Below are 57,671 nucleotides of genomic sequence, written 5' to 3' on the forward strand. Positions count from 1 at the left end.
CATATTCACAGGCCAATTATCATCGTCAGCACTATTGTCAATAACGTCCTCGTCTTCTGGCTCTTCCTCAAAAAAACCGAGAACGGTATAAACTTCTTTCGCGCTAGCTATATAAGATTCGATGGCGGCATCTTTCAGCGTGGACGCTTGCGCTGTTAGCGCAGTCAAGCAAAACGCTAATGCACACATGAAGCGAGGAAAATATCCATGTATGGAAGCAGTATAGATATTAGATTGCATCAAATACTCCGTTACTTAGAGTTTAAATAATCGCGAACTAACCGGGTTAGAGGTCAGATCACGTCTTAAAAGATTTGAGCAATAGCTCCAGTTTTTCTTGGCTTGAAACGTTAAAGAAGAGTTCGAGACTGTATATCAAGTTGTGTAACTGCTTATGCTCCGAACTCGGTGTTGGAGGGTGTCATGAGCAGAACAGAGGACAGCAAAGACCTCGAACAGCAACTCAAACCCCACGTCACTGAACTGGTCAAAGGTGCTAAATCTTTAACAGGCCTCAACACGCTAACGCTGAGGTTCCCTAGATGGTGACGGATGCCAAGCAGGTCAAGTATCTTGGCTACCGACAAACATTAGTACGCTCGCCGTTCTTTGAGATTCAAATGCTAAAGGCTAATTGTCTCTCAGGCGTGCTCAAGATCCGAGAACCAGTGCACATTTAATCAGGAAGTAGCGGCACTATCCGTGAATCGCTTATCGGTGTTCACTGTCCTCCACGCTGCCATGAGACAAATTGAACATTGCGAGGGAGTCTCTGAATCAGGCGCTTCGTGACAGTAAAAATACTTTGAGGCCGGCTCTGAGCACCTCTCAACCAAATCAATCAGAAGCTCCGCAAGATCACTATGGATTAGAAAATTGAAGGCGGGCGTCCTGCCCCTCTCCCGTAACCAGGAGAGGGGCGTAACGGGTTATTCCACGGTTACCGACTTGGCCAGGTTGCGCGGCTGATCCACATCCGTGCCCTTGAGCAGCGCCACATGGTAGCTGAGCAGTTGCAGCGGCACTGTGTAGAGGATGGGGTGCAGGCTTTCCGGTGCGTCGGGGACTTCCACAACAGTGACGCCCGGCTCGCTGGTGAAGCCAGCTTTGGGGCTGGCGAAGACGAACAGTTGGCCGCCGCGGGCGCGCACTTCCTGCAGGTTGGATTTCAGTTTTTCCAGCAGTTCGTCGTCCGGCGCTACAGCGACAACAGGCATATCCGCGTCCACCAGAGCCAGTGGGCCGTGTTTCAGTTCACCGGCCGGGTAGGCCTCGGCGTGGATATAGGAGATCTCTTTCAGCTTCAGCGCCCCTTCGAGCGCGATGGGATATTCGACGCCGCGGCCCAGGAAAAGAGCGTGGTGTTTTTCGGCAAAAGCTTCGCTGGTGTCCTGTACCAGTTTATTCAGGCCGGTGAACTGTTCCATCAGCTGTGGCAGCTGGTGCAGGGCGGTGACCAGTTCCGCTTCCCGCTCTGCACTCAGGCCGTTGACCTTGGCCAGAGCGATGCAGAAGAGCTGCAGCGCCACCAGCTGGGTGGTAAAGGCTTTGGTGGAGGCGACACCGATTTCCGGACCCGCCTCGGTCATCAGGGACAGCTCGGATTCGCGCACCAGGGAGCTGTTGGGCACATTGCAGATGGCCAGAGAGGCCAGGTAGCCCAGTTCCTTGGCCTGGCGCAGGGCCGCCAGGGTGTCGGCGGTCTCGCCGGACTGGGAGATGGTCACGAAGAGAGTACCCGGGCGCACGGCGGTTTTGCGGTAACGGATTTCGCTCGCCACTTCGACGGAGCAGGGGATGCCGGCCCAGTCTTCCAGCCAATAGCGCGCCACCAGACCCGCGTGGTAGCTGGTGCCGCAGGCGACGATCTGTACCTGTTTTACCTCGGGCAGTATTTCGTGGGCGCGGGCGCCCAGCGCCTCGGACAGTACTGATTTTTCCCCCAGGCGCCCGGCCATGGTGGCGACCACCACTTGCGGCTGCTCGAAGATCTCCTTCTGCATATAGTGGCGATAGCGCCCTTTGTCGGCGGCGTCGTGACCACCGTTCATTTTGTGTACCGGGCGGCTCACTTCCTCTCCCTGCCGGTCACGCACACTGATACCGTCGAGGGTAATTTCCGCCACATCCCCCTCTTCGAGAAAGATAAAGCGGTCGGTGACCTGACGCAGGGCCATGGGATCGGAGGCGATAAAGTTCTCTTCAATGCCGACGCCTACCACCAGCGGACTACCGGAGCGGGCGCAGACCAGCACTTCCGGCTCATCGGCACAGATCACCCCCAGCGCATAGGCGCCCTCGAGTTGTCTGGTGGCTTCGGTCACCGCATCCAGCAGACTCCGGCCCCCGGCCACCAGGGAGTGAATCAGGTGCACCACCACTTCGGTATCCGTATCGGAGGCGAATTGGTAGCCCTGTGCTTGCAGCTGTACGCGCAGGGCCTGATAGTTTTCGATAATGCCGTTGTGCACCAGAGCGACATGCTCGGAGACATGCGGATGGGAATTGACGTCCGACGGCGCGCCGTGGGTAGCCCAGCGGGTGTGGGCGATACCGAGGCGCCCACTGGCGGGCACTTCGGCAAACCGGGATTCCAGATCGGCGACTTTGCCCTGGCTTTTGCACAACCGCAGCTGCCGGTCACTGTCCAGCAGGCAGACGCCCGCGGAATCGTAACCGCGGTATTCCAGACGCCGCAGTCCCTCTAGCAGAATTTCACTCACGTTGCGCTGGGCCAGCGCGCCGACAATTCCACACATCGCATTCACCTCGGTAATTCTTTGAAAAATATAGCGCCAGTCTGTTTAGCGCGCCGCTTGCATTAATAGTGACCACTCACTTTGGCGCAGATGACTCTCACCCCCAGCTGCTCCAGCCGTGTCCGGGCTGGGCTCTCCAGGCCGCTGTCGGTCACCAATGTGTCGATCTGATCCCAGGGCAGTTCCAGGTTGGGGATACGGCGGCCAACCTTGCTGGATTCCGCCAGAATCACCACCTCCCGCGCCACTTCCGCCATCACGCGGGAGAGGCCCGTCTGTTCGTTGAAAGTGCAGGTGCCGCGCTCCAGATCGATACCGTCGGCACCGATAAAGGCCTGGTCGAAGTCGTAACTGCGCAGCACCCGCTCGGCCACTTGTCCTTGGAATGCCTCGAAATGGGGGTCCCAGGTGCCGCCGGTCATCAGCAGGGTGGGCTCGTTTTCCAGCTCGCGCAGGGCGTTGGCCACGTGCAGGGAGTTGGTCATCACCACCAGGCCGCGCTTGGCCTCCAGTTCCGGAATCATGGCCGCGGTGGTGCGCCCGTAGTCGATTACGATGCGGTGGTGGTCGGGGATCAGCGCTGCCGCCGCGCGGCCTATGGCGCGCTTGACCTCGGAGGGTGCATCCTCAGCCACCAGCTCCCGTGGCACAGGGATGGCGCCGCCGTGGCGGCGCAGCAGCAGGCCGTGATTTTCCATCGCAGTCAGATCCTTTCGAATCGTAACTTCCGAGGTGCCAAAATGGCGCGCCAACTGCTCTACGCTAACTTCTCCGGTTTCGTTAACCAGTGCCAAAATCTGATGGCGACGTTGCTGAGTATTGCGTTTGGACATCTTTCGCTAAGTTTCGTTTAGAAACTAAACGATAGCAAAACGAAAGTTAAATTCCCAGACAACAGAGGCAGTGGCGAGATGGCAGGGCGCTCTAGTTCGAGCCGCTGGATGAAAGCGCCTGCATCAGGATTTTGAGGAAGCGCGCCAGCTCACCGCCGGTGACAGCGCGGTGATCGGCGCTGATGGACAGGGGCAGCAGGGGGCGCACCACAGGTTTGTGGTCCTCCGCCACCACCCCCTCAAAGACGCGCCCGGCACCGACGATCGCCACCAACGGCGGCATCACCACCGGCGTAGCGTAGCGGCCGGCCATGCCACCGAAGTTAGACAACAGTATGGTGGCGCCCTGGAGGTCCCGCTGGACGATGCCCTGGTCGCGGGCCTGCACCTTAAAATCTTCTACCTGTTGCAGAAGCTCGCTATCGAGGCGGGATGCCACATTTTTGAGGACCGGTACAAAGAGCCCCCGGGGGGAGTCCACCGCAAGACCGATATTGATTGTCGCCGCAGGTTTTAGCACCCCGTCTTCATACAGGGCGTTCAGACTGGGCTCCGCCTCGCAGGCCCTCTGCATTGCGCGGATCAGGCGCAGGGTGGGTGGCTCGCCGCCCCACCAGGAGGACACATCCACCTGGTCGCACAGGGTCACGGGCATCACTGCATCGCGGGCGCGGCTCATGGCCAAGGCCATGGCGCGGCGGGCCGGGGACATGGTGGCAGCGGGGGATTTCTCACGGTTTTCCGCGGGCGACCCAAGCGCCGCCGCGGCCCGCACTTCTTCAGCGGTAAACCGCTCGCCGGCGGGGCGCATTTGCGACAAATCCACGCCCAGCCGCCGGGCCAGGGCGCGCACCGAAGGGGTGGCGAGGCGGCGGGGGGCGTGCGCAGGGGGTTGCTCCCTGGCCAGAACCTGGCCGCTCTGGTCGATCTTGCCCACCACCGTGCCACTATCAGAGTCCGGCTCTTCCGCTGTCTCAGCTTCCGCAAAACCGACTAGGGGCTGGCCGACCTGTACTGTGTCTCCCTCAGCGGCAAAGCGTTTTTCCAAGGTGCCGCTCCAGGGGGAGGGCACGTCCACCAAGGCCTTGGCGGTCTCGACAGTGACCAGGGTTTCATCGGCGGCAACGCGGTCCCCCTCGGCCACATGCCACTGGCGGATTACCGCATCCGGCAGTCCCTCTCCCAGGTCCGGCAGTTTGAACAGCTTCATTGGCCCCCTCCATCCCGATAGTCCAGGGCGGCGCGGACACCGGCCAGAATCCCTTCCACATCCGGGAGGTAAACATGTTCCAGCTGGTAGTAGGGCATCACTGTGTCGTAGCCGGTGACCCTCTGCACCGGGGCCTCGAGCAGGTCGAAGGCGTATTCATTGATCTGCGCGACTATCTCGGCACCCAGGCCGCCGCTGCGCGGTGCCTCGTGGACCACCACGCAGCGGCGCGTCTTCTCCAGGGAATCGATAATGCTGTGGATATCCAGTGGTTTAAGGGTAGCCGGGTCCAACACCTCGGCCTCCACACCCTCGCCGGCGAGCTGCTCCGCCGCCTGCAGGGTTTCCTTCAACGAGGCGCCCCAGGAGATCAGGGTAATATCCGAGCCCTCCCGCAACACAAAGCAGCGGTCCAGGGGCAGGGCCTCGCCGTCGTCCGGCACTTCCTGGGTTGCCGCGCGGTAGATTCTCTTCGGCTCCAGAAAGATCACCGGGTCCGGATCGCGGATGGCGGCCAACAGCAATCCGTAGGCGCGGGCGGGGGAGGAGGGCACCACCACCCGCAGCCCCGGGATATGGGCGAATAGGGCTTCGAAGCTCTCGGAGTGATGTTCCGGCGCGTGGATGCCGCCGCCGTAGGGAGCGCGGTAGACGACGGGGCAGGAGAGGCGGCCGCGGGTGCGGTTGCGGAAGCGGGCGGCGTGGCTGAGGATCTGATCCAGACCGGGATAGATAAAGCCCATAAACTGGAATTCCCCCACCGGTCTCAGCCCTTGGGCGGCCATGCCCACAGCGATGCCGGCAATCATATTTTCCGCCAGGGGTGTATCGAGTACACGGTCAGGCCCGAAGGTCTTCTGCAGGCCGTCGGTGGCGCGGAAGACACCGCCGTTTGCGCCCACATCCTCACCGAACACCACCACCCGGGGGTCCCGGTGCATTTCGTAAGCCAGAGCCTGGGTAACCGCTTCCACCAAAGTGATCTGCGCCATCAATCTCTCCCTTCCGCCAAGCGGCCGAGCTGCTCATACTGCTCCAGAAAAGCCTCCGGCAGCTCCGCATAGAGGTGGTCGAAGATAGCGGTGGGCTTGTCCCTGGGGGTGTCGGCGAAGGCGCGCAGTGCCCGCTCCATTACTTCCGCCAGTTCCCTTCGCAATTCCTCCTCCTGCTCGTCGCTCCAGAGCCCTTCGCTGCGCAGGTATTTCCCCAGGCGGGCGACAGGCTCTCTGCGCCAGGCGGCTTCAACCTCCTCCCGGGGCTGGTAGCGGCCGGCGTCGTCGGCGGTGGTGTGATCGCACAGGCGGTAGCAGGTGGCTTCGATCAGGGTGGGGCCCTCGCCGCTGCGGGCCCGCGCCACGGCATCGGCGACCGCCGCGCGCACGGCGATTACGTCGTTGCCGTCCACTTGCAGTCCGGGAATACCTACGGCTATGGCCTTCTGGGCGATGGTTTTGGCGGCTGTCTGGGCGCTGCGGGGTACCGAGATGGCCCACTGGTTGTTGTTGATCACCACCACCAGCGGCAGCCGCCACACACCCGCCAGGTTGATGGCCTCAAAGAAGTCCCCGCGGGAGGTGGCGCCGTCGCCACCACTGGCCACAGCCACCCGCGGTGGCTTATGCAGTTGTTTCTGTTGGTACTTGAGGGCAAAAGCGACACCGGCGGCGTGCAGGAACTGAGTAGCGATGGGAATGGCAAGTGGCAGATCACAAGGCGCGTGGCGGAAATTCTGGCCCCGTTCGTCGCCGCCCCAGATTGCCAGGATTTCTTTTATTTCGACGCCGCGCTCGAGCAGGGCGCCGGTCTCGCGGTAATAGGGGCAGTAGACGTCGTCTTTTGCCAGGGCACCGCCAGTGCCGACACCAATGGCTTCCTGTCCGAGGCTGGACGGATAGGTACCGAGCTGCCCGGTGCGCTGCAGTTTGACCGCGCGATCGTCCACCAACCGCGCCAGGACCATCTGCCGGTAGAGGGCCAACAGGGTGTCCGGCGTGGCGAAATCCGGTAACTCCTGGGTGGCGCGGCCCTGCTCGTCGAGATACTGCAAGCGGGCAATATCGAAGGAGGCGAGCAGGTGCATTCTAGGTTTGTGCATCGGTCAATTCCCTCTTTCCGATGCAAGAAGTGTAATTGATCGCGCGGAAGGCGCAGGGGATGTTATTGAGCGCCTCGAAACCCGCTACAGTGTCCTTGCGGGTTATTCAGTGACTCCCTAAGGAACCTCTGATTAATTCGTTTCCTGGTAACAGAGATACTTCACGGGCGGATGAGAAGCTCAGGTGATAGGATGGATATTTCGAAACCGTCGGATACAGGGATGTATCCGTCGGAGCTACAGGGAAGTACTTGTGCATTTTCGAAATATCCATCCTATTGCCTGAGCGCCCCGGAACCCACCACAGTGTTCACGCGAATTAATCAGAGGTTCCCTATGATTTCTTGGATGGACGCTTCCAACCGGTGATATTGCGCTGCCTGCCGCGGGCCACCGCCAGTTCGTCAGCGCCCACTTCACTCGTGATGGTGGAACCGGCACCAACAGTGGCACCGACACCCACGGAAACCGGGGCCACTAGCGCGGTGTTGGAGCCAATAAAGGCACCGTCACCGATTTCAGTCGTGAACTTGTTTACGCCATCGTAATTGCAGGTAATGGTGCCGGCACCAATGTTTACTTGGTCGCCAACAATGGCATCACCAATATAAGACAGGTGGTTTACCTTGCTGCCTCGGCCAATTTTCGCCTTTTTGGTTTCTACGAAGTTACCCACCTTGGCGCCATCCGCCAGCTGAGTGCCGGGGCGCAAACGCGCAAAGGGGCCAATAGTGCAGGCTTGACCCACCTCGGCGTCCTCGATCACGGAGTTGGCTTCAACACAAGTGCCATCCGCCAGACGGCAGTTCTTGAGCAGGCAGTTAGGGCCTATCTGCACCCCTTTGCCCAGAACCACCTGCCCCTCAAAAATACAGTTGATGTCGATGGATACATCGGTATCGCACTCAAGGCTGCCGCGTACGTCGATGCGCGCCGGGTCCAGCAGGGTGACACCAGCGTTCATCAGCGCCAGGGCGCGACTGTGCTGTAGGGCGCGCTCCAGCTGGGCCTGCTGGGCGCGGCTGTTGACGCCGGCCACTTCGATCGAGTCACTCGCTCGCACGCCGGTGACCGGGATATTCTCGCCGACTGAGCGGGCGATCACGTCGGTCAGATAGTACTCGCCCTGGGCGTTGTCGTTAGACAGCTCCGGAAGCCAACGCGCCAGAAGATCCGAGGGCGCAGCCAGTATGCCAGTGTTCACTTCGCGGATAGCCAGCGTGTCCGCGTCGGCGTCCTTCTCCTCAATAATCGCCAGCACGCGGCCGGTATCGTCGCGGACAATGCGCCCGTAGCCAGCCGGATTGGCCATTTCCACCGACAGCAACGCCGGGCCTTTGTCGGACGCAGACAACAGCGACTGCAATGTGCCGACTTTAACCAGCGGTACGTCTCCGTAGAGCACAAGCACTGTCGACCCCTTGCGAAAGTTGGGTATCGCCTGGGCTACCGCATGACCCGTGCCCAGCTGCTCCTTCTGTTCCACGAACTTTACACCGCTGTCAGCGAATCGCTCACGCACCAGCTCGGCACCATGACCGACAACGACGGTAATCTCTACTTCTCCGAGCTGCTTGGCCGTGTCTATCACCCGGCCCAGCATGGGTACACCGCCTATAGGGTGCAGTACCTTGGGCAGGTCTGAACGCATACGGGTGCCTTTTCCGGCGGCGAGGATGACAACGTCGACAGTCATGGAAAACCTAAAGCTCGTTGAAGTGGATAAATTGCGGGCATTGTGGCCATTCAAGGGGGGTAACTCAAGGGCACCTCGGTTCGTCATGAAATTGGGTCATTGGGCGCAATGTGATTGCCGGGAGCAACCCGCGCCGGTAACGTAATGCCCGCAAATTAATCCGTTGCATTTAAATTCGACCAATAACAAACCGGATAACCGCCAGCTCACGAGGCCGGCGGGAGGAAATCTCGTATGACCACAATCCAGCAGAGCAATGGGCGCCGTAAGCTGTTGGCGCTGTCAGCCCTGGCGCTGGCCCTGCCGCTCGGCGCCATGGCCGGCGCGGAAACAGGCAATCAAACCGACAAAGAGCCTGTACAGGCCTGGGACGTCAACCAGCCCCCCAGTGAATACCACCCCGTTCATATTGAGACCACTGAAACCACCTGGAGCAATCTGGATATCAGCCCGGACGGCAAAACCATCCTTTTCGACATGCTTGGCGATATCTACACGATGCCAATCTCCGGCGGCGAGGCGAGGGCACTGACCAATGAAATCGCCTGGAATATGCAGCCACGCTTCAGCCCCGACGGCAAGTTCATTGTTTTTATCAGTGACCGCGATGGTGCCGATAACATTTGGCTGATGGACCGAGACGGCAAAAACCTGCGCCAACTCACCCACGAAAAAGAAAACCTGGTGCACTCTCCCAACTGGAGTCCAGACGGCCAATACTTAGTGGCGCGCAAAGGCTTTATGTCCGGGCGCAGTATTCCCGCTGGTGAGATCTGGATGTACCACTACGGCGGCGGCGAGGGACGCCAGCTGAAGGAGCGCATTGGCGGTGAAATTGCACAGAAGAATATCGCCGATCCAGCCTTTTCTCCGGATGGTCGCTATGTCTACTACTCGATAGATACCACCCCGGGCACCGTGTGGGAGTACAACAAGAACTCCACGCGGGAAATCTTCGCCATCAACCGCTACGACCTGCAAGATGGCAAAGAGGAAACCTTTGTTTCCGGCCCCGGCGGCGCGGTAGCGCCGGTACCGTCCCCGGATGGGAAAAAGCTGGCCTTTATCCGCCGCCAGGATGACAAGACCTCTCTGTTCCTGAAAGATCTGGAAACCGGTCTGGAAACACCCGTTTACGCTGGCCTGGAGCGCGATTTACAAGAGATCTTTGGCTCTCACGGCAACTATGTGCAGTACGACTGGATGCCCGACGGGAAGTCCCTGATTGTATGGACTGGAGGAAAATTCCTCCGTATCGCCGCCGATGGCAGTGGCGTCGATAAGATCACCGCCCAAATCCGTGTCGACAAGCAAGTGGCGGAAGCGGTCCGTTTCCCTGTGGAAGTGGCGCCGGAAGAGTTCAGCGTAAAAATGATCCGCTGGGCGCAGAAATCCCCGGACGGCAAGCAAATCGCCTTCCAGGCCCTGGGTAAAATCTATATCCAGGACGTGGCCAGCGGTGAGCGCCGCCGCCTTACGCGCCAAGACGACCATTTTGAGTTTTACCCCAGCTGGTCCCGGGACGGAAAAAAGATCGCCTATGTCACCTGGCACGACGAGAAGTTGGGCCACGTGCGCGTGGTCTCCGCCAGCAGTGGTCGCGGCAAGAACATTACCACGGAGCCCGGTCTGTACGTGGAACCCGCCTTTTCACCCAGCGGCAAAACCGTCGCCTTCCGGCGCTTTACCGGCGGCTATCTGCTAAGTCCGGAATACGCCCTGGAGCCCGGCATTTATCTGGCCGATGCCGGTGGCAAGTGGCAGCGCCGCATCGCCAAGTCGGGCTACGCCCCCCATTTTGGCGCCAGATCTGACCGCATCTATTTTTCCGATTACGGCAACAACAAGCGGGTTTTGAAGAGTGTTAACACAGACGGCAAAGATGAGCGCGAACACCTGTACGGTGCCGAGATTACCTCTTTCCGTTTGTCGCCGGACAATCGGTGGATAGCCTTTACTCAGGATTTCAAAGCCTATGTGGCGCCCTTTATGCCCACTGGCAAACCCGAGGCCATAGGCCCGGACACCAAGGCTGTGGCGGTCACTCAGGTTTCCACACGCGCGGGCGAGAACCTGCACTGGTCTGCCGACAGCGAGACTCTGGGCTGGGCCCACGGCCCTAATCTCTATGAGCGCCAGTTAAAGGATGCCTTCTCGTTTGTCGCCGGTGCCGCCGATCAACTGCCAGAGCCCGTGGCCGAGGGGATTGATCTCAGCTTTAAACACAAATTCCACAATCCCGGGAAACTGGTTGCCCTCACCGGGGGCAGAGTGGTCACGATGCGCGACGCGGAAAATAGCCAGGAGGTGATTGAACAAGGCACAGTGCTCTTCCGCGGCAACCGCATTTTAGCCGTCGGTCCGGTGGATCATGTGGAGATTCCAGCGGATGCCAAACGCATTGATGTCAGCGGTAAAACCGTGCTGCCGGGCCTGATTGATGTCCACGCTCACGGCGCCCAGGGCCGCGAAGAAATCATCCCGCAACAGAACTGGAACCTCTTTTCCAGTTTGGCCTTTGGTGTCACCACCATCCACGACCCATCCAATGACAGCAGCGAGATCTTCTCCGCCGCAGAGATGCAGAAGGCCGGCATCATTACCGGTCCGCGTATTTTCTCCACCGGCACCATCCTCTACGGTGCCAAGGGCCCTGGCTACAAAGCCAAGATCCATTCTCTAGAGGATGCCCGTTTCCACGTGGGGCGTCTGAAAGAAATGGGGGCCATTTCGGTGAAAAGCTACAACCAACCCAGAAGGGATCAACGTCAGCAGGTGCTACAGGCTGCCCGCGAGCTGGGGATCATGGTGGTGCCCGAAGGCGGCGGCAAGTACCAGCACAATATGAATATGGTGGTGGACGGCCACACTGGCTTGGAGCACTCGCTGCCAATCGCCCATGTTTACTCAGACGTGGAACAGCTGTGGAGCCAGACTAAAGTCGGCTATACCCCCACTTTCGTGGTCGCCTACGGCGGACTTTGGGGGGAGGAGTACTGGTACGATCGTACTGAGGTGTGGAAAAACCAGCGCCTGACCCGCTTCACCCCGGACTTTATCGTCAATCCGCGATCCATCCGCCGCCCCACGGCGCCGGATTCTCACTACAACCACTTCAACGTAGCGCACCAGGCCAAGCAACTGCGCGATCGAGGGGTCACGATACATATCGGCGCCCACGGCCAGCGGGAGGGCCTCGGCGCCCATTGGGAGCTGTGGATGATGGAGCAGGGCGGCTTCACTCCCTGGGAAGCGTTCCGCGCCGGTACCATTGATGGCGCTCGCTATCTGGGGATGGACAAAGACATCGGCAGCATCGAGGCGGGCAAGCTGGCGGACCTGATTGTGGTGGACGGTAACCCGCTGGAAAACCTGCGCCAGTCGGAAAACATCACTTATACAGTGATCAACGGCCGCGTCTTCGAAGCGGAGACCATGAACGAGCTCGGCGGCGAAACGCGCCTGGCCTTTTTCCACGAGCGTCTGCCGATCAGTGCCATGCCCACTGCAACGGTGGAAGCGATACAAGAAAAAAGGGAGCGGCACCACTGGGTGCACTGACTCCCCTTCTGTCAACGAAAAGGCCGGCAGGGCTCTCCTGCCGGCCTTTTCGTTGCAAGTATTGCGAATCAGCCCTCGCTGATTTCCTTTGCCTGGACGTCGTCCAAGGACATTGCCCGCGTAAAGGCCGGGCGCTCCCGAAGGCGGTCGAAATAGCGGATAAATTCTTCCCGGCTTTCCATGGTGCCAAATTGCAGGCCCCAGCCAATATGGGAACCCACATAGACATCGGCCGCGGTAAAACGGTCACCGGCAATATAGGGGTTGGCCTTTACGGCGACGGACAGGGCATTCAGCGTATCCCGGAAATTGCCATAACCCAGCATCCTTTGTTTTTCCACCTCCGGCTCCTCCTTGAAAACAGCCCTGTTATTTAGAACTGATTCCAGAGGGCCTGCGGCAAAAAAGAGCCAGCGGTAATAATTTGCCTTTTCGTCCAACGTCTGCGGCAAAAGCCCGGCCTCTGGGAGGACATCCGCCAGATAAGCACAGATTGCCGCACACTCGGTCACCACACGACCTCCATGCACTATGGCTGGCACCTTGCCCATGGGGTTTATGGACAGGTACTCGGGCGACTTCATGGTAGTGCCGTACTCCAGTACTTTTGTCTCGTAGGGAACTCCCACTTCTTCGAGCATCCAGCGCACTATGCGGCCGCGGGATTGGGGGTTGGTATAGAAGATCAGCTCCTCGGCCATCGCTATTCCCTTTTGTTATCTGTGGGGGGATAAGTCTATGCGAGGCGGATGAACGCATCGAGGGACATCCCCGCCATCACAGTGTGAAATTACAACTCCCTTCAACCCAGCGCTCAACGGAGATCATGCGGGCAATATCACATCCTCTAACCAGGTGCGCAGTCGCAGTGTCTCTGCTTCGCCAGCCTCTATCGCTTCGGCCGCACGGGCAAATTCCATACCGCTGATATCCCGCACTTTGGGCATAATCAAAACATCCGGTGGTGAGCCAGTGAGCCGTGTCCGCTTTAGGCGCCGCTCGAGGATATCCATGGCCGAGGTCATGGTATCGAGCATGCCCGGCGCATCCCTGTGGCGCTTCGATAGGCGCACCGTTAATTGAGCCAAATGGGCTTTGCCTTGAGCTACCAGCCCATTGAAGGATAGAGTGCTGTGGTTCGTTTGTTCTGTCACAACCTCTTCCCCCTCACGCGGTTCCTCTTGTAACTGAGGGGTGGCTTCACTGTGCACCTTTTTCACTTGCCCCTGACGGCGATCCTGCAGGGAAACCCCGTCCTCGGTAACATCCACAGCAATGACTCGCGTGGCACCCATAGCGCGACAGACATCGACGGGAATCGGGTTAACCACTGCGCCATCTACCAACCAGCGCCCCGACAAGCGCTTTGGTGACAGCAGCCCGGGAATGGCGCAAGAAGCGCTGACCGCATCTCTCAGATTGCCACTTTGCAACCATATCTCCTGGCCACTGTGCAGGTCCGTGGCTACTGCGGTGAAGGGGAGGGGAAGCTCCTCGATCAGCTTGCAGTCGATATTGTCAAAAAAGGCATTGAAAGGTTTCCGCCCACCAAGCACGCCGCCGTTGAGAGTCCAGTTGATATCCAACAGTGAAAATACTTGCCAGTTATCCAGTCGGCGCACCCAATCTTCCAGTGCCGCCAGCTTTCCGGCGGCATAAGCAGCGCCAACGAAGGCCCCCATGGAAGTACCCGCCACCACATGGGGGAATATTCCCATCTGTTCCAGTGCCTTCAGTACCCCAATATGGGAGAAGCCTTTGGCGGCGCCGCTGCCGAGCGCAATGCCGATACGGGACTCGGATTGGGAATGCACAGTTATCTCCGAATACTTTTTCTGGGCGCTGTTAAATTGTTACCAGGTACCAAAACGCACTAACGCGGTATTACACAAATTTGTGGGGAGAGAGAAAAGAAACAGGTACAAAAAAAGCAGCCGAAGCTGCTTTTTTCGATAACTTGCAAGCAAGCGCTTAAGAGAATTTGAGAACCGCTTACTTGCCAGCCGCCTTGCGGATCGCCTGCAGGGTGCGCAGACGCGCCTCGGCTTCGGCCAGCTGAGCGGAGATGCGCGCATAGTCGACCTCGGAAGGCGCCTTGTGCAGGGCGTGTTCCGCTTCCTCGCGGGCCTTTTGCGCTGCCTCCTCGTCGATTTCGCGCTCGGCCACATCCGCGAGGATGGTCACCATATTCGGCTGCACCTCTGCGTAGCCACCGCTGACGAACAGCACTTCCTCTTCACCATCTTCCTTGATGATGCGCACCGGACCGGGTTTGAGCGCGGTGAGCAGTTGCGCATGACCGTAGGAGATACCGAGTTCCCCTTCGATCCCGCTCACTACTACCATCTTCACCAGTCCGGAGAAGAGAGACTGCTCGGCGCTGACAATGTCACAATGTACTGTCATGGCCATATTGTCTGCCTCTGTCGCTTAGCCCTTCGCCTTGTTGGCTTTTTCCACCGCTTCGTCGATGGTGCCGACCATGTAGAAGGCCTGCTCAGGCAAGTGGTCATAGTCGCCGTTCAGGATACCCTGGAAACCGCGAATAGTCTCTTTCAGCGGTACGTATTTGCCCGGCGCACCGGTAAATACTTCCGCCACGTGGAAGGGCTGAGACAGGAAGCGCTCAATCTTACGGGCGCGCGCAACAATCTGCTTGTCTTCCTCGGACAGTTCGTCCATACCCAGGATGGCGATAATGTCCTTCAGCTCCTTGTAGCGCTGCAGTACGGACTGCACGCCGCGAGCGACTTCGTAGTGCTCTTGGCCGATTACCAGCGGGTCCAGCTGACGGGAGGTGGAGTCCAGCGGGTCCACGGCCGGGTAGATACCCTTGGCGGCGATGTCGCGGGACAGTACCACAGTGGAGTCCAAGTGCGCGAAGGTGGTGGCCGGAGACGGGTCGGTAAGGTCGTCCGCCGGTACGTATACCGCCTGGATAGAGGTAATAGAGCCTGTCTTGGTGGAGGTGATACGCTCCTGCAGAACGCCCATTTCTTCCGCCAGAGTCGGCTGGTAACCCACCGCGGACGGCATACGGCCGAGCAGGGCGGATACTTCAGTACCAGCCAGGGTGTAGCGGTAGATATTGTCGACGAACAGCAGTACGTCGCGGCCTTCATCACGGAATTTTTCCGCCATGGTCAGGCCGGTCAAGGCTACGCGCAGGCGGTTGCCCGGCGGCTCATTCATTTGGCCGTAAACCATCGCCACTTTGGACTTGCTGAAGTCCTCGACGTTAACAACACCGGCTTCCTGCATCTCGTGGTAGAAGTCGTTACCTTCCCGGGTGCGCTCACCAACACCGGCGAACACGGACAGACCGGAGTGCTCGGTGGCGATGTTGTTGATCAGCTCCATCATGTTAACGGTCTTGCCCACACCGGCACCGCCGAACAGGCCGACTTTACCGCCCTTGGCGAAGGGGCATACCAGGTCGATCACCTTGATGCCGGTTTCCAGCAGTTCAGTGGAGCTCGCCTGCTCTTCGTAGGTAGGGGCCGCGCGGTGGATGGAGGCGCGCTCCTTTTCACCGATGGGGCCGCACTCGTCGATGGGGTTACCGAGCACGTCCATGATGCGTCCCAGGGTCTCATGGCCTACCGGCACGGAAACCGGTGCCCCGGTATTTTTCACCGCCAGTCCGCGGCCCACCCCTTCGGATGATCCCATGGCGATGGCGCGTACCACCCCGTCGCCCAGCTGTTGCTGCACTTCCATGGTGAGGTTCTTTTCCTCACACACCAGTGCGTCGTAAACATTCGGGACGGCATCGCGCGGGAACTCCACGTCGATGACCGCGCCGATCACTTGCACAATTTGCCCGTTACTCATTTCCGGATCCTCAGCTTTAAATTCTGTCTTCGGCCGCCTTAAACCGCCGCAGCGCCGCCCACAATCTCGGACAGCTCCTGGGTAATAGCCGCCTGGCGCGCCTTGTTGTAGACAAGCTGCAACTGGTCGATCAGCTCACCGGCGTTGTCGGTGGCGCTCTTCATTGCAATCATGCGCGCGGCCTGTTCGCAGGCCTTGTTTTCAACCACTGCCTGATACACCTGGGACTCGATATAGCGAGCCAGCAAGCCGTCCAACAGCGCCTTCGGATCCGGCTCGTAGAGGTAGTCCCACTCGTGCTTGAGCATTTCGTCGTCGTCTTTCGGCAGCGGCAGCAGTTGCTCGACCCGCGGCTTCTGCGACATGGTGTTGATAAACTCGTTGGACACCAGGAAGAGGCGGTCTATATCGCCCTCCGCGAAGCGGTCCATCATCACCTTGACGGAGCCGATCAGCTGGTTGGCCTGAGGTTCGTCACCCAGGTCGCGTACCGCAGCTACCACGGCGGAGCCGATGGCATTGAAAAAACCGGCCGCCTTATTCCCCACCGCGCAGACTTCCACTTCGGCCCCCTTCTGGGACCAGGCCTGCATCTCGCGGATAGCCGCTTTGAACATATTGATGTTCAAACCGCCGCAGAGGCCGCGATCGGTGGAGACCAGGATAAACCCGACCCGTTTGACCTCGCGCTCCTGCAGGTAGATGTGTTGGTACTCGGCCGAGGCGTTGGCGACGTGACCGATCACCGCGCGTATGCGTTGGGCGTAGGGACGCCCCAGTGCCATGCGATCCTGAGCCTTGCGCATCTTACTCGCTGCAACCATTTCCATTGCGGAGGTAATTTTCTGCGTGCTCTTGATGCTGGCAATTTTTGTGCGTACTTCTTTTCCGCCTGCCATAGTCTGTTACCTTGTTCGCTGGACAGTTTCCCGCGGCGCCGTCAGAGACCGCCGCCACGGGGATTCCAGGGCCGGCCGCTTTACCAGCTGCCGGTGGCGACGAACTTCTCGATGGCAGCCTTGAAGGCAGCGTCGATCTCGTCGTTGTAATCGCCGGTGCTGTTCACTTTTTCCATCAGCTCTGCATGTTCGCTGTTCATGTAAGCGAGCAGGGCGGATTCAAAGTCGAGTACCTTGGAGACGTCCACGTCTTTCAGGTAACCCTTGTCAGCGGCGTACACGGAAACAGCCATCTCGGCAATCGACAGCGGGGTGTACTGCTTCTGTTTCATCAGCTCGGTGACGCGTTCACCGTGGTCCAGCTGCGCCTTGGTAGCTTCGTCCAGGTCGGAGGCAAACTGGGAGAAAGCCGCCAGTTCGCGGTACTGGGCCAGAGCGGTACGGATACCGCCGGAGAGCTTCTTGATCACCTTGGTCTGGGCCGCACCACCGACGCGGGATACGGAGATACCCGGGTTGATCGCAGGGCGGATACCGGAGTTGAACAGATCCGTTTCCAGGAAGATCTGACCGTCGGTAATGGAGATCACGTTGGTCGGTACGAATGCGGATACGTCACCGGCCTGGGTCTCGATAATCGGCAGCGCGGTCAGAGAGCCGGTCTTACCTTTTACCTCACCATTGGTGAACTTCTCCACATAGTCGGCGTTGACGCGCGCTGCGCGCTCCAGCAGACGGGAGTGCAGGTAGAAAACGTCACCCGGGTAGGCTTCGCGGCCCGGCGGGCGTCTCAGCAGCAGGGAGATCTGGCGGTAGGCCCAAGCCTGCTTGGTGAGGTCGTCGTAGATAATCAGGGCGTCTTCACCGCGGTCGCGGAAGTATTCACCCATAGTACAGCCCACATAGGGCGCCAGGAACTGCATGGAAGCCGGGTCGGCGGCGCCAGCGGCAACCACAATGGTGTGCTCCATGGCACCGTGCTCTTCCAGCTTGCGCACTACGTTGGCAATAGACGACTGCTTCTGGCCGATTGCAACGTAGATACACTTAATGCCAGTACCTTTCTGGTTGATGATGGTGTCGACGGCCACAGCAGTCTTACCTACTTGGCGGTCACCGATAATCAACTCGCGCTGGCCGCGGCCGATCGGCACCATGGTATCGATGGCTTTCAGACCGGTTTGAACCGGTTGATCCACGGACTGACGGGCAATAACGCCCGGCGCCACTTTTTCCACCGCATCGGTCAGTTTGGTGTTCAGCGGGCCCTTGCCGTCGATGGGGTTGCCCAGGGCATCCACGACGCGGCCGAGCAGTTCCGGACCGACAGGGCATTCCAGAATACGGCCGGTACAACGGCATTTCTGACCTTCGGCCAGGGATTTGTAGTCGCCCAGGATCACCGCGCCCACGGAGTCACGCTCCAGGTTCAGCGCCATACCGTAGACACCGCCCTGGAATTCAATCATTTCTCCGTACATCACATCGGCCAAGCCGTGGATGCGGATAATGCCGTCGGAAACGGATACGATGGTGCCCTCGTTCTGGGGCTGGGTGCTCACATCGAGACTTTCGATGCGGCTCTTGATAATTTCACTGATCTCGGAGGGATTCAGTTGCTGCATGCTCTGTTCCTCGATTTCCCCGCGAGCCTCGGCGCGCGGGGAAGGTAATTTAGGAGTTCATCGCCTCGGCGAGTTTGGCCAGCCGTCCGCGCACCGTGCCGTCGATCACGGTATCGCCAGCGCGAATAATCGCGCCGCCCAGCAGACTCTCGTCCACTGAGCTGTGCAGGTGCACTTCCCGCGCAAACTTCTCACTGAGTGCCTGGGTCAGCTTTTGTGCCTGAGACTCACTCAGGGGACGCGCGGAAATAACTTCCACGTCCAGAGTTGCCTCGGCCTGCGCCTTCAGCTCTTCAAACAGCGCTGAAATTTCCGGCAGCAGCGACAGGCGGTGGTTTTCCGCCAGCAGGCGGATAAAGTTCCCACCGGCCTCGCTGAGTTCGTCTGAACAGATCGACAGGAATTTGTCTGCGCGCTCTTCGCTGGTGAGCTGCGGGTTCTCCAGCAGCTCACGCACCTTTTCGCTCTGGCTGACCGCGGCTGCGGTAGCCAGCGCAGTGCTCCAACCGTTGAGGTCGGAAGCTGCCTGCGCGTAGCTGAATGCCGCTTTGGCGTAGGGCCGGGCCAGTGTGCTGAGTTCCGCCATGGGGTTCCTCGCTTACAGCTCGGCTGCCAGTTTTTCGATCAGGTCGTCATGGGCCTGAGCGTCGATATTGACCGAGAGGATCTTCTCCGCACCGGCCACAGCCAGGGTCGCCACACGGCTGCGCAGCTGCTCTTTGGCACGGTTAACTTCCTGTTCGATTTCAGCCTTGGCCGCTGCTTTCAGGCGATCGCCTTCAGCTTCGGCGGCATTCTTGGCTTCCTCGATGATCTGATTGGCGCGCTTGTTGGCGCCATCGATAATCTCCGCGGCCTGTTCTTTGGCTTCCTTCAGCTGCTCCGCAGCCTTGCGGCGCGCCAGCTCCAGATCCTTACTCGCGCGCTCGGCCTCTTCCAGGCCGGAGGCGATTTTCTGCTCGCGCTCTTGCATCACACCGAGCAGCGGCGGCCACACGAAGCGCCAGCAGAACCATACGAAGGCCAGGAATGTGATCGACTGGCCGATAAGAGTCAGGTTGATATTCACACCGACACCTCTTGCTCTTTAAAAAGGGTTAAGGGCAATTGGAACGGTGTAATTACGCCAGACCAGGAGCTACAGCAAAAATCAGATACATGGCGATACCAACACCGATCATCGGAACGGCGTCGAGCAGACCGGCCATCAGGAACATTTTGCCCTGCAGAGCGGGAGCCTGCTCCGGCTGACGCGCGGAGCCTTCCAGCAGCTTGCCACCCAGGGTGCCGAAACCGATGGCGGTGCCCAGAGCGCCCAGACCGATCAGCAGTGCGCTTGCGATGTAAACCAGACCTAATGCTTCCATTGTTTTCTCCAGTAAAGGTTTAAGAGTTGTCGTAAAGGTTGATTAAAGGGTTAACTGTCAAACTGTTTCACGCGCGATCACTGATCGTGCTCGTGCTCTTCGTCGCGGTGGTGCGCCATGGCCATGTACACAGTGGTCAACACCATGAATACGAACGCCTGCAGCGTGATCACCAGCACGTGGAAGATGGCCCAGCCCATATGCATCAGGCCAGCGCCGATAAAGCCCAGTACACCCACGCCGAACACGATGGCGATCAGGATGAAAATCATCTCCCCCGCGTAGAGGTTGCCGAACAGCCGCAGACCGAGAGAGATCGGCTTGGCGATCAGCGACACCGCCTCCAGCAGGAAGTTGAAGGGGATCAGCAGCAGGTCGAAGTACCACTTGCCGGTGTGGAAGGGGTGCAGGGTCAGCTCCTTGATAAAGCCGATAGCCCCTTTTTCCCGCAGGCTGAAGAAGATCATCAGGGCGAATACCGCCAATGCCATGCCCAGAGTGGCGTTGGGGTCAGTGGTGGGTACGACCTTGAAGAAGAGGTGATCGTTGCCGGAAATCTTGGCTGCAGCCATCGGCAGCCAATCCACGGGAACCAAGTCCATCAGGTTCATCAGAAAGACCCACACGAAGATGGTCAGCGCCATGGGGGCGACCATAGTGTTTCGGTGCGGGAAGGTTTCCTTAACCAGTTTGTCCACAAACTCGGTCACCAGCTCCACAAAACTCTGGAAGCCGCGCGGGACATCGGAAGAAGCTTTTTTCGCCGCCCGGGCGAACAGAAAACAAAACAGCAGCCCGAGGCCGATTGACCAACCCAAGGTGTCCAGGTGAACTGCCCAGAATCCCATATCCGCCGCCTCCTGGGAGGAGTGGGCCATGGTCCAGGTACTTTCACTGAGTACGGTGCCGTCCGCGCGGGTGTAACCCGCAGGCAGCTTGCCGAAAACCATATTCTGCAAGTGGTGCTGAATATACCCCGTCGCAGTTTGAGCTTCGCCAGCCATAGTTCCTCAACAATCGCAAAGTGTGAATTCTTGTTCACCGCACCGGTCTGCGGAGCCGTAAGGGCTTCAACGCACCAAGCGCGCCGCCAGCAACCACTGCAGGATCACGCAGAGGCCGTAGCTGATAAACACTGCCGCCGGGTTCAGAGGTTTAATACTCGCGAAAACCACGGCAAAGCCGGTCAGGGTCAGCACAAACTTGCCCACTTCGCCGCGGTAGAAGTTTTGCAGTACCCGGTCCGCTGCCCGCGCGCCGCTCTCGCGGAAGGCGCGCAGGCCAAAATAAGCATTGGGCAGCGCACATAGGGCGCCGCCGAGAAATACAGAGAGAGCGCTTACCGGTCTGCCGTAAAAGTGCAAAACCGCAGCTGCCAGCGATACAAGCACCAGCTGCACCGCGGCAATCACCAACACCGGGGGTTTTGTCATAGGCGGGATTAGCCGGCCCTGTTGTTCAGGTTATTTTTTGCGCTGTCGCCCAAATTTTGGGCGTGCGAATTATGGAGCAAGCTGCGGGACGGTTCAACCGGCAAATGTCGCCAACTTGTTTAAATTTCAGTGTTTTTTCTTGCAAGTAGCCGGCGTAGTAAGTGTTAGCAAATAGAAGGGTTACGCGCCAGAACAGCCCTCGGGCCTCCCGGCGCAGTTGCGCACTCAGTCCTCACTGTACCCCAGGTGGGCGAGAATACCGTCAAGCTCATCCAAGCTGTTGTACTTTAGTACCAGCTTTCCAACCCCTTTCTCGTTATGGTCGATGGCGACGGGCACACCGATCTTTTCCGCAAGGCGCTCGCTGAGGCGACGGATATTCGGATCCTCTTTCTGCTTGGCCGGCGCCGGTTTCTGCACCTGTTGTTGCAGGCGACGTACCAACGCCTCGGTCTGGCGCACAGTCAGGCCGCGTTCGACCACTTGGCGCGCGGCAGCGCGCTGGGTCTCACCCGCCAGCCCCAGCAGAGCCTTGGCGTGGCCCAATTCCAGATCACCGCGCTCGAGGAAAGTGCGCACCTCGCTGGTGAGGCTGAGCAGGCGCAGCAGGTTGGTCACCGCAGTGCGGGACTTGCCTACCGCATCGGCCACTTCCTGCTGGGTCAACTGGAACTCGTCCTGCAACCGCTTGAGCGCCACCGCTTCCTCAACGGGGTTCAGGTCTTCGCGCTGGATGTTCTCAATCAGGGCCATGGCGATAGCGGCTTCGTCGGACACCTCGCGCACCAGCGCCGGCACCCGGTCCAGCTGCGCCATTTGCGCCGCGCGCCAGCGGCGCTCGCCGGCAATGATTTCGTATTTGAGCTCTCCGACGGGACGCACCACGATGGGCTGCATTATGCCCTGGGCGCGGATGGAGTCCGCCAGCTCCTGTAGCGTTTCCTGGGGAAAATCGCGGCGCGGCTGGTAGCGGCCGCGCTGCAGGTATTCAATCGGTAGTTCTCGCAGTTCGCCATCAGCGGCCTTGGCATCCACCTCGCCGGTGGCAACCGCGATGGCCTCGCTGGCATTGTCACTGATCAGGTGGGACAGGCCCCGGCCGAGTCCCTTGCGTTTGGCGGCCATAACTCGATACCTCTGTTAAACCGCTTCCGCCACGGACGGGCGGCCTGGATTGGAATTATTTTGACTAGCCGCGTGGCGGCGGGTCATTTCGCCAGCCAGCGCCAGGTAGGCAATAGCGCCCTTGGAATGACGGTCGTAATCCAATGCCGGTTTACCGAAACTGGGGGCTTCCGCCAGGCGCACATTGCGCGGAATACAAGTGCGGTACAGGCGCTCCCCAAAGTATTCAGACAGCTGCTCGGACACGTCGCTGGTCAGGCTATTGCGGGGGTCGTACATGGTGCGCAGTATGCCCTCGATTTTCAGTTCGGGGTTGGCTGCGCGCTGTATTTGGGTGATGGTATCGATCAACGCAGAGAGCCCCTCCAACGCGTAGTATTCGCACTGCATAGGAATCAGTACGCCGTTGGCGGCACAGAGGGCGTTGACCGTCAGCATATTCAGGGATGGCGGGCAGTCCACCACGATATAGTCGTAATCTTCACGGACATCGCGCAGGGCGCGGCGCAGTCGGGACTCGCGCCCGTCTATTTCCAGCAGTTCCACCTCCGCGGCGGAAAGGTCACCGTTGGCCGGCATCAGGTCGTAGCCGCTTTCGGTGGTGACGATCGCCTTGCGCGCCGGCAGCTCGGTGGCGAGCACATCGTAGGCGGACAGTTGCAGTTCCCCCTTGTCGACGCCGCTGCCCATGGTGGCATTGCCTTGGGGGTCGAGATCGATCAACAGGACCCGGCGCCGGTTGGCGACCAGGGATGCGGCCAGGTTGACGCAGGTGGTGGTCTTGCCCACCCCCCCTTTCTGGTTGGCCACTGCAAATATCTTGCTCAAGGTTCTTGTCCTATATTCTCCCGAAAAGCGCTCTCCCCGAGCTCTTCAGGTGTCGCCGCGAAAAGCCGGCATCAAGGGCACTCATCCTCCTTGCAAAGGGAGTGCTCGGGTCTCGCAAATTCGATTCTTCCACGGGCGCAGGGTCTACGCCGGATTGCCGCGCGTTGCCTCGCGGCGGAGTACGATCAGGTGGCGATCCGCGTCGCAACCGGGTACCGACAGGGGGCGCACCTGCTCGACCTTAATGCCTTTTGGGAGTCCACTCAACTCATCTTCCGGCAACTTGCCTTTCATCGCGTAAAACCTACCCTCGCTTGACAGCAAGTGCTCACTTACAAGCACCATATCAGCGATGGATGCGAAGGCCCGGGAGACCACCGCGGCGAACTTTTCCTCCGGTGCGAAGGCTTCCACGCGCTTGTTTACCACCTGCACATTGGGCAGCGGCAGCGCACAGGCCACCTGAAACAGAAAGCGGGTTTTCTTGCCGTTGCTGTCGAGCAGGGTAACCGGCCGCTCCGGATGTGCGATCGCCAGCGGTATGCCCGGGAGGCCGCCGCCGCTTCCCACATCGATAAGCGGTCCCTCACCGCAGAGGTCGACCACACTTAGACTGTCGATAATGTGCCGCTCGAGCATTTGCTGCGGATCGCGGATTGCCGACAAGTTGTAAGCGGCATTCCAGCGCGCGAAAAGCGCCAAGTACTGCAGCAGCTGGTCCTGCTGGACAGCGCTCAACTCGACCGACAGTTGTGACGCCGCCTCAACCAATCGCGGGCGAAATGCTTCCATTTGCAGAGAAATTGTAGATTCTCCCCTATAAACCCCGAGAGGTATTGTTATCAGCTGCGGGAATGCCCCCATCGGCTCCCGCGAAACAGTTATACGGCTTTTTTGCGCGTCAGCAGGCCCCGCTTCTTGAGCTGGATCAGCAGCAGTGACACCGCTGCCGGTGTCACTCCGGGGATCCGGGAAGCGCGTGCCAGGGTGTCCGGGCGCGCTTCGCCCAGCTTCTGTTTGACCTCGCTGGAAAGGCCGGATACCTGGCTGTAGTCAAAGTCCACCGGAATGGGTGTGTCTTCATAGGCCCGCAACCGCTCGATCTCTTCCCGTTGGCGATCGATATAGCCGGCATACTTAGCGGATATTTCAACCTGCTCGGCAACCCGCTCATCTTCCACCGGCTCTCCCTTCAGCGACGCCACATCCGTGTAGCCCAGCTCCGGGCGGCGCAGGAGATCCATCAAGCTGTACTCCCGCGCAAGCGGCTGCGGCAGTTTGCCTTCGACGGCGGCGGCCTGGGGGGTCTGCGGGTGTACCCAGGTATCCCGCAGGCGCTGTTCCTCGCGCTCGATGGCCTCGCGTTTTTCACAGAAGGCCGCCCAGCGGTCGTCCCCGACCAGTCCCAACTGGCGTCCGGTCTCGGTCAGGCGCAGGTCTGCGTTGTCCTCGCGCAATAGCAAGCGGTACTCGGCACGGCTGGTGAACATACGGTAGGGCTCTTTGGTGCCACTGGTGATCAGGTCATCCACCAGTACGCCGAGATAGGCCTGGTCGCGGCGCGGCGACCAGACCTCGCGCTCCTGTGCCAGTAGCGCCGCATTGGCGCCAGCCAGCAGCCCCTGCGCTGCGGCCTCCTCGTAACCGGTAGTGCCATTGATTTGGCCAGCAAAGAAGAGACCTTGAATAAATTTGGTTTCCAGCGACGGCAGCAGGTCTCGGGGGTCGAAGAAGTCATATTCGATGGCGTAGCCGGGGCGGGTGATATGTGCCCGTTCAAAGCCCGCAATCGAGTGCACCAGATCCAGCTGCACATCAAAGGGCAGGCTGGTGGAGATACCATTTGGGTAGAGCTCGTTTGTACTCAGCCCCTCCGGCTCGATAAACACCTGGTGGCTGTCTTTGTCGGCGAAGCGCTGCACCTTGTCCTCGATGGACGGGCAGTAGCGGGGGCCTACACCTTCGATAACACCGGAGTACATGGGGGACCGGTCGAGGCCGCCGCGAATGATTTCGTGGGTGCGCAGATTGGTATGGGTGATCCAGCAGCACACCTGGCGCGGGTGTTGGTCGCGGCTGCCAAGATAAGACATCACCGGGGTCGGACTATCCCCCCACTGTTCCTCCAGACCGGAGAAGTCCACCGAGCGGGCGTCTATACGTGGGGGAGTGCCGGTTTTCAGCCGCTCCACACGGAAGGGCAGCTCCCGCAGGCGCTCCGCCAAAGCGATGGAAGGGGGATCTCCGGCGCGACCGCCGGCGTGGTTTTCGAGGCCAATATGAATGCGGCCGCCGAGAAAGGTGCCCGTGGTGATGACGACCGTCTTGGCACGAAAGCGCACTCCCGCGTTGGTTACCACACCAACCACCCGCTCACCTTCGACAATCAAATCGTCGGCGGCCTGCTGGAAAATTTCCAGATTTTCCTGGTTCTCCAGAATCCCACGGATGGCTGCGCGGTACAGAGCGCGGTCCGCCTGGGCGCGGGTGGCCCGTACCGCGGGGCCTTTGCGGGCATTCAGCACGCGAAACTGGATGCCGGCACGATCAGTGGCTTCCGCCATGGCGCCACCGAGGGCGTCTACTTCCTTTACCAGATGACTCTTGCCAATACCGCCGATGGCGGGGTTACAGGACATCTGCCCAAGGGTCTCAATATTGTGCGTCAGCAGCAGGGTGGCCGCTCCCATGCGCGCCGCCGCCAGCGAGGCCTCAGTGCCGGCGTGGCCGCCACCGATCACAATCACGTCATAGGTCCGGGGGAAATCCATAGCTGTTGCCACAGGCGGTGAAAAAGGGGCGCACATTTTATAGCCAGTGGGTGAACGACAGCAAATGCTGTAGCCAAAAAATTTGTGCCCTGAAATGCGTGACCAGCGGTTGAAAAACTGCCCAGGGATTCTTTTTTAAATAATCAATCTATACACATTGTGAATGAATAGGTTTTTGTATTGGTTGTATTTATTAGTGCCTCCAGTTTGCGGTATAAGTCTTAAAAATTCATATAAATCAATAGGTTAGAGTCAATGCTAAGTTGGAGATAACCCCTGTGCAGGCCGCGGGACAAGCCCTGTAGGTGCCTGTGTACTGGCGGGATAACTTCTCCCCACTTGATCCCCGGTCCAATTTATCCCCATTTCCCCACGCCATTTTTGGCCAAGTTACCCTCGAATTTGTCCACAGACTGGTTTTCCACACCGCCTTTTGTTGATAAGTCCGTGTTGAAGAGAAGGGGAAGTTGTGTGCAAACGAGAAGGTGTGAATAAGCCTGTGGGTAGTTGTGCGTAACTTTTGTGAGCTGGCGGTGGAATTAACGGTATACAAAAGTTTGCGTCTGTAACACATGCCCCTACAGTGCGCGCTGAGCGATGCTGTGGTGTCTCTCTGGTGTATACCTCAGCAGGAGGCTGCGGGGGTTTTGACAGTTTTTGTTTGAATTCACGAGCGGTGAACGTTGTGACTGCCGCGGGTGAGCTTTAGTCTTTTGGTGGAGGCTGGGGGAGAAATAGCGGTCCCATGGCCGCTGCAATCATGGGTTGATCTTCACCGTGAGGGCATTCCGAGTAGGTATAAGCGCGTACACCGCTATGCGCGTTTGGACCGCTACTTGCGTGTTGTGTGCGAGGCGTTCTACGACTACGGGGACAAATGCTCTTGTCCGGTCAGACTGTGGAATACCCCGTCAATTAACTCCATGACTTGTTCTTTGCTGCCTTGCATGTGGGCATAGGTGCGCAAGCCCATGATCTGCATTTGCAGATAGCGCGCCAGGTACTCCGGGCTTCTTGCGGCATCCACTTCCCCCATCTTTTGGGCTCGGGCCAGAACATCTGCAAACGCTGATTCTAAGTCCTGCAGCAGCCGCTTTGCTTCGGCCAATAGGTCCGCGTTGTCATCGGTCAACTCGGCGATTGTCTTGACCAGCATACACATGGTGCTGGGAGCGGATGTTTGCCCCCCTGCGATTGAGTCCTCGATAAATTTCTTCAGTCCCGTCAGCGGTGAGGTGGACGACTCGACATAAGCGTTTAAGCGGTCTTTGCTGGTAGATGTGTAGTGCTGAATGGCTTTACTGAACAGCGCTTCCTTACTGCCAAACGTGGCGTAAATGCTTCCAGGGCGCATATCGATGGCCTGCTGGATGTTGCGCATGGAGGTCGCGTGAAAACCTTTGGCCCAAAACAGGCGTGTAGCTTTGTTAATGGCCTCTTGGTGGTCGTACTTAGCGTTGGGCACCCTTAACTCCATCTTGAACGGGTGTTCAATTTTATCTTGAACGATCGTTCAAGGGTAGTTAAAGTCCGCCATACCTTTATCAGACACAGTGGAGTATTAACCGTGAAATTCACTCTGCACACCATTGAGAGTGCCCCCGAGGCCAGCAAGCCGCTGCTTGAAAAATCCCAGCAAGCCTTTGGTAACCTTCCCGGGTTGCATCAGGTGATGGCGGAAGCCCCGGCGGTGCTGGCCGCTTACCAGCAATTGCACGAGCTCTTCCTGCAGACATCTTTTAACGCTGAGGAATTGACGGTGGTCTGGCAAACCATAAATGTGGAGCACAAATGCCATTACTGTGTGCCGGCGCATACAGCGATCGCCCACATGATGAAGGTGGACCCTGCACTAACTGAAGCGCTGCGTAATGGCGATCCAATGCCCAACGCCAAGTTACAGGCGCTGCACGACACCACGCTGGAAATGGTGCGTAATCGGGGGCATATCAGTGAGGAGCAGCTCGCGGCCTTTGAGGCGGCAGGTTACGGTCCGCAGCAGCTACTGGAGATTACGCTGGGGTTATCGCAAAAGGTGATGAGTAACTACATTAACCACTTTGCCGAGACGCCGGTGGATAAAGCTTTTCAGCAGTATGCCTGGACGCCCAACCAATAGCGGGCAGTGCATCGGAGCCGTTCTCGGCTCCGATGTTTTACTCAGAACCAGGAAACCACCTGGTCCATAGGGCGGCGGGTTTTGGCGAAGGGCGGTTCTCCAGCCCGGTAACCGAAGGCCACCATAACTGCCGGCTGGTAGCGCTCTGGGTCGATGCCGAAATGCTCTTGCAGCACCTCGACGGTTTTGGCCATTTCAAAGCCTTCAATGGGGCAGGAATCAATGCCCAGCAGGGCTGCTGCGGTCATCATATTGCCCAGTGCGATATAAACCTGACGCGCTGACCAATCAGCAACTTGGCGTTTACCCTCAACGCCGAAATCGTGGGTCTGAAATTTCTCGTAGGCCTGGTTGATGAAGCCAATTACCTCCTCGGGGAGTTTTTTTACCTCGCGCATGTGTTTTTGCAGGTAGTCTGAGTGGTGGTGCATGGTGGCATCGGTGTGCGCCAGGAAAATCACGAAGTGGCTGGCGGTGCCCAATTGGCCGGCTGTGCCGTTAGTGGCGCCGTTAGCCCCCCAGGCGAAGTCTCGGAACAGCTCGCGCTTTTCCGGTGACTGCACCACCAGAATCTGCCAGGGTTCGAACCCGAAAGAGCTCGGTGACAGGCGGGCGGCCTCCAGAATGGTATTGAATTCGTCAGCGCTGATTTTGCGCTGTGGGTCGAACACCTTGCAGGCGTGGCGGAAGTTGAAGGCGTTGATGATCTGCTGTTGAACGTCGGCGGTGTTACTCATGGTTTTACTCCAGGTTTTGCTACTGCTTTCAGGGCTTACCCAATCCGGGTCATTTCGTGGAGGGTGAAGGATTCAATGGCGCCCTCCACGGCTTTTTGAAAATCTCTGATATGTGGGCTTTTCTCGTGTGCTTGCAGTGATTCCATTGATTCCCACCGTTCAAAAAACAGAAAGTGTGCCGGATCTCGGTTGTCTTGATGCAGGTCGTATTGCAGGCAGCCTGACTCACCGCGAGTGGGAATAATCAGCTTTTCCAGTTCCGATTTAACCAATGGAATCCGGTCTGCCATGGCTCTGATATGGGCGACAATGCTTAATTGGTGCATGGGTTTAGTTTCCTGCTTATAGGTATTGGGACGCGCTGCTGATCGTTCAAAAGCCTTCCAGTACGATCTTGCCGACGGCGCGGCCCGACTCCAGTTCCGCGTGCGCGGCTTTGAGGTTGTCTGCGTTGATGGCGCCCAGGTGTTTGCCGGCTGTGGTGCGCAAGTGCCCCTGGTCCACCAGTTCAGCCACATGTTCCAGCAGTTCATGCTGGGCCTTGAGGTCCTTTGCCCGGTGCATGGAGCGGGCGAACATAAACTCGATGTGCACCGACAGGCTTTTGGGTTTAATTTTCATCACTTCCAATGAGGCCGGGTCGTCGATCAGGGCGATTCGCCCAAAGGGCACCAGTAGATCCACATAGGTTTCGAAATACCGGTCGGTGGCATTGAGACTGGCCACGTGCGTCACGGGCCCGGTCTTGCCTCCGGCGATCAGGGCATCGATCTGAGGTTTAAGGGGCTGACTGTGGTCTACCACCAGGTCCGCGCCCAACTCCGTGACCCACTTGCGGGACTCTTCCCTGGATGCGGTGGCAATCACCGTGGCACCGGTGAGTGTTTTCGCCAGCTGCACAAGAATGGAGCCAACGCCACCGGCGGCACCGACCACCAGCAGGACCTCGTCCGTCGGCTGCCGGTCACCCGGTGTCTGACGCTGAAGCTGCAGGTGTTCGAACAGCAGCTCCCAGGCGGTGATACTGGTCAGGGGCAGGGCCGCCGCTTCAGCGTCGGACAGACTGCTCGGTTTGTGGCCGACAATGCGCTCGTCCACCAGCTGGTATTCGGCGTTGCTGCCGGGGCGGGTCAGGTCACCGGCATAGTAGACCTGGTCCCCAGGCTGAAAGAGGCTGACTTTTTCTCCGGTGGCGATCACTTCGCCGACGGCGTCCCAACCGATTACCTTGTACTGCCCCTCTTCTGCGGGCACATTCTGGCGGACCTTGTAATCCACCGGGTTGACGGCGATGGCCCGGACCTTGACCAGCAGATCGTGACCACTGGCCACCGGTTGGGGCAGTTCAATGTCTAGCAGGGATTCCCTGTCGGTGATGGGCAGGGCCCGCTTATAGCCAACAGCTTTCATGGTAAACCTCCGGTTTTCGCTGTCTTCAGTGGGGTGCGAATTCATGGAGGCTAGTCTGCGCTTTTATTGATCTGCTAATAACCGTCTAATATCGAAAACATTATCTATTTATTTTTGAAAATATGCTTATCGAAGATCTGCAGATCGTTCTGAAGGTGGCGGAGTTTCGCAGCATTACCGCCGCGGCCACCAGCCTGGACATGCGTACTGCCACTGCCAGTGCGGCGGTAAAGCGCGTTGAGCAGGCCCTGGGGGCGGAGCTTTTTGTCCGCACCACACGCCAGCTGCGTCTTTCCTCTGCCGGAGAGAAATACTTGCCCCAGTGCGAACAAGCGCTGCAGATGCTGGATCAGGCCCGGCAGAATATCCGCGGTGACCTGGATCTGGTGGAGGGGCAGCTGCGTCTGGCGGTGTCCTCCGATCTGGGCCGCAACCGGGTAATGCCCTGGTTGGATTCCTTCACGGATCAATATCCGGCCCTCACATTGCGTATCCATATCAGTGACAGCACAGTGGACTTTTACAGGGACGCCGTCGATATGGCGCTGCGTTACGGTTCCCCCAACGACGCCAGCCTCTACGGCTTCAAGATCTGTGATGTGCCCGGCGTGCTTTGCGCCAGCCCCGGGTATCTGGAATCCCGCGGCGTTCCCAGTCATCCCCACGACCTGGCCTCCCACAACGGGCTCTTTTACCAGCTGCACGATATTCCCCACGACGTCTGGACCTTTACCCGGGGCGAGGCCCAGTTCAAGGTGAAGATGCAGGGAAACCGGACGGCCAACGACGGCGATTTGGTGCGCCGCTGGTGCGTGGCGGGCAAGGGGGTGGCGGTCAAGTCCTGCCTCGACATGGCGGACGACCTGCTGGCCGGCCGGGTGGTCAATGTGCTGCCGGAATACCGCCCGCGCAGCACCGAACTCTGGCTCATCTGCCCCAGTCGCCAGTCCATCACCCCGGCCATGCGTCTGCTCCGGGATGATCTCCAGGCTCGCTGCCGCGATATTCTGCACCAGTTGCGCACGCGGCATCTGCTGCCAGCGGAATCCTGATATCCGGTTGTGCTATAGGGATAACTCGGCGGTCTCCCCGGCAGATAACACTCGGTACTCAGGCTGAACCACACTCAGGTGGACACTGCCCAGACTATCTGGGAAGCGCACTAGCAGGTTTTCAACCTGTTGGAAGCTGTGGCGGGCAAACAGGACAATCTCCATATCTTCGGAGCCAGCCGGCCGGGTGAGGCTGACCCGGTCAAAAGAGAGTTTCCTGCCGTTGATCTGTACCAGAGTCTGTACCGTGACAAGCTGCCGCAGAAACCTCTGCTGCTGCTCACTGTCCAGGTTTGGTGGCATCAGGCTATCGGTATCTCCCAGCAACCAGGCCTCCGGGTCGGCGAGTGCCGCCTGCCAGTGTTGCGCATTGGTCAGTATGTGGATTTCAACCTGACCGCTGCGCAGTATGACACTGGCGCTGGTGGTGTCTGTGATATGGGCCTGGGCACCGCCCAGCGACAAAAACAGTATCAGTAGCCCGGTGGCCGGGAGTGTCAGTCGCCGGAGAAAATTTGCCTTGAGCACCATGGGTTATTGTCCCGGTGACGTGATCGTTACCCGGCATAGCAGGGTATTATCTTTTTTCAGGTCGCCGCCCCAGATCAGTTTTGCCTGCGGGGCCCAGTTGATACGGTTGTACCCTTCTTTGGGGCCAACCTCTGAGGCTCTGTGCTCAACGGCAAAGGGCCACTGGCTGTCATCAAAAGCGGTCGTCATCCAGCCCTCGGGTTCAGGTTCAATCTGATTAGTGCAGGGCGCCACACCGGCCTTAGGATTCTGCTCTGCAGCACAGGCTTCATTTAGGGGCGCGCGGTGGATAACCTTGCACTTCCAGCTATTGTCCGAGTGGGCAATGACTTTGTTTGTATCGAGATCGGTAATCTGCAGGATAAAACCACCGTCCCCCATTTGCTGCCGCGGGGTGCCGATATACTCCAGCCCAGTATCGTTTTCCCGGAAATCCTTGATGATCAGATTTAGGTGTAGCGGGTACTGGGCAATGAAATCCACTACTTCGGCGTTAAAAGAACGCTCGGTGGTAATGGGTACGGAATCCTCTACCAGCAGGCGGTCACCGAGATAGGCGGAAAACCAGTTGTCTGCCCAGGCTTCCAATCTGAATCTGTGACCGCCCGGCGTTATTTCCACAGTTTCAGCCTGATGTACCTGAACCGCATCGTTGCGTGGCCGCGGTGGCCGTGGACGCCTTCCTGAGTCATCGCGACAGAAGGTACCACGCTCAACAATACCGCCATGTGTGATGGTTTTCTGTTCGAACTCATAGCAGTTGCGCCGATCATCTCTGGGCCGGTAGGTGACGTAGTACTCTTCTCCCTGATAGCTATAGGACATGGTCCGGCTGCCATCTTCGGCAATGGTGTGGCGTAGGTTCTCAACTCCTTCCCTGGGGGGCCGAAGGTCCGCCCGGATAGGGTTGTCACCAGCCAGCGGGGCAACCCGGGGAAGGCGTTTTTTATCCACTTCGCCCACCAGACACTGGATGATATAGGGGGGAGTCGCTGAGGTGTGGTAACGGTAGCCGTACACTGGGTCGGCCTGGCCGTTACAGACATCCAGGCTGCCCTCGGCGATAGGGCTGCCGTCCGGATTCCGGTCGCCGTAGATAGGGTAACCATCGTAGGCCCAACCGATGATCGGGCTATCTTCGCGGTTTGCCATCGTTGCGATCATGCAGGTCGGTGCGGCGTGGTAGTGATAGTCATCGCCGCGGCCGGCGTGACCGCCGCAGTTATCCAGCTGCCCCAGTCTGACCGTGTCGTGCTGCGGGTCATAATGGTGCACATCCAGCTCTCCTTGGGTTGAGTAGTCGTAGATGGGCACTCCGTTGACCGCAACGCCCACAGCGCCATCAATAGTGGTCAGTTGGTCAGAAGAAGCCGGGTTTAGTTTGATGGGAGCTCTATAGTGTGGGGCGGGGACGGGTATCTGTTCATTGGTGCCGGTTATGCCGTTCATCATGTCATGAGCGGGATAAGTTGCCGAAGCAACGTAGGCATAATCAGAATCGCAGGTGACATCGACCTTGTCGGCAAAGCCGGCTTTGCGGACTGAAGACTTTATGGCTTCACAACGCTCCCGGGCTGAGAGCGCGCCCACTGCCGGTGAAGCCTGCTCTGCGGTTTGTTTATCCGCTGTGCGGCTGGGATCACAAGCTGCCAATCCCAGCGCTGACAATAGCAGTAAACAATTAATATGGGTGCTGCGCATTATTGGTTCCCTGTTTTGTTCCGGGCTGTAACTAGGCCCATTTCAGCCTATCCCCAGCGTGGTTAAGATAGGGTTAATTCGTTGCGCTGGGGCAGACTGGCGCCGGAAGAGGCTGCAAATCGTAGGATCTGAGCGCCAATTTGTTGATTAAAAGGCTGCTATCAGGAGTTTGCACCATGTGGGATCAAAGGTACGCAGAAGAAGGCTTTGCCTATGGCACAGAGCCGAACGCATTTCTGCAGTCTGAGTATGGCCGTATACCGAGCGGTGGTCGGGTGCTCTGCCTGGCGGAAGGGGAGGGCCGGAATGCGGTTTTTCTGGCTCGGCAAGGTTATTTGGTAACTGCGGTTGACCAGTCTTCTGTGGGGCTGCGGAAGGCCCAGAGTCTCGCTGCGGATCAGGGGGTGGAAATCGAAACGGTGGTGGCGGATCTGGCCGACTATGACCTGGGGCGGGAAGCCTGGGATGGCATAGTGTCCATTTCCGCACATATGCCCCCCTCTCTGAGGAAGCAGCTCCACGCCCAAGTTGTCTTGGCACTGAAGCCGGCTGGGATTTTTATTTTGGAAGCTTACACTCCGCGCCATCTCGAGATGGCGGGAATTGGCGGGCCGTCCGACAGGTCATTGATGATGTCCCTTGATGAGTTACGCGGGGAGCTTTCTGGGCTGGATTTCTTGATCGGCCAGGAAGTGGAAAGGTATATCTCTGAAGGCCGGTATCATCAGGGCGAAAGCGCTGTAGTCGAGATTGTTGCCCGGAAGCGTCCCTGATTCCAACAGAGTCCGGACACACTCTGCCCGGACTCTGCCGGGACTCCCTGACTATGAGTCTGTCATTTCAGCCTTGTCTGCCAGACCTCCTCCCAGTACCCGGTACAGAGTGATTCGGTTTTCCAGGTCCGCTTGCTGTAAGGGATAATGTCGGGAAGAAAGCGGCTCTTGCCGCGCCAATATCAGCATTGGCGGATTTCAGATTGTGTTCGGCAGCCAGTACATCAGGACGCTTAAGCAGTACCTCTGACGACAATCCCGCAGGAACATCGGTTACCAGATTTTCGCTTTCGGTTAAGGTTTCAGGCAGAGTTTTTCGTCCGGCTGTTGAGTGTTTAGAGCGGTTGGCCGGTTATACCGGCCAGGTACCAAATGGTTGTTTCTCCAGCTGCATTTGGCCTTTTTCGTCCTGCCAGATATTAATCCAGGCACGCCAGTTGACGTCATCCACTTCCGGATAATCGAGCCGATAGTGGCTGCAGCGGCTCTCTTTTCGCATAAGGGATGCCCGCATCTTCATTTCTGCGGTGATAATCATGTTTTCAGTTTCGTGGGCGAGGCGCAGCTTATGGCGGTCGTCTGCCAGTAGCATGGGTACATGGTGCTCCCGCAATTCCTCCACATAGGCCAGCGCCGCCTGCATCAGTCGCTCCTTTTTGATGTAGAGCACGAAGTTGGGGATCATGACGCTCTGCAGAACTTGGGTGACCCAGGCCGGGCTGTAGCCGCGCTCCCGCTGCAAAGGCGCCAAAATTTCTTCCTCCACGGCAGCGAGTTTTGATGCTGGCAGTTCCACAGCCTTGGCCTTTTGACTGGCCTTAGCTGCAGCCTCTCCCGCAATGGCGCCCTGCACGGCAGAACCCGCTAGGGATGAGCCAATCTGGGTGTAGATTCCTCCGGACATATAGGAGCCTAGCGCGTCTCCGGCTGCGTAGAGGCCGGGAACAGTGCTCAGGCCGGTTTCGTCGACCGGCACCAGCCCTTCCGATTTGTGGATCGCCATGCCCGCGGATGAACCACCCACTTTAGGCCCTTGCATCCCGGGCGGACCGCTCGGTTTCTTATCCCCGAAGAGTCCAGCCAGAAATCCACTCTGTTGCGGAGGCATTGGTGGTGGGCCGCCAGCACGGCGGAAAGCTTCGGGTACATAGGGGCCGCCGCTGACTTGTTCCATGGACGGAGGGCCATCTGATCGCTCACCGGGCCCCTTTCCCGCGGGGCCGCCGGGTGGGCCCATGCCTTGGGACGAGGGCCCTAAGACATAGGCTGTGTAATTCATGTCCACCCCGAGATCGTGGTGGATATCTACTGAAGTGATATTGGGCTTTTCTTCCACTTGGCCGTGCCAGTTGTCATAGCAGGAACCGGAGTTGACCGCGGATGCCGGGTGGCCGTCGTTCCATTCCTTGCCGGTGACTTTGGCGCCGATCTTGTAGGCCATGACGGTGCCGTCGTGGGTGAGATCACACAGGGGAAAACCACTGGATTTAAAGCCGCCGGAACCTGTACAGAGCACCACGGTTTTAGCGCGAAAGTGGAGAATTCGATTGTCATCCAGGCTGAATCCGGAGGCGCCTACTACGCGGCCTTGCTCCTTCAGCAGATGGGTGATCATGATCCGCTCATGCAGCGGAATGCCGCGCGCTTCAATCGGGCGCATAAAGCTGTTGTTGTATAGCGCGGAATCGAAAAAGCCCCAGGACTTCAGCTCTTCCACCCGCGCTTTGGAGTACTCTGCCAACTGCCGGGTGAACACCGGGTTGCTACTGCCCAGGGATGATTCGGAGACTTTAGCCACGAATTCATCGATGCTCATATTGGCGGTGGCCGGATCGTAGCTGAAGATCCCTTTGGCAAAGGGCGTCAGTCCGGAGCTGCCCAACCGCCCTTTGGAGACGATTAAAACACGGGCACCGGCATCGTGTGCTTTGACCGCGGCAAAGAGCCCGGCCATGCCGCCGCCAATCACCAAAACATCCGTTTCGAGCAAATTCGACGAAAACGCCTGGGGATCAATCTTCGGCTGGTTTTTCACTGGTGCCGCATTCAGGTTGAGCGAGCTCAGCGCGGATGCGCCTAGCAGAGTGCCGGCGGCGGCGCCCATAAAACGGCGCCGGGAAAGATCTGTCTTCTTGCTCACGGCCGCTACCTCCAGGAAACCATTACCGGGATGCTCTTTTCCGGGGTGATACTGATGGCGCCCACGGGGCAGTACAGGCGGCATAGATGACAGATCTGGCAATCTTCCACGTAGGCGATATAGGCCTTATTTCTCTCTCTATCCATTTGGATTACATCGGTAGGGCAGCTTTTGACGCAGGCCTCGCAACCGATGCAACCGGATATTTCATGAATCGGCATGGTGGTTTCCGTAATTCAATAATCAAAATGACAGCTGTTCATAGTGAAGTTGGCTGGCGGGTATTCCCAGGGATTTGGTATGTCGGCGCACAGCCTGCACCATGCCCGCTGGGCCACAGGCATAGACTGCCCATTGCTGCTGATCTTTGCCCAACCCCTGTTCCAAAATAGTTTGGTCGATAACGCCGGTGTAGACGTCCTCGGTGCCGGTTTCCGCTTCGCTGCACACGAGTAACTGACGGAAATCCTGCATCGTTTTTTCCAGATTGCGGATCTCGTCTTGCAGCACCATTTGGTCCATGGATTGATTTCCGTATATCAAGCGCACCGGGCGGCTTTCCCGCCTGGCGGCCAGGCCCCGCAGAAGGCTGAGCATAGGGCCGATACCGGCACCACCTGCCACCAGAAGGATTCCCCGGGCTCTGTCACTGTCTTGCAGACTCATACTGCCGTAGGGGCCATCTAGATAAACCGCTTGTCCAGGTGTCAGGTGGTCCAGATGGCCGGTGTAATCCCCCAGCTCGCGAATAATGAATGACAGCTGCGGCAAGTCCCCGCGACTGGAGGCTATGGAAAACGGGTGCTCGTTCATATCGAACGGGGAGCCGGAGGTGTTGATCCAGACAAACTGGCCGGGTGCAAAGTCGAAGTACACTTCGGGGGGCTTTTCTAGCGTCAGCTGCCAGTCGCTGCGGCTAACCCGCTGTACGGATTTCAGGGTAAAGGGAACGCGCTTTAAGCGCAGTGGTTTGATCAGATGGTTGTAAGTCATCAGAGCGGCAACCGCGGCAAGGAGTCCCCACCAAAGCTGATTGAACTGCGGCTGGAACTGGCCGTGGCGGCCCACACTGGTGACATGCAGGGTGGCCAGTACCGCCACACCGGCAAAAGCCAACAAATGCAGTAAGCGCCAGGTTTCATAGCGCATCGGCAGTGACCGTTTAAACACTGCCAGTAATACAAACACCAGCATTAATCCCCAGGCGATCAGGCCGGTGAGCATGGCGGGGGATGTCAGCACGCTGACCAAGCTGGTCATGCCATCATCCCAGGACATCAAAAAACGGGGCGCGAGAATCAAGAAGGGATGCAGGAAGAACAGGTAGCCCAGGAATTTTCCCACCTGTTTATGCCGGGTCATGCTCCAGTCGATATTGCCGAACAGGCTGCCTTTGCGAATCCGCCCGACGAGGGGAAACTGTACGATAAAGGCCGCCATACCCAGCACCCAGGCGGCACTGAGAATTTCGGAGTACCAGTCCTTGAAGTCCATGCTCAGTGCTTGGGTCGCCAAATAGGGGATTGCCAGCAGAAGCCAGTAGCGGGCTTTTAAGTTGAATCCCTTGGTCTTTCGTACTCCGGACTCCGCCAGCCAGCGATTCCAGATCAGATTCTGAGTTGCCATGGCATCTCCAAACACAACAGCGAGGAAAAAACGCGGAAAGCGCGGTGCGACTTTCCGCCAAGGAGGACGAATCGAGGAAGCCCGTCGCTCAGCGCCGGGGTGCGTCGAGAGGGACGGCGACCAGCTGGCCGTCTTCTTGTTGGCAGGTGGCTTCTAGGTCTTCACCTTCGCGTCCGGGAAAAGTCACCTGGTCGCCTTCGGCTTTGCCTTCACAGGCTTCGAATGCTTCTGGTGGCGGCCCGGAAGGACGCTTTCCTTCAGGAGGGGCGGCGTGACCGCAGGCGGACAAGAGCCCGAGCAGTATCAGGCCGGTGAGTGTGGATTGCGGCTTGCGCGTCATTTGTGTCACCTCGCTTTTATGGGGCGTTTTGCTGCAATGGCATCAGCTTATTGCGAAGTGGCGTACAGATTGTGGAGGAAATATGGAATTTGTAGCTGCTGGGAGCCGGCGAGGTGTGTTCACTCCAGCTCAAAGCGGTAACCGGCGCCGTAGATAGAATGAATGATCTGTTTTTCCGGCAGATAGAGGGACAGTTTCCTGCGCAGGTTTTTGATGTGGCTGTCGATAGTGCGTTCACTGACGAGGCGGTAGTCGTCGTACATGATGTTCAACAGCGCATCGCGGCTGAAAACCACGCCGGGGTGCTCTATTAAATGCCTGAGGAGGCGGAATTCTACCCGGGTCAGATCCAGGGCCTGGCCGTTGACACGGATGCTCATGCGCGCCGGATCGATAGCAAAGAGGGCTTCTTCAGAATTGGGGGACGACGGGGGCGCATGTTCCATCCGCCTGAGGATTACTTTTACCCGGGCTACCATTTCCCGCAGGCTGTATGGCTTGCAGACATAGTCGTCGGCGCCTGTTTCCAGTCCCCGCAGGCGATCGGCTTCCTCCACTCTGGCTGTGGACATGATGATGGGCACCTGGGACTGGCGGCGGATTTCCCGGCAAAGGTCCATGCCGTCTCCACCGGGCAACATCAGATCCAGTATCACCAAATCCGCCCGGTGTTCCGCCAGCCAGGGCATGACCGCGTCGGCACGAGACAAGCAGTGGGCCCGGTAGCCCGCCGCCTGCAGATACTCGAACAGCAGTTGCGACAGCTTTTGTTCGTCTTCCACCACCAGTATGGTTTTGCGGCTGTCCGACATGGGGTCACATTCCTACCTCAAGGATCTCTCGCGGGGCAGCGAGATTTGTATTGCCAGGCCGCCAAGGGGGCTCTTTGCGGCCCGGATTTGTCCGCCGTGGGCGAGCACAATCTCCCTGCAGATGGCGAGCCCGAGCCCGGAACCGCCCAGAGCGCGGCTGCGGGAGCGGTCAACCCGGTACAGGCGGTCAAAGATTTTCTCCAGCTCTGTTTCGGACACTCCGGGCGGGCTGTCTTGTACTTCCAGAACAATACGCTCTCCGTCGCCATCGATCAGAATGCGGATTTCCCCTTTGGGGTCCGTGTACCTAAGGCTGTTTTCCAGCAGATTGCCCACCAATTGAGACAGGCGCCGGGCATCGGCCAGTACTAGCAGTGGCTCACTATGATCGGCGTCCAGAGTGAGGGAAAGCTTCTGCTGCTGCAAGCGCGGTTCAAAGTGGGCGATTTGCGTCTGTACCAGCGCGGTCAGATTCACTGGCTCCTGTACCAGTTGCAGGGTGGCTTGATCGGCCAGGGAGAGCAGGTGAAGGTCATCCACCAGTTTTCCCAAGGCTTCGATTTCGCTGTGTAGGGCGGCCATGCGCTCGGGGGTGGGCTTGCGGATACCGTCTAGCAGGGCCTCTATTTCGCCGCCGATCACTGCGATCGGAGTGCGCAGTTCGTGGGAGATATCCACAATCCACTGGCGTCTGATCTGCTCGTTGCGGGCCAGAGTTTGGGCCAGTTGATTGAAGTTGGCCGCGAGTTCGCTCAGCTCGTTACGGCCCCTGACGGTTACCCGGGTCGCGTAGTTACCTGCCGCCAGCTGCCGCGCCGCGGTCATTACCCGCTGAATGGGACGCAGGAACCAGCGCGCCCATGCGGCGGCCACCAACAGGGACAGAAGCAGGCCTGCCAGCAGTATCCACACTAGGTTGGTGCGCTGTTGTTCGATAAAGCTGCGGGCCAGTTCGTCGGTGATGATTTCAATCGGCTGTAGGCCGATCCAGGCCACGGTTTTGCCGCCACTGCGCACTGCGTACCAGTGGTCTTCGCGCACGGGAATTCTGGGGCCGGCAATGGGGTCCCGTCGGGTATCCACCAGGACTATGCGGTGGGCCAGGGGGATGGAGGCGGCCATCAGGTCCGGGCCAGACGACGGTGCGGGAATGTCCGCTACCTCTTGTTGCTGCCGGCGGGGCGGCTGCTCCCGCATCTGTGGAGGTACTACGATGCCCGCGGATTCCAGCATTTTCGCCCACTGGCGGTAATCGTCGCGCAGAAACTGCCAGCTTCCCCGGCGCTTGTAGGCGTCCGCCAGCAGGCTGGCGACCCGTTCAATCTGCAGGATTTCATTTTGGCGGGCGTAGGACACGAACCCTCTCTGGAAGGACCAGTTCACCAGCAGCAGGATCAGGGTGACAATGACGCCCAGAGTTAGCAGCAGGCTTAGGAGCCACTTATAGAAAACGCTGAATTTCAACTTGTACCGCCTGTCGTTTTCATCGCTGTGGCTGTGGTCTTACCGCTAAAGAGCCGTTTCCTACCACTGCTGTTTCTCCATCTTTGCCGTCGGGTATTTGAGGCGTCTTTTACAATAGCGGCCGATTAAGTTGGGTTTCCCGAATTGGCTCCTCGCAGTGGTAGGCAGTTTGAACGGCCTGAGGGAACCAGTGTTGGTCAATGTTGCCTCAATTACCACTGCACAGACTAGGGGCAGGGACTATCCGGTGACCTTATGGAGCGGGTTGCTATCAATAGCGTGTTATTGGGAGAAGAATGATGATGTTACGACCCCGGCTGATGGTTTTCATATTGTTCTCGGCGGCCTTTATGACCTGTGTATCGGCCCGCTCGGTTGCCGGGGCCCCTTACCCCCCAGTGGTTCAGCAGTTGGTGGATCAGGGCGTCCGCATTGCCGGGAGTTTCAAAGCACCCGATGGTTTGACCGGCTATGTGGGGGAGATGCAAGGGCAGCCGGTGGCTTTTTATCTGACACCGGGCGGAGAGCACGTGATTGTGGGCCCGATGTTGTCTGCCTCCGGTGAAAATCTGACCGAGGCAAAAGTTCAGGAACTGGTTGTGGGCCCAAAGAATGCCAAAGCCTGGCGCGCGCTTGAGAAAGCGGAGTGGGTGCGTGAAGGAAGCGCCGGTGCGCCGGTTATTGTGTATACCTTCACCGATCCAAACTGCCCGTTTTGCCACCGTTTCCACCGTGCTGCGCGGCCGTGGATCGAAGCTGGCCGGGTGCAGCTTCGCCATATCCTGGTCGGTATTATCAAGCAAGATAGCCTGCCCAAGGCCGCCACGATTTTGGGGGCTGAGGACCCCGGCGCGGCGCTCCGGGAGAATCAGGAGAAATACGGCAGTGGAGGAATTGCGGTGGTGCCGAAGCGTGTGGAGGCTTACTCCGACACCATACGGGAAAACAATGCGCTAATGTCCAGCCTTGATTTGCACGCCACACCCAGCACCTACTACAAAGGCCCCAATGGTCAGATCTTTATGAAGCAGGGCGCTCCCGATGAGGATGAGCTGGTTAAAATGATGGGGGGCCCGAGGCCCTGACGGGGGGCAACCTCGCCGGGGCGATGGGGGAAAGTGGTTATTTTCCGATACAAAAGCTGCCGAAGATCCGCCCCAACAGCTCGTCGGCGGTGACTGCGCCGGTAATTTCCCCCAGTGCCTGCTGCGCCTGGCGCAGATCTTCTGCGAGCAGCTCGCCGGCACCGCTAGCCTGTAACTGGCTGGCGCCCGCTTCGATAAACCCTCTCGCCCTGGACAGGGCCTCCAGGTGGCGGCGGCGGGCGCTGAAGTTGCCCTCAGCGGCCCCACTGTAGCCCATGCATTGTTTTAGGTGTTCCTTCAGTGCCCCGAGGCCGGCGCCCGTTTTGGCACTGAGGGCGATGACCGGCACGCCGTCGGTATGGGCTTGTAGGCCGGCGGTGTAATCGGTGAGGTCGATCTTGTTCAATACCAGGGTCAATCTTTCCGTAGCTTGCAGTTGGGCGGTGAACTCAGGCCAGACCGCCTCCGGGTCCATTGAGTGGGCCTGTTGCGCATCTACAACCAGCAGTACCCGGTCCGCCTGGCGTATTTCCTCCCAGGCTCGCTCTATTCCGATCTGCTCGACTTTGTCCGGTGCCTGCCGCAGCCCGGCGGTGTCGGCGAACTGAAGCGGCATACCGTCGATATGTATAGTTTCACGCAGAATGTCCCGGGTGGTACCGGCGATATCTGTCACGATGGCGGCGTCGTGCCCGGCGAGGGCATTCAACAGACTGGACTTACCGGCGTTGGGGCGCCCGGCGATGGCGACCCGCATCCCTTCGCGCAGCAAGCTGCCCTGGCGCGCCTGGGCCTCCACGGCCGACAGTTGTTGCAGGAGTGCCCGCAAGTCGGCTGCTACCTTGCCGTCCGCAAGGAAATCGATTTCTTCTTCAGGAAAATCAATCGATGCTTCGACATAGATACGTAACTGCGTCAGATTTTCGACTAAGCTTTCTATTTTTTCGGAGAATACTCCTTGCAGGGAGTTGATTGCATTGCGGGCTGCTTGGGCGCTACCAGCTTCAATCAGGTCCGCGATTGCCTCAGCCTGGGTCAAATCGATCTTGTCGTTCAGGAAGGCGCGCTGGGAAAACTCTCCCGGGCGCGCCTGGCGGGCGCCCAATTCAAGGGCCGCTTTGAGCAGCTGGTCCAGAATCACCGGGCCACCGTGTCCCTGCAGCTCCACCACATCTTCGCCAGTGAAGGAGTTGGGGCCGGGGAAGAAAAGAGCGATACCTTGGTCGACCAAATGGTCACCGTGAAAAAAATTGCTGTAGTGGGCGTAGCGCGGCTGCAGCGCCTTGCCACCGCAAATAGCGCGGGCGATTGGCAGGGCTTTCTCGCCTGAGAGGCGAATTACGCCGATGCCGCCGCGCCCCGGGGCGGTGGCAACGGCGGCGATGGTGTCTTTATCCGGGTTTTGCTGGGTCATCGGTTGAGTCTACTCCAACCAAAAGGGGCCGCAGTTGCGGCCCCTTTTGTGTTTTGGCGGTCTATCGCTCCAGAACCGCATTTTGGTTTCCGGAGCAGGGGCGGGGTTATACCTTGCCCGCGTCCACCTGTTTGTTGATATACCAAGTCTGCGCAATGGTGATCAGGTTGTTGGCGATCCAGTAGAGCACCAGACCGGCCGGGAACCATAGGAAGAAAAAGGTCATCATCACCGGCATCAGTTGCATGATACGCGCCTGCGTCGGGTCTGTCGGCTGTGGGTTGAGCTTTTGCATAAACCACATGGACAAGCCCATCAGAGCGGGCAGGATAAAGTAGGGGTCCTTGGCGGACAGATCGTGGATCCAGAATATCCAGGGCGCGTGGCGCAACTCCACTGTCTCGGTCAGCATCCAGTAGAGAGCGATAAAAACCGGCATCTGCAGCATAATTGGCAGACAGCCGCCCATCGGATTAATTTTCTCCCGGCGGTAGAGCTTCATGGTCTCCTCCGCCAGCTTCTGCCGGTTGTCTTTGTATTGCTCCTGCAGCTTCTTCATCTGCGGCGCGAATTTACGCATGCGAGCCATGGACTTGGTGCCAGCGGCGGACAGGGGGAAGAGCAGCGCCTTGATGAACACCGTCAAAAGGATAATGGCCCAGCCCCAGTTGCTGGCGATATGGCTCTGGATAAAATGCAGGACGCCAAACAGAGGCTTTGCGATCCACCATAGCCAGCCGTAATCCACGGTGAGGTCCAGGTAAGGGGAGATTTCTTCCAGGCGGTAGACGTCTTTCGGGCCCGCATAAAAAGCGGCGCTCAACGTTCCCTGGTTGCCGGGGGCAATCGCGACCGGCGGCGAGGTGAACCCCATGCGGTAGAGCCCACCGGACAGCTGGCGCAGCTCGAAGGTATTGCGCTCGTCCTGAGGCGGAATCCAGGCACTGAGGAAGTAGTGCTGGACCATGGCCACCCAACCGCCCTCGACGGTTTCGCGGGTCGGCTTTTCGGCAATATCCTCAAAGTCCTGCTTGAAGTAGTTTTCTTCGGTAGTGTGCATCGCCGCACCGAGGAAGGGGGACACGCCGATGCCTACGTCGACCGGGGGTTCTTGGTCGTCACGCTTGATTTGCCCGAACATGGCCGCGGACCAAGCCTCGCTACTGCGGTTGTCCACCAGGTAGGTGACGTCGATTAAGTAGTCCCCGCGGTGGAAGGTGAACCGCTTGGTAATGTCGGTTTCTCCCTGGTTGAGCGTCAGATCCACGGTGAGGGTGTCTTGGCCCTCCTTCAGTGCGTACTTGGTTTCCGCAACGGTGAATAAGGGGCGGCCAGCGGCGCTGTCGGTGCCGTTCTGCCCGATTAAACCACTTTGGGCGATATAGGTATGGTCGCGGGTCTGGTTCAGCAGTATCAGCGGGCGATCCGGAGTGTGCAGTTCCTCTTCATACCGGCGCAGTGCGACTTTGACGATGTCTCCGCCGCGGGGATCGATCAATAAGTCAAAAACGTCTGTGGTGACGCTGATCAACTTGCGTTGCGCGTCACTCTTGCCGGCGGCGGTGTCGCTCTGTGCTTCTAGTTGTGGTACGTCGTTGTCGGCCCGTGTTTGTGTGGCTGGACTGCTGGTGGGGAGTTCCTCACGCACCACTGTCTCTCGATCGGGAATCGGCGCGCGCCGCTCCTGAAAGTCGTTCCACTGGTATATCAAGGCCAGGACCACTGCGGCGATGCCGCCCAACAGTGTATAGCGTTGCCAATCCATCTTTTTACCTAGGAGTCTTTGTCTGTGGGGGCGGGGGGGACGGGGTCCGGGCCGCCGGGATGCCAGGGGTGGCATTTTATAAGGCGTAGGGCGGTTAAATAAGCCCCTTTTAGGAATCCATGCCTTATTAATGCCTCTTCCGCATAATGTGAGCAGGTGGGGTAGAAGCGGCACTGGTTGCCTACCCATGGGCTGGCCAAATAGCGGTAGAGGTGTATCAGTTTGATCGCCAGCCAGCTCATTTGCGGCTTACCTGTTGTGGCTGCTGTGCGCGGTTCGCCAGTTTGCGCCAGAGTTTGTTCAGTAACTTGGCCAGTGCGGCTTTGTCCAGCTCTGCGACGCCGGGGCGGGCCAGGACAATGGCATCCACGGCTGGCAGATTGTGTTGGTTGAGCCGGAAGGTCTCGCGGGCAATGCGCTTGATACGGTTGCGATCGCTGGCATTGCGAACGTGCTTCTTGGCGATAACCAAGCCGAGACGGGGATGGTCGAGGTCGTTGTGACTGGCGAGGATCAACAGATTCGGGTGTGCCGCACGTATTTGGCGCTTGGCGTTGAAGACCGCACGATATTGCGCCGCGGTCAGCAGGCGCAGCGGCTTGGCAAAACCGAAGTCGCTGCGCGCCTGTTGCATATATAGGAGGGTGCCCCGTTGCCGGGTACAGAATTATGCAGACAGGACTTTGCGACCTTTGGCACGGCGGCGGGCCAAAACCTTGCGGCCGTTTTTGGTTGCCATACGGGCGCGGAAACCGTGGGTGCGCTTGCGCTTCAAGTTGCTGGGTTGGAATGTGCGTTTCATTGTCTTGCTACCTGGGACTTTGTATTCGGAAACTCCTGGGCCCGCCCTGGCGGGGCTTTGCCCAGTCGCCGCTCCAGTGCCGGCAGGCCGGCGAAAGCGGAGCAATGCGCTGCAAAGGCGGCGGATTGTATAGAAAGGCACCAGCGAAATCAACGCGAACGGCGGGGAAAATCAACGCCTCGGCCCCGGTGCTTGGGAATGGACACGCCGCTGTTGGCGGCAAGTAATTGAGGCGACAGCAGTATTTCGGAATTCCCACCGATTGGCCCCAAGATATACACAGATCGCTGTGGATAACGTCTGTGGAATTCTTTTTGCGGGTTGCTTAATTAGTGGTCAAACCTTTGATAACAAGGGGATTTTTGTCACAAGATTTCCAATAATTGCCCACTTGCTTGTGGATAACCCTGCGGTGCAAAGGTATACTGCGCAGATCACTCGGTTGGGTCCGTTGCCATCCACAGAGGCGGTATCGTACCTGTCTGCCGCTGCCCATTTTTTGGGTCTTGTCTTTATTTAAGGGGTTTTGGGGGGTTTCTTGTCTGAATCCGTTTGGAAGCAGTGTGCTAGCTGTTTGCAGGATGAATTGCCCGCACAGCAGTTCAATACCTGGATAAGGCCACTGCGTGTCAATCCGGCGAGTTCCGCGGGCGAATTGCGGCTGTTGGCCCCCAACCGCTTTGTGCTCGACTGGGTGGCGGATAAGTTTCTCAACCGCATTCGCGAGCTGTTACAGGAATTTTCCGGTGGTCAACCGATCCAGGTGGTATTGGAGATTACAGAAAGGCGCCCGGCGCGTTTTCAGCGTACCCGCGTGGCCGCGCGCCAGTCGGCTGCGACTGCTCAGCCGGCGCCCGCAAGGGGATTTTCCGCCGCACGGGTAGCGCCCCATCCGGCAGTGCAGGAGGAGGGGAGCGCGGAGCAAATCACCAGTGGAGAGCTGGCGTTGACCGACCTGCGCGGGGGGGGCGCTCAACGGCCGGGCGCCGAACCCGTGCGCAATGTAGAAGTGGAAGGCGCGATCAAGCACGGCAGCTCTTTAAACCGCAATTTCACCTTTAAATCCTTTGTTGAGGGCAAGTCCAATCAGTTGGGCTTGGCGGCGGCACAACAAATTGCCGACAACCCTGGCGGCGCCTATAACCCGCTCTTTATTTACGGAGGTGTTGGCCTCGGCAAGACCCACCTGATGCACGCGGTGGGCAATGCGCTGGTGGAGCGCAATCCCAATGCCAAGGTGGTCTATTTGCATTCGGAGCGTTTTGTTGCGGACATGGTCAAGGCGCTGCAATTAAACGCGATCAGTGACTTTAAGCGGTATTACCGCTCGGTAGACGCACTGTTAATTGACGATATCCAGTTCTTTGCCGGTAAAGAGCGCTCCCAGGAAGAGTTTTTCCACACGTTCAACGCATTGCTCGAGGGCGGACAGCAGATCATCCTCACCTGTGATCGTTACCCCAAGGAAATTGACGGCTTGGAGGAGCGATTGAAGTCCCGCTTTGGCTGGGGGTTGACGGTAGCGGTGGAGCCACCAGAGCTGGAGACCCGAGTGGCCATCTTAATGAAGAAGGCGGAGCAGGTGGGTGTGGACCTGCCCCATGATTCCGCTTTCTTTATCGCCCAGCGCATACGTTCCAATGTGCGTGAGCTGGAAGGGGCACTGCGGCGGGTGATTGCCAACGCCCAATTTACCGGCCGACCTATCGATGACCTGTTGGTACGGGAGGCGTTGAAAGATCTGCTGGCGCTGCAGGACAGGCTGGTAAGCGTAGATAATATTCAGCGGGTGGTGGCTGAGTACTACAAGATTAAGGTGTCGGATCTGCTCTCCAAGCGTCGCAGCCGCTCGGTGGCGCGGCCACGCCAGGTGGCGATGTCCCTGGCCAAGGAGCTGACGAATCACAGTCTGCCGGAGATCGGCGATGCCTTTGGGGGGCGGGATCACACCACAGTGCTGCACGCTTGCCGCAAGATTCGCGAGTTGCAGGAGACGGACGCGGATATCCGCGAGGACGTTAAGTTGCTGACCCGCTCGTTGACAACCTGATTCAATGACTGACGATAACCGATAAATCCAAGCAAGGCGAAATTACCGATGAAATTCAATGTGAGCCGGGACGCCCTATTAAAACCGCTACAACTGGTCGCCGGCGTTGTGGAGAAGCGCCAGACGTTGCCGGTGCTGGCTAATGTGTTGATTCAGCTGCAGGGGCAGGAACTGTCGCTGACCGGTACCGATCTGGAAGTGGAAATCGTCGGCCGCCTGCCGGTGGACGGAGTGGAAATGGAAGGGGAGGTGACCGTACCGGCGCGCAAGTTGTTGGATATCTGCCGGTCGCTGCCCGATGGCGCCGAACTTAAATTTGAGCGCGATGGTGAGCGCCTGGTGCTGCGCAGTGGCCGCAGCCGTTTTCTGCTTTCCACACTTCCCGCAGCGGATTTCCCCAATCAGGACGAGACCAGTGCCCAGACCCGTTTTGCGATTTCACAGCGGGAAATACGCCGTTTGATCGAGGCCACCAGCTTCGCCATGGCGCAGCAGGATGTGCGCTACTACCTGAACGGTCTGCTGTTGGAGTGTCGCCCACAGCAGCTGCGTGCCGTGGCCACCGACGGGCACAGGTTGGCGCTCTGTGACCGCGATGCACCGGGACTGAATGTCGATGCACCCATTCAGGCGATTGTGCCGCGCAAGGGGGTGTTGGAGCTGGGGCGCCTGCTGGAGGATACCGATGCACAGGCGGAAGTCGTGCTCGGAAGCAATCATATCCGCGTTGTCAGCGGTCAGTTCACCTTCACATCCAAACTTGTGGATGGGAAGTTCCCGGACTATGAACGTGTGCTGCCGCGTGCGGCGGGCAATGAAATCTATGCTGATCGTCAGGCATTGCGCCAAGCTTTCTCGCGCGCCGCTATTCTTTCCAACGAGAAATATCGCGGTGTGCGCCTGCAGGTGTCCGAGGGGCTGCTGCAGATAGTGGCCAATAACCCGGAGCAGGAAGAAGCTGAGGAGCAGTTGGTGGTGGATTACGTTGGCGAACCGCTGGAGATCGGTTTCAACGTTTCCTACCTGCTGGATGTGACTGCCGCGATCCATAGTGAAAAGATCCGCATTGGCCTCGCAGACGCCAACAGCAGTGCCTTGATTCAGCAGCCCGAAGAGGGGGATTCCCTCTACGTGGTTATGCCAATGCGGCTCTGATTGTCAGCAGTGCCCGTTTCCTTAACACCGCTTCTCGTCACCGCCATATCTCCGGATATGGCGGTCTTTTTATGGGAGTTTCATCCGGCTCCTGCCACTTTGTTCTGTAAACGGTATGCTAGCCGTGGCTTTGAATCGTCTTGAGCTGAGCAACTTCCGCAATATCACTTTCGCTGAACTGTCTCTGGTACAGGGGGTGAATCTTTTCTGCGGTCCCAACGGCAGCGGAAAGACGTCTCTGCTCGAAGCGGTACATATGCTCTCTACCGGTCGCTCGTTTCGCTCCAGAAAACACAAGGCTGTGATTCAGGAGGGTGCACTTGGCTTGACCGTTTTCGGCCGGCTTTCAGGTGGCGATAGCCTTGGGGTAGAGCGGCTCGCAGATGGTGGGGGGCGCATACGGATCAATCGCGCACCTGCGTCCTCCAGTTCACAGCTGGCTAGCTGCCTTCCGTTGCAGGTGATTAACAGCGACAGTTTTTCGGCGCTCGATGGTGGTCCCGGTGTGCGCCGGCGTTTGTTGGACTGGGCAGTGTTCCACGTGGAACATTCCTTTGCCGAGGCGTGGAAAAACTATCAAATCGCACTGAGTCAGCGAAATGCGTTGCTCCGCCGTGGTAAAATTGTGCCGGATTTACTTTCGGTATGGGAACGCAGACTGGCGGAGAGTGGAGAGCATGTCGACGCGTTGCGTCAAAGGCTTTTCGCTGGACTTAATGCTGCCTTAACGGCCTTGCTTAAGTCGTTGCCCGATTCCCCGTTATCGCGGATTGAAATGTCCTATCGGCGCGGCTGGCGCAAAGAGGTTTCCCTGATTCAGGCACTCGAAGAATCGCGCCAGGGGGATCTGGCACAGGGCAATACGCGGGTGGGACCGCATCGGGCTGATCTCAGGTTTTCTGCCTCTGGCGAAGCCGCCCACCAGATTCTATCCCGTGGCCAGCAGAAAATGCTGGTCTGCGCCTTGCGTACCGCGATGGCTGAGCTTGTCTGTCGTCACCGGGAAAAGCCTGTGTTCCTGGTGGATGATCTGCCATCGGAATTGGATGAGTTGAATCAATTACAGTTCGCCCGTTGGGTTAGCCGCTGTGCCAGCCAAGTGTTGGTTACCGGAATTGAGGTGGAGGCGACCAGTCGCCCCTGGCTTGCGTTATCCCCACCCTGGAACAGCCCCAAAGTGTTCCACGTGGAACATGGGCATATCAGTGCCGAGTCTTCGGCCGCGACATAAGTTTGATGGAGTGAGTAAATGTCAGAGCAGCAAAGCTATGACTCCAGCAGTATCAAGGTATTGAAAGGGCTGGATGCCGTGCGCAAACGCCCGGGTATGTATATCGGCGATACGGATGACGGCACCGGCCTGCACCACATGGTGTTTGAGGTGGTGGACAACTCCATCGACGAGGCGTTGGCAGGGCACTGTGATGAAATCCGAGTGATCATTCACCCGGACCAGTCAGTATCCGTGGCGGACAACGGGCGTGGCATTCCCACCGAAATCCACCCGGAAGAGGGGGTGTCTGCAGCGGAAGTGATCATGACTGTGCTGCATGCCGGCGGAAAGTTCGACGATAACACTTACAAGGTCTCCGGTGGTCTACACGGCGTGGGCGTATCCGTGGTGAATGCGCTGTCGGAAGAGCTAAAGCTGACCATCCGCCGCGGTGGAAAGGTCCACGAGCAGGTATACCGCCACGGCGTTCCCGAAGCGCCCCTGGCTGTCGTTGGTGAAACAGACACCACCGGTACCACAGTGCATTTCAAGCCTTCGCCGGAAACCTTCTCAAATATTGAATTTCACTTCGATGTACTGGCCAAGCGGCTGCGGGAGCTCTCTTTCCTCAACTCTGGTGTGCGCATAGTGCTGAAGGATGAGCGCAGCGGCAAAGAGGAGATCTATGAATACGAAGGCGGCCTGAAAGCGTTCGTTGAGTTCCTGAACCAGAACAAAACTCCAATTAACAAGGTACTGCACTTCCAAAGTCAGCGCGAAGATGGCATTGGCGTGGAAGTGGCGCTGCAGTGGAATGACAGTTTTCAAGAAAATATCTACTGCTATACAAACAATATTCCGCAGCGGGATGGCGGCACACACCTAGCAGGTTTCCGCGCTGCTTTGACCCGCGGTCTGAACAACTACATCGAAAAAGAAGGTTTGGGTAAAAAGGATAAGGTCAGCACCACTGGTGACGATGCCCGCGAGGGATTGACGGCGATTATTTCCGTCAAGGTTCCAGACCCAAAATTCTCTTCGCAGACCAAAGACAAACTGGTTTCCTCCGAGGTGAAGCCTGCGGTAGAGCAGGAAATGGGGCGGCATTTCAACGATTACCTGCTGGAAAACCCCCAGGATGCCAAGTCGGTTGTGACCAAAATGATCGACGCCGCCAAAGCGCGTGAAGCGGCGCGCAAAGCGCGTGAAATGACCCGCCGCAAAGGGGCGCTGGATATCGCCGGTTTGCCCGGTAAATTGGCGGATTGCCAGGAAAAGGACCCGGCTAAGTCAGAGCTGTATCTGGTGGAGGGTGATTCTGCCGGTGGCTCCGCCAAACAGGGACGCGATCGCCGCACTCAAGCCATATTGCCTTTGAAGGGTAAAATATTGAATGTGGAGAAGGCGCGTTTCGACAAAATGCTGTCGAGCGCCGAAGTCGGCACTCTGATTACCGCACTGGGCTGCGGTATCGGCAAAAGCGAGTTCGACCCGGACAAGCTGCGTTACCACTACATCATCATCATGACCGATGCCGACGTGGACGGCGCCCATATTCGCACTCTGCTGCTCACTTTCTTCTTCCGCCAAATGCCGGAACTGATTGAGCGCGGCCACGTCTATATCGCTCAGCCGCCCTTGTACAAAATCAGCAAAGGCAAGCAGGAACAGTACCTAAAGGATGAGGCGGCACTCACCCAGTTCCTCACCAATGCTGCACTTGAAGGCGCCAGTCTGTTCGTCAACCCAGATGCTCCGCCGCTTTCCGGTGAGGGGCTGGAGGCCTTGGTAGGTGAATACCGCGCAGTTTTGGCGACGATTGACCGCCTGTCACGCCTCTACCCCGAAGAGGTGATGCGCAGCATGATTTACCTGCCCAGCCTAGCTCAGAGTGATCTGGAATCCCTGGAAAAAATGGAAGCTTGGTGTGAGCAGTTGCGGGAGCGCCTGGCCGAGGAAGGTAATGGCGGTGGTCGTCGCCACGAGGTCACATTGAAGGAAAACACGGAACGCGGCCTTCATTTGCCCCATGTCCGCGTAATCGCCCATGGAGTCGGTACCGATTATCCCTTCGGGCATGAATTTTTCGATTCCGCTGAATACCGCTCGATCTGTACCTTGGGCGAGAAGCTTCAGGACCTGTTGGAAGAGGGGGCCTATGTCCGCCGTGGTGAGAAGCAACAGCCGGTGACAAGCTTTCCCGAAGCGCTGGAGTGGCTGATGAATGAAAGCCGCCGCGGCTACGGTATACAGCGCTACAAGGGCCTTGGTGAAATGAACCCCGATCAGCTGTGGGAAACCACCATGAACCCTGAGAGCCGCCGCATGCTGCAGGTAACGGTGGAAGACGCCATCGCCGCGGACCAGATCTTCACCACGCTGATGGGCGACCAGGTGGAACCGCGCCGGGAGTTTATCGAGAGCAATGCGCTGGCAGTGGAAAACCTGGATGTATAAGGGATTGGCTGTCAGATCTCAGGAACTTTGCTCTGGAGTCTCAAGTCCATGCTCCCCAGTCTCAGACAAATACGCCGCGGCAGGGGAGGCACCCTCCTATTGAGTGACAAGTTAAAAACATATTTTGTCTGATAATTCACATTATCTAACGCAACTCGAAATAGAAGCTACTGACGTAATTTTGAGCTAACGCGTGCGAAATAGTGACAAAAGGTAGGCAATGCCAGCTATGAGCCGTCCAACCTACAAAATCCGACCGGCCGCAAGACTGATCAGAACAATCGGCCAAGATTTAATCAAAGATGTCTATGCGGCTATCGTCGAACTGGTTAAGAATTCATACGATGCAGATTCACCTAATGTAGTTATCTCCTTTAACTACGAGGAGAAAAGTAGTCGCTTAACGATCAGTGTTGAGGATCATGGGCATGGAATGAGCTCAGATATTGTCTGCAATCAGTGGCTCGTTCCCGCGACTGACGACAAACTGAAAAGGCGAACCAGTGCAAAAAAACGCGTCTTACAGGGCAGAAAGGGGATAGGGAGGTTCGCCGCAGCCATTTTGGGACAGCGTATCCTTCTTGAAACTACACAAAGTGGTACCACTACCTCACTGATTCTGGATATGGAGGAGCTGGAGTCCACTCAATATTTGGATGAATTTGATATTCCGATAGATGTCGTTAAGACGGGGAAGCCAGATGGCACAAGGTTGGAAATTGAGAAGGATGGAATAAGCTCGGAACAAGTTAAGGCTATATGGACCCCAAAACAGATCCATAAGCTACTTGTTGAGCTACGTAGCCTCACTGCACCTGCAGAGGTTTATGAAACCGCAAAATCTCAAGGCTTTGAGATTCAGCACGACAAATTCGAAATAGAGTTGCGATTCAACAAGTTCCCTGATGATAAATACTCTGACCAAACTATCGAGATTAAACCATTCCCAGTATTAGACCTATACGACTATAAGATCTCAGGGAAAGTTGATGCGAACGGAAACGCTGAGCTGGAATTTGAAAACCAAAATATCCCTTCTTTACCCCCCCAACATATATCACTAAATATTCCTTTAGACAGCGATAACGGCCAAACATACCCTGGCGAGATATTTTTAGATCTACGTGTATACGATCGTGATCCTGATAGTATTGAAAATATCATTAAGCGAGGATTGAAAGATCCGACAACGGGGGAGTACGTCGGAAAACAAGAGGCTAGAAAAATCCTTGATGAGTACTACGGAGTAGGAATTTATCGAGAGCAGTTCAGGATAAGGCCGTACGGAGAGCCGTCTTTTGATTGGCTCGAACTCGATAAAAAAAGGGTACAAGACCCTTCAAATAATATAGGGCACAACCAAACAATAGGTTTTGTGTATATTCGCTCTGAAGAGCAGTCCGGACTGAAGGAAAAAAGTGCTCGAGATGGTCTTGTTGAAAATGGGGCCTACTCAGGCTTAGTAACTCTTGTTTCTCAGGCAATCAATCAGCTGGCCACAAGAAGAAGACAGTACCGACAGCAGGCGTTAAAAGGTGGGCGCAGGAGAACACTACAGGACGAAGTTGACTCCCTTTTCGATTTTGATGATACCCGGAAGCGAATCAACAAAGAGCTTAATGAACTAGGGATTGCTCGCAGTGATAGAGAGCGCGTAGGTGTTGTTGTCGATAAAGTTTTGGATGATGAAAAGCAAAAAAAATCCGCAATAGCTAGGAAAATAAGAGACACGATTGCGATTTATCAGGGACAAGCAACACTTGGGAAAATTACTCATGTACTGCTGCATGAGGGGCGTAAGCACATAAAGTATATTTCTGAAACCGTTCCAAGAATAGCAAACTGGTCCCTTCAGATGGCGGATGGACCAAACGAGAGCCTGTCCCAAAAAATAGAAGAACGTGGAAGCAAAGTGATCACACATGCCAAAGGGTTGAGCCATTTATTCGCCAGAATTGAGCCACTCGCAAGAACCCGGCGCGCCCCAAATAAAAACTTAAATTTAAAAAAAGAAGTTGAAGCCACATTTAACATCTTTGCTTCTGAGTTAAATTCAGCACAGATTTCCTACGAAGTGGATGCTGAAGAAAAGAATCTAAGTATCAATGGTAACGAAATGGACTTTATCACGGTCCTTTCAAACTTGATTGAAAACAGCATCTATTGGTTGGGCTACTCAACCTCTACAAATAAGAAAATAAGCGTTAACATCTTTAGGGATAAAAATCATGTTTTGCTTGAATACTTTGATAATGGTCCTGGTTTCCAGGGGGACAACTTAAGTTTAATGTTTGAGCCTGGTTACAGTATGAAGCCAAATGGCACAGGACTTGGATTGGCATTGGCTGGAGAAGCTATAGGTAGACTTGGCGGCAAGATTGAAGCAAAGAAAACTAAAATTGGTGCTTTGTTCGAAATAATTTTCGGGGGGGATTGAGTTGACGTCAGCAATGCGCATTTTGGTAGTAGAGGATGACGATGATACATTCGACACTTATAAAGATACCGTTGATGAATTGGTCGAAGATGGACGAAAAATCGAACTTGTAAGAAAGGAATCAGCTAATGACGCTCTTTTTGCACTACTCTCTAAGGATTTTGATGGTGCTATTGTTGACTTAAACCTCAACCCCAATGATTCTTCTGAATCTACAGGCAATGATGTTCTGGCAGAAATTCTTCAAAAGCATCGCTTTCCCGTATTTGTTGTATCCGGAAATATACAAAACCTTAGAGAAGATATTCGAAAAAAAGAGTCAGACTTCCTGCGTTTTTTCAACAAAGATTCGAATACTTCAAATAAAACTATTTTTCGTCATCTTACTGACATATATGATACAGGAATAACTAATATTTTGGGGGGGCGCGGTTTAATTGAACGTCATATTGGAGAAATTTTTTGGGGACATTTGGCTCAAGATTTTTCAGCTTTGTCCAAGGGGGAGCTCATCTCCGAAAGACGGCTACTCCGATACAACGTCAGCCACCTTCTTGAATATCTCGACATTTCAGAGAAGGAAGAGTATCACTACCATGAGGCGGAGTTTTATATCCGCCCGCCAATCAGAGCGCATATTGCTCCCGGTGACATTGTAGAAGCAAATGAAGCAGACAAAGTTACCAGATTTCTTGTTTTGTCTCCGGCGTGTGATATAGCTGTTCGCGGATTAGATGGCCCGACACCTATTATCAATGCGAATATGATCATGCTCGCACCGATCATTCCAATAAATCGGTCGGCTTTCCTTGAGCGTGAAATAATCCATCCCGGCGATAATAGTGCAAAACGTGAAAAGAAACTGAGTGAAATTGTCAAAAGTAAGGCAGAAAAATTTGCTTTCCTCCCTGAGTATGCGGACATTTATCCTGGGGTTGTAGATTTTCAGAATATCCATACTTGGAGCCTGGATAAGTTTCTAGAGGCAAAACGAATAGCGACCGTAGCCAATTCTTTCCTAAAAGATATCCAGTCAAGGTTCTCCTCCTACGTGGGACGGCAGGGGCAACCTGATCTTAATAAGAAGGAAATAATAAAAAGGCTGAAGGGTAATTTGAAGCCTGAGGATCAATAATGTCTGATGTCTTAAGCCCAGAGCAAAGAAAATTTTGCATGTCACGTATTTCTGGGCGGAATACTCAACCCGAGCTGGCGCTAAGGAAAGGCTTGTGGGTAATTGGATATAGGTACCGACTTCGGACGCAACTGCCGGGAAATCCGGATATAGTCTTTCCCAAAAAGAAGGTTGCAGTTTTTGTAGATGGTTGCTTTTGGCACAAATGCCCAAAACATTTCGTAATACCAAAAACCCGTACTAATTTTTGGATGGATAAAATCAACAAAAATTGTGAGCGGGACAAGCGGGTTACAAAAGAATTAAAGCAATCGGGATGGAAGGTGCTCCGTATCTGGGAGCACGAGATAAAGGAAAACCTGTCGGCTTGCGTGGAGCGCGTTGAAGCGCTCCTGAGTCAGTGATTTTCCTCTAACCAACGCTGGACGTCTGATGGATGCCCCAGCTTTCTAAGAAGCAGCTTGGCAATATCGGAGGCACTTAAAACAACCACTAGGTGGTCGTCACTCTTAAGTTCCTTGTAAGCTTGATTTGCAAGGTAGGAAGTGGTTACTAACACCCCAAACTGACAATGGCGCAGCCGGGAAATCAATCGCGAAATTTCTTTTACTCCGACCCCGTTGTTGATCGCATAGCATTTCGCCTCCATAACGAAATCAACATCTATCCCACTTGCTCCCTGGCAGATACGGTATTTCCCCGTTGCATCCCTGCCTCCATCCCTCCATGGCCTTGTGATCTCAATATTGTGCGCATTTGGCATTGCGATACTGACCAAATCAGCTGCAAGGGACTTGAACCCCGTTGGAGAATCCTTGAAACGATTGTAGATAGACGAGATAACAGATTGTTCGTCGTGACCTGCCCCCCACTTTCTAGTCCACTTCAATCCTAGTAATGTTCATCACCAATGAGGACGATGAACATTACTAGGATTGAAGTGGACTAGAAAGTGGGGAGCAGGTCAGTCGGTGGAAAGATCCGTTTGATCTTTCGTTGATCGAATACCGACTGTTCTTTCTGTGACCAGCCGATCGTATTTACGTTTATTTATCCAGTCTAACCATGGTTTCGGGGCGTGAGGGGAGGTCTGTGCCAAGCCGTTTTGTGCATCCCGTATCCAGCTTCTCGAAACAATGGGCACATTTAGTATTGTGAACGTTGCCCGATAGTTCTGGAATCGGACATCCCTCTGCTGATGTTCTCCAAATCGCAGTGAGATCCTCGTCAGAACTCATGCCCTTGGCGCCCGGAACAGCCAGCCCTAGAAATCTGGTATCGCGGTATGTGCCCCTTTTGCGAAAGAGAAGGATAGGGGGGAATGCCGTCGTGGGTGAGGGCTTGCCGTGGCAGTACTCGAAAATGCTACGAAGGATCTTGTTTCCGTCGCGCTTCGTATCATGCAGATCGCCAGGCG

At 57.2% G+C, this 57,671-nt stretch carries 54 protein-coding genes and 1 pseudogene (2 of these 55 only partly in view); 12 read left to right on the top strand and 43 right to left on the bottom strand.

Going from position 1 to position 57,671, the window contains the following annotated elements; translation table 11 throughout:
- The 7 genes from BM155_RS06305 to glmU form a co-directional block, all read right to left on the bottom strand.
- Positions 1 to 240 carry the beginning of a hypothetical protein gene (locus BM155_RS06305; RefSeq protein ID WP_074901773.1) on the bottom strand. 399 nt of this gene lie to the left of the window's left edge, so 240 of the gene's 639 nt are visible here — the first part of the coding sequence; the start codon lies at positions 238 to 240; its stop codon lies off the left edge, out of view.
- Between the two features lie 689 nt (positions 241 to 929).
- On the bottom strand, positions 930 to 2,759 hold the full coding sequence (glmS, locus tag BM155_RS06310; RefSeq protein ID WP_074901776.1) for a glutamine--fructose-6-phosphate transaminase (isomerizing): 1,830 nt from the start codon (positions 2,757 to 2,759) through the stop codon (positions 930 to 932).
- Positions 2,760 to 2,821: 62 nt separating this feature from the next.
- Entirely contained in the window at positions 2,822 to 3,592 is a 771-nt protein-coding gene (locus BM155_RS06315) for a DeoR/GlpR family DNA-binding transcription regulator (protein WP_067157042.1), read from the bottom strand.
- 91 nt (positions 3,593 to 3,683) lie between these two features.
- Positions 3,684 to 4,802, bottom strand: coding sequence for a dihydrolipoamide acetyltransferase family protein (locus BM155_RS06320; protein ID WP_074901778.1), 1,119 nt, complete (start codon positions 4,800 to 4,802; stop codon positions 3,684 to 3,686).
- On the bottom strand, positions 4,799 to 5,794 hold the full coding sequence (locus BM155_RS06325; RefSeq protein ID WP_067157048.1) for an alpha-ketoacid dehydrogenase subunit beta: 996 nt from the start codon (positions 5,792 to 5,794) through the stop codon (positions 4,799 to 4,801). Before BM155_RS06325 ends, BM155_RS06320 begins: the two co-directional genes overlap by 4 nt.
- The gene (gene pdhA / locus BM155_RS06330) at positions 5,794 to 6,897 is read right to left on the bottom strand and encodes a pyruvate dehydrogenase (acetyl-transferring) E1 component subunit alpha (RefSeq protein ID WP_175487763.1); all 1,104 of its coding nucleotides are present in this window, start codon (positions 6,895 to 6,897) and stop codon (positions 5,794 to 5,796) included. The genes BM155_RS06325 and pdhA overlap by 1 nt, the downstream gene beginning before the upstream one ends.
- A 334-nt stretch (positions 6,898 to 7,231) precedes the next feature.
- Positions 7,232 to 8,593 carry a bifunctional UDP-N-acetylglucosamine diphosphorylase/glucosamine-1-phosphate N-acetyltransferase GlmU gene (gene glmU, locus BM155_RS06335; protein WP_074901781.1) on the bottom strand — a complete coding sequence of 454 codons (1,362 nt, stop codon included), beginning with the start codon at positions 8,591 to 8,593 and terminating at the stop codon, positions 7,232 to 7,234.
- A gap of 234 nt (positions 8,594 to 8,827) precedes the next feature.
- On the opposite strand from glmU, the gene BM155_RS06340 reads away from it, so the two are divergent.
- Positions 8,828 to 12,154: an amidohydrolase family protein gene (locus BM155_RS06340; protein ID WP_074901784.1), complete on the top strand. Its 3,327-nt coding sequence runs from the start codon at positions 8,828 to 8,830 to the stop codon at positions 12,152 to 12,154.
- A gap of 68 nt (positions 12,155 to 12,222) precedes the next feature.
- Here BM155_RS06340 and BM155_RS06345 read toward each other — a convergent pair whose 3' ends face one another.
- From BM155_RS06345 to BM155_RS06420, 16 genes are all read right to left on the bottom strand, one after another.
- A complete protein-coding gene (locus BM155_RS06345) occupies positions 12,223 to 12,855 on the bottom strand; it encodes a glutathione S-transferase family protein (RefSeq protein ID WP_067157059.1) in 633 nt (210 codons plus the stop codon).
- 123 nt (positions 12,856 to 12,978) lie between these two features.
- Positions 12,979 to 13,968, bottom strand: a complete 990-nt coding sequence (gene rssA / locus BM155_RS06350; protein ID WP_074901786.1) for a patatin-like phospholipase RssA — start codon at positions 13,966 to 13,968, stop codon at positions 12,979 to 12,981.
- Between the two features lie 178 nt (positions 13,969 to 14,146).
- Positions 14,147 to 14,566 (bottom strand): F0F1 ATP synthase subunit epsilon, encoded by a 420-nt coding sequence (locus tag BM155_RS06355; RefSeq protein WP_067157066.1) that lies wholly within the window; start codon positions 14,564 to 14,566, stop codon positions 14,147 to 14,149.
- An 18-nt stretch (positions 14,567 to 14,584) separates the two neighbouring features.
- A complete protein-coding gene (gene atpD / locus BM155_RS06360; RefSeq protein ID WP_067157069.1) occupies positions 14,585 to 15,988 on the bottom strand; it encodes a F0F1 ATP synthase subunit beta in 1,404 nt (467 codons plus the stop codon).
- A 38-nt stretch (positions 15,989 to 16,026) separates the two neighbouring features.
- A complete protein-coding gene (atpG, locus tag BM155_RS06365) occupies positions 16,027 to 16,887 on the bottom strand; it encodes a F0F1 ATP synthase subunit gamma (protein ID WP_067157072.1) in 861 nt (286 codons plus the stop codon).
- A gap of 80 nt (positions 16,888 to 16,967) precedes the next feature.
- Complete coding sequence (atpA, locus tag BM155_RS06370; RefSeq protein ID WP_067157075.1) at positions 16,968 to 18,512, bottom strand: F0F1 ATP synthase subunit alpha; 1,545 nt, start codon at positions 18,510 to 18,512, stop codon at positions 16,968 to 16,970.
- Positions 18,513 to 18,561: 49 nt separating this feature from the next.
- On the bottom strand, positions 18,562 to 19,098 hold the full coding sequence (locus BM155_RS06375) for a F0F1 ATP synthase subunit delta (RefSeq protein ID WP_074901788.1): 537 nt from the start codon (positions 19,096 to 19,098) through the stop codon (positions 18,562 to 18,564).
- Positions 19,099 to 19,110: 12 nt separating this feature from the next.
- Positions 19,111 to 19,581 (bottom strand): F0F1 ATP synthase subunit B, encoded by a 471-nt coding sequence (locus BM155_RS06380; RefSeq protein ID WP_067157081.1) that lies wholly within the window; start codon positions 19,579 to 19,581, stop codon positions 19,111 to 19,113.
- A 52-nt stretch (positions 19,582 to 19,633) separates the two neighbouring features.
- On the bottom strand, positions 19,634 to 19,879 hold the full coding sequence (gene atpE / locus BM155_RS06385) for a F0F1 ATP synthase subunit C (protein WP_067157084.1): 246 nt from the start codon (positions 19,877 to 19,879) through the stop codon (positions 19,634 to 19,636).
- A gap of 77 nt (positions 19,880 to 19,956) precedes the next feature.
- Entirely contained in the window at positions 19,957 to 20,883 is a 927-nt protein-coding gene (atpB, locus tag BM155_RS06390; RefSeq protein WP_067157087.1) for a F0F1 ATP synthase subunit A, read from the bottom strand.
- 66 nt (positions 20,884 to 20,949) lie between these two features.
- On the bottom strand, positions 20,950 to 21,312 hold the full coding sequence (locus tag BM155_RS06395) for an ATP synthase subunit I (RefSeq protein WP_067157090.1): 363 nt from the start codon (positions 21,310 to 21,312) through the stop codon (positions 20,950 to 20,952).
- Between the two features lie 225 nt (positions 21,313 to 21,537).
- Positions 21,538 to 22,437, bottom strand: coding sequence for a ParB/RepB/Spo0J family partition protein (locus tag BM155_RS06400; RefSeq protein WP_067157093.1), 900 nt, complete (start codon positions 22,435 to 22,437; stop codon positions 21,538 to 21,540).
- A gap of 15 nt (positions 22,438 to 22,452) precedes the next feature.
- Complete coding sequence (locus tag BM155_RS06405) at positions 22,453 to 23,265, bottom strand: ParA family protein (protein ID WP_067157096.1); 813 nt, start codon at positions 23,263 to 23,265, stop codon at positions 22,453 to 22,455.
- Between the two features lie 144 nt (positions 23,266 to 23,409).
- A complete protein-coding gene (rsmG, locus tag BM155_RS06410) occupies positions 23,410 to 24,057 on the bottom strand; it encodes a 16S rRNA (guanine(527)-N(7))-methyltransferase RsmG (protein WP_067157099.1) in 648 nt (215 codons plus the stop codon).
- 89 nt (positions 24,058 to 24,146) lie between these two features.
- Positions 24,147 to 26,036 carry a tRNA uridine-5-carboxymethylaminomethyl(34) synthesis enzyme MnmG gene (gene mnmG / locus BM155_RS06415; protein ID WP_067157102.1) on the bottom strand — a complete coding sequence of 630 codons (1,890 nt, stop codon included), beginning with the start codon at positions 26,034 to 26,036 and terminating at the stop codon, positions 24,147 to 24,149.
- Positions 26,037 to 26,901: 865 nt separating this feature from the next.
- Entirely contained in the window at positions 26,902 to 27,501 is a 600-nt protein-coding gene (locus tag BM155_RS06420) for a TetR/AcrR family transcriptional regulator (protein WP_197463013.1), read from the bottom strand.
- Between the two features lie 102 nt (positions 27,502 to 27,603).
- Here BM155_RS06420 and BM155_RS06425 point away from each other — a divergent pair, with 102 nt between their 5' ends.
- Positions 27,604 to 28,155, top strand: a complete 552-nt coding sequence (locus tag BM155_RS06425; RefSeq protein WP_074901791.1) for a carboxymuconolactone decarboxylase family protein — start codon at positions 27,604 to 27,606, stop codon at positions 28,153 to 28,155.
- A 41-nt stretch (positions 28,156 to 28,196) separates the two neighbouring features.
- Here BM155_RS06425 and BM155_RS06430 read toward each other — a convergent pair whose 3' ends face one another.
- The 3 genes from BM155_RS06430 to BM155_RS06440 are packed head-to-tail and all read right to left on the bottom strand — an operon-like array spanning position 28,197 to position 30,302.
- Positions 28,197 to 28,892, bottom strand: coding sequence for an NAD(P)H-dependent oxidoreductase (locus BM155_RS06430; RefSeq protein WP_067157111.1), 696 nt, complete (start codon positions 28,890 to 28,892; stop codon positions 28,197 to 28,199).
- 35 nt (positions 28,893 to 28,927) lie between these two features.
- Positions 28,928 to 29,218, bottom strand: coding sequence for a putative quinol monooxygenase (locus tag BM155_RS06435; RefSeq protein WP_067157114.1), 291 nt, complete (start codon positions 29,216 to 29,218; stop codon positions 28,928 to 28,930).
- Between the two features lie 46 nt (positions 29,219 to 29,264).
- Complete coding sequence (locus BM155_RS06440; protein WP_074901794.1) at positions 29,265 to 30,302, bottom strand: zinc-binding alcohol dehydrogenase family protein; 1,038 nt, start codon at positions 30,300 to 30,302, stop codon at positions 29,265 to 29,267.
- 122 nt (positions 30,303 to 30,424) lie between these two features.
- On the opposite strand from BM155_RS06440, the gene BM155_RS06445 reads away from it, so the two are divergent.
- On the top strand, positions 30,425 to 31,354 hold the full coding sequence (locus BM155_RS06445; RefSeq protein WP_067157122.1) for a LysR family transcriptional regulator: 930 nt from the start codon (positions 30,425 to 30,427) through the stop codon (positions 31,352 to 31,354).
- A gap of 12 nt (positions 31,355 to 31,366) precedes the next feature.
- Here BM155_RS06445 and BM155_RS06450 read toward each other — a convergent pair whose 3' ends face one another.
- Positions 31,367 to 31,885, bottom strand: a complete 519-nt coding sequence (locus BM155_RS06450; RefSeq protein WP_074901797.1) for a hypothetical protein — start codon at positions 31,883 to 31,885, stop codon at positions 31,367 to 31,369.
- Positions 31,886 to 31,888: 3 nt separating this feature from the next.
- Positions 31,889 to 33,586, bottom strand: coding sequence for a YHYH protein (locus tag BM155_RS06455; protein ID WP_074901799.1), 1,698 nt, complete (start codon positions 33,584 to 33,586; stop codon positions 31,889 to 31,891).
- Between the two features lie 176 nt (positions 33,587 to 33,762).
- Here BM155_RS06455 and BM155_RS06460 point away from each other — a divergent pair, with 176 nt between their 5' ends.
- On the top strand, positions 33,763 to 34,359 hold the full coding sequence (locus tag BM155_RS06460) for a class I SAM-dependent methyltransferase (protein ID WP_067157131.1): 597 nt from the start codon (positions 33,763 to 33,765) through the stop codon (positions 34,357 to 34,359).
- Between the two features lie 67 nt (positions 34,360 to 34,426).
- Here the strand turns inward: BM155_RS06460 and BM155_RS17535 are convergent, their stop codons facing one another.
- From BM155_RS17535 to BM155_RS06495, 7 genes are all read right to left on the bottom strand, one after another.
- The gene (locus BM155_RS17535; RefSeq protein WP_367888679.1) at positions 34,427 to 34,615 is read right to left on the bottom strand and encodes a TolC family protein; all 189 of its coding nucleotides are present in this window, start codon (positions 34,613 to 34,615) and stop codon (positions 34,427 to 34,429) included.
- A gap of 96 nt (positions 34,616 to 34,711) precedes the next feature.
- Complete coding sequence (locus BM155_RS06470; RefSeq protein WP_217641438.1) at positions 34,712 to 36,499, bottom strand: FAD-dependent oxidoreductase; 1,788 nt, start codon at positions 36,497 to 36,499, stop codon at positions 34,712 to 34,714.
- Positions 36,500 to 36,504: 5 nt separating this feature from the next.
- Positions 36,505 to 36,720, bottom strand: a complete 216-nt coding sequence (locus BM155_RS06475) for a 4Fe-4S dicluster domain-containing protein (RefSeq protein ID WP_074901803.1) — start codon at positions 36,718 to 36,720, stop codon at positions 36,505 to 36,507.
- A 22-nt stretch (positions 36,721 to 36,742) separates the two neighbouring features.
- The gene (locus BM155_RS06480; RefSeq protein ID WP_074901806.1) at positions 36,743 to 38,125 is read right to left on the bottom strand and encodes a ferredoxin reductase family protein; all 1,383 of its coding nucleotides are present in this window, start codon (positions 38,123 to 38,125) and stop codon (positions 36,743 to 36,745) included.
- Between the two features lie 88 nt (positions 38,126 to 38,213).
- On the bottom strand, positions 38,214 to 38,465 hold the full coding sequence (locus BM155_RS06485; protein ID WP_067157136.1) for a hypothetical protein: 252 nt from the start codon (positions 38,463 to 38,465) through the stop codon (positions 38,214 to 38,216).
- A 119-nt stretch (positions 38,466 to 38,584) separates the two neighbouring features.
- The gene (locus BM155_RS06490) at positions 38,585 to 39,277 is read right to left on the bottom strand and encodes a response regulator (protein ID WP_074901808.1); all 693 of its coding nucleotides are present in this window, start codon (positions 39,275 to 39,277) and stop codon (positions 38,585 to 38,587) included.
- 12 nt (positions 39,278 to 39,289) lie between these two features.
- Positions 39,290 to 40,741 carry an ATP-binding protein gene (locus tag BM155_RS06495; RefSeq protein ID WP_074901811.1) on the bottom strand — a complete coding sequence of 484 codons (1,452 nt, stop codon included), beginning with the start codon at positions 40,739 to 40,741 and terminating at the stop codon, positions 39,290 to 39,292.
- Between the two features lie 299 nt (positions 40,742 to 41,040).
- On the opposite strand from BM155_RS06495, the gene dsbG reads away from it, so the two are divergent.
- Positions 41,041 to 41,826 carry a thiol:disulfide interchange protein DsbG gene (gene dsbG / locus BM155_RS06500; RefSeq protein ID WP_217641441.1) on the top strand — a complete coding sequence of 262 codons (786 nt, stop codon included), beginning with the start codon at positions 41,041 to 41,043 and terminating at the stop codon, positions 41,824 to 41,826.
- 37 nt (positions 41,827 to 41,863) lie between these two features.
- Here the strand turns inward: dsbG and mnmE are convergent, their stop codons facing one another.
- The 5 genes from mnmE to rpmH all read right to left on the bottom strand — a co-directional run bounded on the left by mnmE (position 41,864) and on the right by rpmH (position 45,807).
- Complete coding sequence (gene mnmE / locus BM155_RS06505; RefSeq protein ID WP_067157148.1) at positions 41,864 to 43,240, bottom strand: tRNA uridine-5-carboxymethylaminomethyl(34) synthesis GTPase MnmE; 1,377 nt, start codon at positions 43,238 to 43,240, stop codon at positions 41,864 to 41,866.
- Between the two features lie 106 nt (positions 43,241 to 43,346).
- Entirely contained in the window at positions 43,347 to 45,005 is a 1,659-nt protein-coding gene (gene yidC, locus BM155_RS06510; RefSeq protein WP_074901814.1) for a membrane protein insertase YidC, read from the bottom strand.
- A gap of 8 nt (positions 45,006 to 45,013) precedes the next feature.
- Entirely contained in the window at positions 45,014 to 45,247 is a 234-nt protein-coding gene (yidD, locus tag BM155_RS06515; protein WP_074901817.1) for a membrane protein insertion efficiency factor YidD, read from the bottom strand.
- Positions 45,244 to 45,639, bottom strand: coding sequence for a ribonuclease P protein component (gene rnpA, locus BM155_RS06520; RefSeq protein WP_067157154.1), 396 nt, complete (start codon positions 45,637 to 45,639; stop codon positions 45,244 to 45,246). Before rnpA ends, yidD begins: the two co-directional genes overlap by 4 nt.
- A 33-nt stretch (positions 45,640 to 45,672) precedes the next feature.
- On the bottom strand, positions 45,673 to 45,807 hold the full coding sequence (gene rpmH / locus BM155_RS06525) for a 50S ribosomal protein L34 (protein ID WP_067157157.1): 135 nt from the start codon (positions 45,805 to 45,807) through the stop codon (positions 45,673 to 45,675).
- Between the two features lie 538 nt (positions 45,808 to 46,345).
- Between rpmH and dnaA the strand changes: the two genes are divergently transcribed.
- From dnaA to BM155_RS06560, 7 genes are all read left to right on the top strand, one after another.
- Positions 46,346 to 47,857 carry a chromosomal replication initiator protein DnaA gene (gene dnaA, locus BM155_RS06530; RefSeq protein WP_067149794.1) on the top strand — a complete coding sequence of 504 codons (1,512 nt, stop codon included), beginning with the start codon at positions 46,346 to 46,348 and terminating at the stop codon, positions 47,855 to 47,857.
- 48 nt (positions 47,858 to 47,905) lie between these two features.
- A complete protein-coding gene (gene dnaN / locus BM155_RS06535; RefSeq protein ID WP_067149798.1) occupies positions 47,906 to 49,012 on the top strand; it encodes a DNA polymerase III subunit beta in 1,107 nt (368 codons plus the stop codon).
- A gap of 124 nt (positions 49,013 to 49,136) precedes the next feature.
- Positions 49,137 to 50,243 carry a DNA replication/repair protein RecF gene (gene recF / locus BM155_RS06540; RefSeq protein WP_074901820.1) on the top strand — a complete coding sequence of 369 codons (1,107 nt, stop codon included), beginning with the start codon at positions 49,137 to 49,139 and terminating at the stop codon, positions 50,241 to 50,243.
- A gap of 18 nt (positions 50,244 to 50,261) precedes the next feature.
- The gene (gene gyrB / locus BM155_RS06545; RefSeq protein ID WP_074901823.1) at positions 50,262 to 52,682 is read left to right on the top strand and encodes a DNA topoisomerase (ATP-hydrolyzing) subunit B; all 2,421 of its coding nucleotides are present in this window, start codon (positions 50,262 to 50,264) and stop codon (positions 52,680 to 52,682) included.
- Between the two features lie 229 nt (positions 52,683 to 52,911).
- A complete protein-coding gene (locus BM155_RS06550; RefSeq protein ID WP_074902023.1) occupies positions 52,912 to 55,119 on the top strand; it encodes a sensor histidine kinase in 2,208 nt (735 codons plus the stop codon).
- A 1-nt stretch (position 55,120) separates the two neighbouring features.
- The gene (locus tag BM155_RS06555; RefSeq protein WP_139223164.1) at positions 55,121 to 56,254 is read left to right on the top strand and encodes a DNA-binding transcriptional response regulator; all 1,134 of its coding nucleotides are present in this window, start codon (positions 55,121 to 55,123) and stop codon (positions 56,252 to 56,254) included.
- Entirely contained in the window at positions 56,254 to 56,658 is a 405-nt protein-coding gene (locus BM155_RS06560; protein WP_074901827.1) for a very short patch repair endonuclease, read from the top strand. Before BM155_RS06555 ends, BM155_RS06560 begins: the two co-directional genes overlap by 1 nt.
- Here BM155_RS06560 and BM155_RS06565 read toward each other — a convergent pair.
- The 3 genes and pseudogenes from BM155_RS06565 to BM155_RS06570 all read right to left on the bottom strand — a co-directional run.
- Positions 56,652 to 57,143, bottom strand: a complete 492-nt coding sequence (locus tag BM155_RS06565) for a restriction endonuclease (RefSeq protein WP_074901829.1) — start codon at positions 57,141 to 57,143, stop codon at positions 56,652 to 56,654. The two genes, BM155_RS06560 and BM155_RS06565, sit on opposite strands and share 7 nt — an antisense overlap.
- A 75-nt stretch (positions 57,144 to 57,218) precedes the next feature.
- On the bottom strand, positions 57,219 to 57,398 hold the full coding sequence (locus tag BM155_RS17780) for a hypothetical protein (protein ID WP_367888680.1): 180 nt from the start codon (positions 57,396 to 57,398) through the stop codon (positions 57,219 to 57,221).
- A gap of 112 nt (positions 57,399 to 57,510) precedes the next feature.
- Positions 57,511 to 57,671: pseudogene (locus BM155_RS06570) on the bottom strand (restriction endonuclease); its annotated part runs 271 nt beyond the window's last position; the annotation flags it as partial.

It is taken from the genome of Microbulbifer thermotolerans (assembly GCF_900112305.1).
Lineage (GTDB): Bacteria > Pseudomonadota > Gammaproteobacteria > Pseudomonadales > Cellvibrionaceae > Microbulbifer > Microbulbifer thermotolerans.

Bases quoted from the DNA above. Each gene is read 5' to 3' on its own strand.
- glmS (WP_074901776.1), bottom strand. From the start codon at position 2,759: ATGTGTGGAATTGTCGGCGCGCTGGCCCAGCGCAACGTGAGTGAAATT.
- BM155_RS06315 (WP_067157042.1), bottom strand. From the start codon at position 3,592: ATGTCCAAACGCAATACTCAGCAACGTCGCCATCAGATTTTGGCACTG.
- BM155_RS06320 (WP_074901778.1), bottom strand. From the start codon at position 4,802: ATGAAGCTGTTCAAACTGCCGGACCTGGGAGAGGGACTGCCGGATGCG.
- BM155_RS06325 (WP_067157048.1), bottom strand. From the start codon at position 5,794: ATGGCGCAGATCACTTTGGTGGAAGCGGTTACCCAGGCTCTGGCTTAC.
- pdhA (WP_175487763.1), bottom strand. From the start codon at position 6,897: ATGCACAAACCTAGAATGCACCTGCTCGCCTCCTTCGATATTGCCCGC.
- glmU (WP_074901781.1), bottom strand. From the start codon at position 8,593: ATGACTGTCGACGTTGTCATCCTCGCCGCCGGAAAAGGCACCCGTATG.
- BM155_RS06340 (WP_074901784.1), top strand. From the start codon at position 8,828: ATGACCACAATCCAGCAGAGCAATGGGCGCCGTAAGCTGTTGGCGCTG.
- BM155_RS06345 (WP_067157059.1), bottom strand. From the start codon at position 12,855: ATGGCCGAGGAGCTGATCTTCTATACCAACCCCCAATCCCGCGGCCGC.
- BM155_RS06355 (WP_067157066.1), bottom strand. From the start codon at position 14,566: ATGGCCATGACAGTACATTGTGACATTGTCAGCGCCGAGCAGTCTCTC.
- atpD (WP_067157069.1), bottom strand. From the start codon at position 15,988: ATGAGTAACGGGCAAATTGTGCAAGTGATCGGCGCGGTCATCGACGTG.
- atpG (WP_067157072.1), bottom strand. From the start codon at position 16,887: ATGGCAGGCGGAAAAGAAGTACGCACAAAAATTGCCAGCATCAAGAGC.
- atpA (WP_067157075.1), bottom strand. From the start codon at position 18,512: ATGCAGCAACTGAATCCCTCCGAGATCAGTGAAATTATCAAGAGCCGC.
- BM155_RS06375 (WP_074901788.1), bottom strand. From the start codon at position 19,098: ATGGCGGAACTCAGCACACTGGCCCGGCCCTACGCCAAAGCGGCATTC.
- atpE (WP_067157084.1), bottom strand. From the start codon at position 19,879: ATGGAAGCATTAGGTCTGGTTTACATCGCAAGCGCACTGCTGATCGGT.
- atpB (WP_067157087.1), bottom strand. From the start codon at position 20,883: ATGGCTGGCGAAGCTCAAACTGCGACGGGGTATATTCAGCACCACTTG.
- BM155_RS06395 (WP_067157090.1), bottom strand. From the start codon at position 21,312: ATGACAAAACCCCCGGTGTTGGTGATTGCCGCGGTGCAGCTGGTGCTT.
- BM155_RS06400 (WP_067157093.1), bottom strand. From the start codon at position 22,437: ATGGCCGCCAAACGCAAGGGACTCGGCCGGGGCCTGTCCCACCTGATC.
- rsmG (WP_067157099.1), bottom strand. From the start codon at position 24,057: ATGGAAGCATTTCGCCCGCGATTGGTTGAGGCGGCGTCACAACTGTCG.
- mnmG (WP_067157102.1), bottom strand. From the start codon at position 26,036: ATGGATTTCCCCCGGACCTATGACGTGATTGTGATCGGTGGCGGCCAC.
- BM155_RS06430 (WP_067157111.1), bottom strand. From the start codon at position 28,892: ATGAGTAACACCGCCGACGTTCAACAGCAGATCATCAACGCCTTCAAC.
- BM155_RS06435 (WP_067157114.1), bottom strand. From the start codon at position 29,218: ATGCACCAATTAAGCATTGTCGCCCATATCAGAGCCATGGCAGACCGG.
- BM155_RS06440 (WP_074901794.1), bottom strand. From the start codon at position 30,302: ATGAAAGCTGTTGGCTATAAGCGGGCCCTGCCCATCACCGACAGGGAA.
- BM155_RS06445 (WP_067157122.1), top strand. From the start codon at position 30,425: ATGCTTATCGAAGATCTGCAGATCGTTCTGAAGGTGGCGGAGTTTCGC.
- BM155_RS06450 (WP_074901797.1), bottom strand. From the start codon at position 31,885: ATGGTGCTCAAGGCAAATTTTCTCCGGCGACTGACACTCCCGGCCACC.
- BM155_RS06455 (WP_074901799.1), bottom strand. From the start codon at position 33,586: ATGCGCAGCACCCATATTAATTGTTTACTGCTATTGTCAGCGCTGGGA.
- BM155_RS06460 (WP_067157131.1), top strand. From the start codon at position 33,763: ATGTGGGATCAAAGGTACGCAGAAGAAGGCTTTGCCTATGGCACAGAG.
- BM155_RS06475 (WP_074901803.1), bottom strand. From the start codon at position 36,720: ATGCCGATTCATGAAATATCCGGTTGCATCGGTTGCGAGGCCTGCGTC.
- BM155_RS06480 (WP_074901806.1), bottom strand. From the start codon at position 38,125: ATGGCAACTCAGAATCTGATCTGGAATCGCTGGCTGGCGGAGTCCGGA.
- BM155_RS06485 (WP_067157136.1), bottom strand. From the start codon at position 38,465: ATGACGCGCAAGCCGCAATCCACACTCACCGGCCTGATACTGCTCGGG.
- BM155_RS06490 (WP_074901808.1), bottom strand. From the start codon at position 39,277: ATGTCGGACAGCCGCAAAACCATACTGGTGGTGGAAGACGAACAAAAG.
- dsbG (WP_217641441.1), top strand. From the start codon at position 41,041: ATGATGTTACGACCCCGGCTGATGGTTTTCATATTGTTCTCGGCGGCC.
- mnmE (WP_067157148.1), bottom strand. From the start codon at position 43,240: ATGACCCAGCAAAACCCGGATAAAGACACCATCGCCGCCGTTGCCACC.
- yidC (WP_074901814.1), bottom strand. From the start codon at position 45,005: ATGGATTGGCAACGCTATACACTGTTGGGCGGCATCGCCGCAGTGGTC.
- yidD (WP_074901817.1), bottom strand. From the start codon at position 45,247: ATGAGCTGGCTGGCGATCAAACTGATACACCTCTACCGCTATTTGGCC.
- rnpA (WP_067157154.1), bottom strand. From the start codon at position 45,639: ATGCAACAGGCGCGCAGCGACTTCGGTTTTGCCAAGCCGCTGCGCCTG.
- rpmH (WP_067157157.1), bottom strand. From the start codon at position 45,807: ATGAAACGCACATTCCAACCCAGCAACTTGAAGCGCAAGCGCACCCAC.
- dnaN (WP_067149798.1), top strand. From the start codon at position 47,906: ATGAAATTCAATGTGAGCCGGGACGCCCTATTAAAACCGCTACAACTG.
- gyrB (WP_074901823.1), top strand. From the start codon at position 50,262: ATGTCAGAGCAGCAAAGCTATGACTCCAGCAGTATCAAGGTATTGAAA.
- BM155_RS06550 (WP_074902023.1), top strand. From the start codon at position 52,912: ATGAGCCGTCCAACCTACAAAATCCGACCGGCCGCAAGACTGATCAGA.
- BM155_RS06560 (WP_074901827.1), top strand. From the start codon at position 56,254: ATGTCTGATGTCTTAAGCCCAGAGCAAAGAAAATTTTGCATGTCACGT.